This is a genomic window from Arthrobacter sp. MYb227 (assembly GCF_002975435.1).
Classification (GTDB): Bacteria; Actinomycetota; Actinomycetes; order Actinomycetales; family Micrococcaceae; genus Paeniglutamicibacter.
The window spans coordinates 172,232-229,902 of the sequence record NZ_PCPT01000001.1 but is presented as its reverse complement, the minus strand read 5'-3'; the positions used below and the strand labels follow the sequence as shown (position 1 = coordinate 229,902).

50 protein-coding genes (2 of these 50 running past the window's edge) are annotated in these 57,671 nt (G+C 55.3%); 37 read left to right on the top strand and 13 right to left on the bottom strand.

All coding sequences use genetic code 11. The features are described from left to right. Window positions 1–221 carry the final stretch of a PIG-L deacetylase family protein gene (locus CQ018_RS01070; RefSeq protein ID WP_105548132.1) on the top strand. It extends 535 nt beyond the left edge of the window, so 221 of the gene's 756 nt are visible here — the last part of the coding sequence; its start codon lies off the left edge, out of view; it ends in the stop codon at window positions 219–221. Between the two features lie 95 nt (window positions 222–316). Here CQ018_RS01070 and CQ018_RS01065 read toward each other — a convergent pair whose 3' ends face one another. From CQ018_RS01065 to CQ018_RS01055, 3 genes are all read right to left on the bottom strand, one after another. Continuing rightward, a complete protein-coding gene (locus CQ018_RS01065; RefSeq protein WP_105548131.1) occupies window positions 317–868 on the bottom strand; it encodes an anti-sigma factor in 552 nt (183 codons plus the stop codon). Between the two features lie 130 nt (window positions 869–998). Next, a complete protein-coding gene (locus tag CQ018_RS01060) occupies window positions 999–1,469 on the bottom strand; it encodes a tRNA (cytidine(34)-2'-O)-methyltransferase (protein ID WP_105548130.1) in 471 nt (156 codons plus the stop codon). Window positions 1,470–1,526: 57 nt separating this feature from the next. Further along, window positions 1,527–2,465, bottom strand: coding sequence for a J domain-containing protein (locus CQ018_RS01055; protein WP_258142353.1), 939 nt, complete (start codon window positions 2,463–2,465; stop codon window positions 1,527–1,529). A gap of 34 nt (window positions 2,466–2,499) precedes the next feature. On the opposite strand from CQ018_RS01055, the gene CQ018_RS01050 reads away from it, so the two are divergent. Further along, entirely contained in the window at window positions 2,500–3,144 is a 645-nt protein-coding gene (locus CQ018_RS01050; RefSeq protein ID WP_105548128.1) for a hypothetical protein, read from the top strand. A gap of 88 nt (window positions 3,145–3,232) precedes the next feature. Here CQ018_RS01050 and CQ018_RS01045 read toward each other — a convergent pair whose 3' ends face one another. Both CQ018_RS01045 and folP read right to left on the bottom strand, forming a co-directional pair. Continuing rightward, window positions 3,233–3,982 (bottom strand): pyrimidine reductase family protein, encoded by a 750-nt coding sequence (locus CQ018_RS01045; RefSeq protein WP_105548127.1) that lies wholly within the window; start codon window positions 3,980–3,982, stop codon window positions 3,233–3,235. Then, complete coding sequence (gene folP, locus CQ018_RS01040; protein ID WP_105548126.1) at window positions 3,982–4,953, bottom strand: dihydropteroate synthase; 972 nt, start codon at window positions 4,951–4,953, stop codon at window positions 3,982–3,984. Before folP ends, CQ018_RS01045 begins: the two co-directional genes overlap by 1 nt. 143 nt (window positions 4,954–5,096) lie before the next feature. Here folP and CQ018_RS01035 point away from each other — a divergent pair, with 143 nt between their 5' ends. The 3 genes from CQ018_RS01035 (at window position 5,097) to mnmA (ending at window position 8,493) form a co-directional block, all read left to right on the top strand. Beyond that, on the top strand, window positions 5,097–6,008 hold the full coding sequence (locus tag CQ018_RS01035) for a hypothetical protein (RefSeq protein ID WP_105548125.1): 912 nt from the start codon (window positions 5,097–5,099) through the stop codon (window positions 6,006–6,008). 116 nt (window positions 6,009–6,124) lie between these two features. Then, entirely contained in the window at window positions 6,125–7,360 is a 1,236-nt protein-coding gene (locus CQ018_RS01030; RefSeq protein ID WP_105548124.1) for a cysteine desulfurase family protein, read from the top strand. After that, complete coding sequence (mnmA, locus tag CQ018_RS01025) at window positions 7,357–8,493, top strand: tRNA 2-thiouridine(34) synthase MnmA (protein WP_105548123.1); 1,137 nt, start codon at window positions 7,357–7,359, stop codon at window positions 8,491–8,493. Before CQ018_RS01030 ends, mnmA begins: the two co-directional genes overlap by 4 nt. A gap of 176 nt (window positions 8,494–8,669) precedes the next feature. Here mnmA and CQ018_RS20190 read toward each other — a convergent pair whose 3' ends face one another. Then, complete coding sequence (locus tag CQ018_RS20190) at window positions 8,670–8,810, bottom strand: hypothetical protein (protein WP_219843978.1); 141 nt, start codon at window positions 8,808–8,810, stop codon at window positions 8,670–8,672. A 103-nt stretch (window positions 8,811–8,913) separates the two neighbouring features. Between CQ018_RS20190 and CQ018_RS20405 the strand changes: the two genes are divergently transcribed. Further along, on the top strand, window positions 8,914–9,045 hold the full coding sequence (locus tag CQ018_RS20405) for a hypothetical protein (RefSeq protein WP_258142352.1): 132 nt from the start codon (window positions 8,914–8,916) through the stop codon (window positions 9,043–9,045). Window positions 9,046–9,347: 302 nt separating this feature from the next. Here the strand turns inward: CQ018_RS20405 and CQ018_RS01015 are convergent, their stop codons facing one another. Together CQ018_RS01015 and CQ018_RS01010 are read right to left on the bottom strand one after the other, a co-directional pair. After that, a complete protein-coding gene (locus CQ018_RS01015; protein WP_105548121.1) occupies window positions 9,348–9,812 on the bottom strand; it encodes a hypothetical protein in 465 nt (154 codons plus the stop codon). A gap of 125 nt (window positions 9,813–9,937) precedes the next feature. Then, window positions 9,938–10,303 carry a hypothetical protein gene (locus CQ018_RS01010; protein ID WP_105548120.1) on the bottom strand — a complete coding sequence of 122 codons (366 nt, stop codon included), beginning with the start codon at window positions 10,301–10,303 and terminating at the stop codon, window positions 9,938–9,940. Window positions 10,304–10,521: 218 nt separating this feature from the next. Between CQ018_RS01010 and CQ018_RS01005 the strand changes: the two genes are divergently transcribed. From CQ018_RS01005 to CQ018_RS00975, 7 genes are all read left to right on the top strand, one after another. Further along, the gene (locus CQ018_RS01005; protein ID WP_105548119.1) at window positions 10,522–12,159 is read left to right on the top strand and encodes an ABC transporter substrate-binding protein; all 1,638 of its coding nucleotides are present in this window, start codon (window positions 10,522–10,524) and stop codon (window positions 12,157–12,159) included. Between the two features lie 131 nt (window positions 12,160–12,290). Next, on the top strand, window positions 12,291–13,376 hold the full coding sequence (locus CQ018_RS01000) for an ABC transporter permease (RefSeq protein ID WP_105548652.1): 1,086 nt from the start codon (window positions 12,291–12,293) through the stop codon (window positions 13,374–13,376). A gap of 3 nt (window positions 13,377–13,379) precedes the next feature. After that, window positions 13,380–14,351 carry an ABC transporter permease gene (locus tag CQ018_RS00995; protein WP_105548118.1) on the top strand — a complete coding sequence of 324 codons (972 nt, stop codon included), beginning with the start codon at window positions 13,380–13,382 and terminating at the stop codon, window positions 14,349–14,351. Next, the gene (locus CQ018_RS00990; RefSeq protein WP_105548117.1) at window positions 14,348–16,030 is read left to right on the top strand and encodes an ABC transporter ATP-binding protein; all 1,683 of its coding nucleotides are present in this window, start codon (window positions 14,348–14,350) and stop codon (window positions 16,028–16,030) included. Before CQ018_RS00995 ends, CQ018_RS00990 begins: the two co-directional genes overlap by 4 nt. A 209-nt stretch (window positions 16,031–16,239) precedes the next feature. Further along, entirely contained in the window at window positions 16,240–16,632 is a 393-nt protein-coding gene (locus tag CQ018_RS00985; RefSeq protein WP_105548116.1) for a chorismate mutase, read from the top strand. A gap of 15 nt (window positions 16,633–16,647) precedes the next feature. Further along, complete coding sequence (locus CQ018_RS00980) at window positions 16,648–17,715, top strand: hypothetical protein (protein WP_105548115.1); 1,068 nt, start codon at window positions 16,648–16,650, stop codon at window positions 17,713–17,715. Window positions 17,716–17,776: 61 nt separating this feature from the next. Further along, complete coding sequence (locus tag CQ018_RS00975) at window positions 17,777–19,225, top strand: multicopper oxidase family protein (protein ID WP_105548114.1); 1,449 nt, start codon at window positions 17,777–17,779, stop codon at window positions 19,223–19,225. 68 nt (window positions 19,226–19,293) lie between these two features. Here the strand turns inward: CQ018_RS00975 and CQ018_RS00970 are convergent, their stop codons facing one another. Next, complete coding sequence (locus CQ018_RS00970; protein ID WP_105548113.1) at window positions 19,294–20,454, bottom strand: glycerophosphoryl diester phosphodiesterase membrane domain-containing protein; 1,161 nt, start codon at window positions 20,452–20,454, stop codon at window positions 19,294–19,296. Between the two features lie 220 nt (window positions 20,455–20,674). Here CQ018_RS00970 and mtrA point away from each other — a divergent pair, with 220 nt between their 5' ends. The 7 genes from mtrA (at window position 20,675) to secA (ending at window position 30,686) form a co-directional block, all read left to right on the top strand. Then, a complete protein-coding gene (gene mtrA / locus CQ018_RS00965) occupies window positions 20,675–21,352 on the top strand; it encodes an MtrAB system response regulator MtrA (protein ID WP_105548112.1) in 678 nt (225 codons plus the stop codon). Between the two features lie 8 nt (window positions 21,353–21,360). Beyond that, window positions 21,361–23,181, top strand: a complete 1,821-nt coding sequence (gene mtrB, locus CQ018_RS00960; RefSeq protein ID WP_105548111.1) for an MtrAB system histidine kinase MtrB — start codon at window positions 21,361–21,363, stop codon at window positions 23,179–23,181. After that, window positions 23,174–24,871, top strand: coding sequence for an LpqB family beta-propeller domain-containing protein (locus CQ018_RS00955; RefSeq protein WP_181149677.1), 1,698 nt, complete (start codon window positions 23,174–23,176; stop codon window positions 24,869–24,871). Before mtrB ends, CQ018_RS00955 begins: the two co-directional genes overlap by 8 nt. 77 nt (window positions 24,872–24,948) lie before the next feature. Further along, entirely contained in the window at window positions 24,949–25,764 is an 816-nt protein-coding gene (locus CQ018_RS00950) for a ComF family protein (RefSeq protein ID WP_105548109.1), read from the top strand. Between the two features lie 169 nt (window positions 25,765–25,933). Continuing rightward, window positions 25,934–26,644 carry a ribosome hibernation-promoting factor, HPF/YfiA family gene (gene hpf / locus CQ018_RS00945; protein ID WP_105548651.1) on the top strand — a complete coding sequence of 237 codons (711 nt, stop codon included), beginning with the start codon at window positions 25,934–25,936 and terminating at the stop codon, window positions 26,642–26,644. Between the two features lie 24 nt (window positions 26,645–26,668). Then, window positions 26,669–27,901 (top strand): winged helix-turn-helix domain-containing protein, encoded by a 1,233-nt coding sequence (locus tag CQ018_RS00940; RefSeq protein WP_105548108.1) that lies wholly within the window; start codon window positions 26,669–26,671, stop codon window positions 27,899–27,901. A gap of 64 nt (window positions 27,902–27,965) precedes the next feature. Beyond that, complete coding sequence (gene secA, locus CQ018_RS00935) at window positions 27,966–30,686, top strand: preprotein translocase subunit SecA (RefSeq protein WP_105548107.1); 2,721 nt, start codon at window positions 27,966–27,968, stop codon at window positions 30,684–30,686. Here the strand turns inward: secA and CQ018_RS00930 are convergent. Continuing rightward, window positions 30,683–31,327 (bottom strand): Rv3235 family protein, encoded by a 645-nt coding sequence (locus tag CQ018_RS00930; protein ID WP_105548106.1) that lies wholly within the window; start codon window positions 31,325–31,327, stop codon window positions 30,683–30,685. The two genes, secA and CQ018_RS00930, sit on opposite strands and share 4 nt — an antisense overlap. Before the next feature lie 31 nt (window positions 31,328–31,358). Then, entirely contained in the window at window positions 31,359–32,138 is a 780-nt protein-coding gene (locus tag CQ018_RS00925; protein WP_105548105.1) for a LysM peptidoglycan-binding domain-containing protein, read from the bottom strand. 119 nt (window positions 32,139–32,257) lie between these two features. Here CQ018_RS00925 and CQ018_RS00920 point away from each other — a divergent pair, with 119 nt between their 5' ends. From CQ018_RS00920 to CQ018_RS00900, 5 genes are all read left to right on the top strand, one after another. Further along, a complete protein-coding gene (locus CQ018_RS00920; protein ID WP_105548104.1) occupies window positions 32,258–32,803 on the top strand; it encodes a hypothetical protein in 546 nt (181 codons plus the stop codon). Between the two features lie 126 nt (window positions 32,804–32,929). Continuing rightward, complete coding sequence (locus tag CQ018_RS00915) at window positions 32,930–33,586, top strand: SAF domain-containing protein (protein ID WP_105548103.1); 657 nt, start codon at window positions 32,930–32,932, stop codon at window positions 33,584–33,586. Next, the gene (locus CQ018_RS00910; protein ID WP_105548102.1) at window positions 33,583–34,833 is read left to right on the top strand and encodes a chromosome partitioning protein; all 1,251 of its coding nucleotides are present in this window, start codon (window positions 33,583–33,585) and stop codon (window positions 34,831–34,833) included. The genes CQ018_RS00915 and CQ018_RS00910 overlap by 4 nt, the downstream gene beginning before the upstream one ends. A gap of 104 nt (window positions 34,834–34,937) precedes the next feature. Beyond that, window positions 34,938–39,752: an NAD-glutamate dehydrogenase gene (locus CQ018_RS00905; RefSeq protein ID WP_105548101.1), complete on the top strand. Its 4,815-nt coding sequence runs from the start codon at window positions 34,938–34,940 to the stop codon at window positions 39,750–39,752. A gap of 3 nt (window positions 39,753–39,755) precedes the next feature. Continuing rightward, window positions 39,756–41,228 carry a sensor histidine kinase gene (locus CQ018_RS00900; RefSeq protein ID WP_105548100.1) on the top strand — a complete coding sequence of 491 codons (1,473 nt, stop codon included), beginning with the start codon at window positions 39,756–39,758 and terminating at the stop codon, window positions 41,226–41,228. 110 nt (window positions 41,229–41,338) lie between these two features. Here CQ018_RS00900 and CQ018_RS00895 read toward each other — a convergent pair whose 3' ends face one another. Further along, the gene (locus CQ018_RS00895) at window positions 41,339–42,910 is read right to left on the bottom strand and encodes a lytic transglycosylase domain-containing protein (RefSeq protein WP_105548099.1); all 1,572 of its coding nucleotides are present in this window, start codon (window positions 42,908–42,910) and stop codon (window positions 41,339–41,341) included. Between the two features lie 203 nt (window positions 42,911–43,113). Between CQ018_RS00895 and CQ018_RS00890 the strand changes: the two genes are divergently transcribed. After that, window positions 43,114–43,467 (top strand): Rv2175c family DNA-binding protein, encoded by a 354-nt coding sequence (locus CQ018_RS00890; RefSeq protein ID WP_105548650.1) that lies wholly within the window; start codon window positions 43,114–43,116, stop codon window positions 43,465–43,467. A gap of 99 nt (window positions 43,468–43,566) precedes the next feature. On the opposite strand, the gene CQ018_RS00885 is transcribed toward CQ018_RS00890, so the two are convergent. Then, window positions 43,567–44,673: a polyprenyl synthetase family protein gene (locus CQ018_RS00885; protein ID WP_105548649.1), complete on the bottom strand. Its 1,107-nt coding sequence runs from the start codon at window positions 44,671–44,673 to the stop codon at window positions 43,567–43,569. Window positions 44,674–44,774: 101 nt separating this feature from the next. On the opposite strand from CQ018_RS00885, the gene dinB reads away from it, so the two are divergent. From dinB to ftsW, 11 genes are all read left to right on the top strand, one after another. After that, the gene (gene dinB, locus CQ018_RS00880) at window positions 44,775–45,965 is read left to right on the top strand and encodes a DNA polymerase IV (RefSeq protein ID WP_105548098.1); all 1,191 of its coding nucleotides are present in this window, start codon (window positions 44,775–44,777) and stop codon (window positions 45,963–45,965) included. Window positions 45,966–46,154: 189 nt separating this feature from the next. Next, the gene (locus tag CQ018_RS00875; RefSeq protein WP_105548097.1) at window positions 46,155–46,529 is read left to right on the top strand and encodes a DUF3040 domain-containing protein; all 375 of its coding nucleotides are present in this window, start codon (window positions 46,155–46,157) and stop codon (window positions 46,527–46,529) included. Between the two features lie 1,114 nt (window positions 46,530–47,643). After that, on the top strand, window positions 47,644–48,072 hold the full coding sequence (mraZ, locus tag CQ018_RS00865) for a division/cell wall cluster transcriptional repressor MraZ (RefSeq protein WP_105548095.1): 429 nt from the start codon (window positions 47,644–47,646) through the stop codon (window positions 48,070–48,072). Window positions 48,073–48,240: 168 nt separating this feature from the next. Continuing rightward, window positions 48,241–49,236, top strand: coding sequence for a 16S rRNA (cytosine(1402)-N(4))-methyltransferase RsmH (gene rsmH, locus CQ018_RS00860; RefSeq protein ID WP_181149676.1), 996 nt, complete (start codon window positions 48,241–48,243; stop codon window positions 49,234–49,236). 4 nt (window positions 49,237–49,240) lie between these two features. Then, the gene (locus CQ018_RS00855; protein WP_146111785.1) at window positions 49,241–49,981 is read left to right on the top strand and encodes a septum formation initiator family protein; all 741 of its coding nucleotides are present in this window, start codon (window positions 49,241–49,243) and stop codon (window positions 49,979–49,981) included. Window positions 49,982–50,047: 66 nt separating this feature from the next. Next, the gene (locus CQ018_RS00850) at window positions 50,048–51,880 is read left to right on the top strand and encodes a penicillin-binding protein 2 (RefSeq protein ID WP_105548092.1); all 1,833 of its coding nucleotides are present in this window, start codon (window positions 50,048–50,050) and stop codon (window positions 51,878–51,880) included. After that, window positions 51,880–53,508: a UDP-N-acetylmuramoyl-L-alanyl-D-glutamate--2,6-diaminopimelate ligase gene (locus CQ018_RS00845; RefSeq protein WP_105548091.1), complete on the top strand. Its 1,629-nt coding sequence runs from the start codon at window positions 51,880–51,882 to the stop codon at window positions 53,506–53,508. Before CQ018_RS00850 ends, CQ018_RS00845 begins: the two co-directional genes overlap by 1 nt. A 13-nt stretch (window positions 53,509–53,521) precedes the next feature. After that, complete coding sequence (gene murF / locus CQ018_RS00840; protein ID WP_105548090.1) at window positions 53,522–55,000, top strand: UDP-N-acetylmuramoyl-tripeptide--D-alanyl-D-alanine ligase; 1,479 nt, start codon at window positions 53,522–53,524, stop codon at window positions 54,998–55,000. Next, a complete protein-coding gene (gene mraY / locus CQ018_RS00835) occupies window positions 54,997–56,100 on the top strand; it encodes a phospho-N-acetylmuramoyl-pentapeptide-transferase (RefSeq protein WP_105548089.1) in 1,104 nt (367 codons plus the stop codon). The genes murF and mraY overlap by 4 nt, the downstream gene beginning before the upstream one ends. Further along, a complete protein-coding gene (murD, locus tag CQ018_RS00830) occupies window positions 56,082–57,614 on the top strand; it encodes a UDP-N-acetylmuramoyl-L-alanine--D-glutamate ligase (protein ID WP_105548088.1) in 1,533 nt (510 codons plus the stop codon). The genes mraY and murD overlap by 19 nt, the downstream gene beginning before the upstream one ends. A gap of 13 nt (window positions 57,615–57,627) precedes the next feature. Further along, window positions 57,628–57,671: the 5' portion of a putative lipid II flippase FtsW gene (gene ftsW, locus CQ018_RS00825; protein WP_105548087.1), read on the top strand. The gene runs 1,261 nt beyond the window's last position; only the first 44 of its 1,305 coding nucleotides appear in the window; it begins with the start codon at window positions 57,628–57,630; the stop codon falls past the right edge of the window.

The window sequence follows — 57,671 nt, the reverse complement described above, 5'->3', positions numbered from 1 at the left end:
AACGCGAAAATCATGCGGTAGATATTTCCTCGGTGTTTGAACTCAAGCTTGAGGCACTACGTCAGCATATGAGTCAGCATCCAGATGTTGCGGCAATGGAACGATACGTGCGTACCGCATGTGAGCAGAAAGCCGAAGAATACACGATGGAGTCCGGGGCGCTTGCCGAGGCATTCCATGTTGTAGCCGTCAACGCAGCGGATACCATCGCAGGCTTCTAGACAGCTTAAAGTTTGGTTACTAAAACAAAAATGGCAATGCCCCAAACCACTTCGAAGTGATTTGGGGCATTGCCATAAGATGCAGTAAGTAGCTGCTAGTTACTTGCCGCTGTATCCATGATGATCAATGGTTCCGAGGAAGGTGTAGTGCTTCCATCGGAGGGCTCGAGGCTGATCAATACCGATGCAACCGATGCAATATCGTTGAATCCTGCGGTGCCGCTCTCGGACCCGGCATCCAACGTCTTGAGTAGCGTGGGACGGTCGGTATCTGCGGCAATGAGCCAGATGGTGTAGCGCTCGGTCGGATCGATGGCTGGAAGCTGTGTCAACGCGACCGACCCGGCATCGGCCTTAGCCGAGGTGGAAAGTACCGCGTGTCCACCACCTTCCAGATCAGCTTGAACTACTGCCTTGTCCTTGGCTCCGTCGACCTTTGAAACATAGTTTTTGGGTACAAGATTTGCCACGAGGATGATGATACCGATCAGGATGATTGCCAACGCAGCAACGCCAAGGACCCATTTTTTGACGGGTTTGCGGGTGCTCTCGGCATCCAGGGAGACCTGATCCACGAGATCCATTCCGAGGTTTTCATCGTTCTCGTCGCCACGATACTCGGGGTAAGCAGGATCGGTGCCGCTCATAATTTGCCATCCTTGTGAGTGAATTTTATGGGGCCTTGGTCCGGCCACCAGTAAGCATAAGGGAAAAGCCTATGCGTAAAGTGTGTGTCAATTGAGCAACACCTTGAAGTGGGGGTGTTCTCGAACGAAATTATTTGTTGCTGGAGACAGCAAATCCGTGTTGACGCCATGCTTCGTAGATGGCGATGGATGCCGAATTTGCAAGATTCAGTGATCGTCTGGCTTCCAACATGGGAAGCCGCACGGTTGAGGTGATGTGTTCATCGACCTTGAGGGCTGCTGGAAGCCCCACGGATTCTGGCCCAAAAAGTAGTACGTCGCCCGGCTGATACTCGATCTCGGTGTAGAGGGAGTCGCCTTCCGAGGTGAAAGCAAAGACACGTGCCGGTGCCAGTGCTTCCCATGCGGCTTCAATATTCTTATGTACGGTGACGACCGCTAGATCATGATAATCGAGTCCGGCGCGGCGCAGTTTTGAATCTTCAAAGTCGAATCCTAGCGGCTCAACTAGGTGTAATTCGGCCCCGGTGACAGCCGCAAGACGAATTGCGTTACCTGTATTGCCGGGAATTTCTGGGGTGTAGAAGAGGATGCGGAACACTGCCTTGATCCTTTGGTCGTAGCGAGCTGTAGTGAATCTTGGGGGCAAACCCCCTTATTAGTACATGCCGCCAAGCAGGCGGGCAAGGATGGAACGGTCAACAACATTGGGAGTGGGGCCGGTGCCGAGGAACATTTTGAGTTCTCGCACTAGATTTCCGGGGTTGACAACATTTGAGGTGCTGTTGGGGTTTGGTTCCCCGCCGCGGGCGTAATCAATGACCGGCTCGTGGAGGTTGCCATCGGGAGAGTGGATAACGGTCCAGCCTGTGACATTGAGTTCGGGGAAAAGTCCCTGCATTTGGTGCACCACGGGGGAGATACGCGGAGGATCAATGTGCTTACCATCACGGAATAAAGATGCACCGTCCCACCTGTAAACACCCTTGGGCAGCAACATAGAATGCACGATTGCCAGCCTGTAACCACCCAAAATTGCGTGATCAATGTACGCGCCACCGCCCGGTGCATGCAGCCCGTTGATAAGTCGTGTTGAGGGCAGCGTAGAAAGCAGTTGACGAGAAAGTAGCTGTACCGTGCGTGCTTCTCGCGCCAAACGAGCCTGGGCACCGAAAATTCCACGTTTACGTGGGGCGCCATGGATCTGCTGGATCGATTTGGCTCTATCCAATGGAGTATCAGGTGATTCGAGTAGTGTCGGCACAAAAACTGTGGCATCGGTTGCCGAAGAACGCGGGGCCTGTGAATCAAACCGCATTGACGCGTTCGTTGGCCGGCTTGAAGTGTGTGCCGATGAGGCAGGTGCCTTGCCACGTAAATAACTTGATTCGGTGCCGTAGCTGCGGTCATAGCGGTCACGCGACGCGCGATCTATCAGCGTTTCGTATGCGAGGGTTACCTCACCGAATGCCTCTGCATTGCCGCCGTGGTCCGGGTGGGTGAGCCGGGCCGCCTTGCGGTAAGCGGTCTTGATTTCGGTGATGCTGGCGGTACGCGGGATCCCGAGGACTTCGTAATGGGTTCGACGCTGGGCCACTAGGTGAAGACCTTTCGCTGATGATGTAGGGGAGATGCAAGATGGCATTTATGCCGCTGCGGATGCTCGGTGCATAAAAATGCTCAGGAACAAGCTTATAAAAATCCTACCGGGTGCGCTTGGGTTCGGCAGAACTTGGATCCTTGGTGCCGCTTCTGCAAAGCTGGGGTGCATGGAAGCCAATCCAAATTTCGTGTCAATCGCTCGTGCAGATTCCCAAGCAGGTCTGATTCTGAAGGCAGTTGCCGGGATTGTATTGCTCACTGGGGTGTTGATGGCTGGTGTCGCTGGTGCTGAGTCTATTGGCCAAACATTGTTGATCTTGGGTATCAATCTTGTTGTTGCATTAGGCATTTTCTTACTCCCCAAGACTTTCATTACACGCAGTGAGATCACTGAGACTCAAATCCGGATCGAAACCATGAAGATCTTCAGGGCAACTTTGCCTACGGCAGGGGTCTTGCGAGCATTCTCTGATCCGGGGTTGTTCACCGGAGGGTACGGCCTGCGCAGCGTCGGCAGGGGGCACCGTGCATATATTAGTGGTGGTGAACAGGTAACGATCGAAATGCACGACGGTCGGATTTTTACTCTCAGCGTTGAATCTGCGGATAAATTCCTGGCAGAATTAGCACACGTACGTGCCGTACACGAGGGTTTGTCGTCCGAACTAAAATAACGCGGGGCACCAGCGGGCTGCGTAGTTCCCACCGCGCCGCGCGTCTACGGCTCAAATACCGTACTAACCAAGCCGGCTACTTGCTGTGTTAATAAGTGCCGCGACGGTATTCGGCTATGAGATTTCCATCTTCTTCTAGCAATGAGTGCAATCGCATACGTCGAAGAGGTGCTTGGGTGCTCCCCGAACTGATCCTGCGCGCGGTACCACCGGCAACCAGCGGCGAAATGGTTAGGCATAAACTGTCGATGGCTCCGGACTCATGGAAAGCACCTAGAAGTTGTGGCCCACCCTCGGCATGAATCATCGTGTGCCCGCGTTGGGCCAAGACTTCCTGGACCCATTGGGGGTCTACCAACCCTGTGGGATCCGGGCAACGTAAGACCTCAGCTACCTCACTGAACGCTTTTTCCCGCTGCACATCAGCATGTGCGGACGTGAGGATGAGAATTTCACCGGGATTTTGGGTGAAAAGTTCGGAGCCCGGGTCCAGATCAAGCCGACCCGAAACAATTCCCAATACCGGGTGTTCGGTCATGGAATGTGCAAGGCGCCATGCCTTTGAGGGGGCATCGAGCAATTCGCCCTCATACCCTTCGGCCCGGATGGTTCCGGCCCCTACCAGAATCACATCGGCAAGCCTACGCAACAGCGCAAAAACCCGGTGATCGGCGCTTGAACCCAAGGCACCCGAGAGACCGGAGTGGGTCGCCGCACCATCAATTGTTGAAACAAAATTAAACCGCACGAACGAACGCTCATGGGTGGGAGCCCTATACGATTCCAAAAGTTCATTATCGGTAGTGCTTGGCTTGAACTCGGGGTAGATGCGTTGCATTAGGACTCAACATTCATCACTGGTGTTGGTACTGGTTCGGGGGATGCAATCAAACGTTCGGGATGAGCTGGAGCATTTACGTCTCCCATATTGTGTTTCAAATAGGCTGGCTTCCGCCAACCCATGGCTGCTTCAAGCATGCCGATTGCATGAGCCGATTCGGTGATGTTATGCATCCGGATGATGCGGGCCCCGTTCATAATGCACATGGCGGCGGCTGCCAAAGACCCCGCCGTGCGCTCGCTTTTGGGTATATCGAGTGTTTCCCCGATGAAGTCCTTGTTAGAAACCGCTGCCAAGGTTGGGTAGCCAAGGGAAGCAAAAGATTCAAAGCCCGCTGTCATGGCCAGAGTATGCAGGGTGTTTTTATTAAGATCATGGCCCGGATCGACAATGAGTTTCTCATCTTTGATGCCCAGAGATAGCGCGAGCTCAACCTTGCTACGCAAATAATCTCTCACCTCGGCTACAACATCGTCATAGTGTGGGCGCGGATAGATAGTTCGGGGGCTTGCCAAGGAATGAGTCAGCACCAAATGCACTCCGGCGTCGGCAACTACCCTGCCCAGCCGCGGGTCGCTGATTCCGGTGGTGTCGTTGATGACATCGGCCCCTGCCTCAATAGCAGCGGCAGCAACCTCGGGTAGGAAAGTATCGGCCGAAATAATGACATCCGATTGTGCCCGCACTGCCTTGATCACCGGCACAACTCGTTGAGCTTCTTCCTGCCAGCTCAACGCGGGCCCGGGGGAGAAAGGAACACCCCCAATATCGATCCAGTCCGCACCCGCATCGATGGCAGAAATCGCTGCATCGACCGCTGCCTTGAGTGAGAAAGTAGCCCCGCCATCATAAAAACTATCGGGGGTGCGGTTAATGATTGCCATCAGTGCTACCTCCGATGAAAAGTCGATGGTTCGATGCCCAAAATGATGGATGGGATTTCGTAATGGTGGAAGGTACATACTCATAAGTTTTCGTTTCTCCCGGCTAGCTCCTTCAATCATTCATATCAGGTCGATTGGGGGAATACGCAGGCTCAACGGTTAGAAAATGCCGAGCGGACCAATAGTCGAATGAGGTTCGGAGAGAAAATCATAGATACCCTAATGCCATGACATTGAACTTTGTGGACCCCTCGGTAGGCACCTGGATCGTAGCTGCACTTGAAGCGCAGGGGCAGCAAGATGATGTTGCAGATCTTGCTGCAGGGCAGATACCTAGCGGCTACGAAGCCTACGCCCGAGTTTTCCACCCGGCCCTAGGACTCGATGGAGAAGCCGTGCGTTGGGGAAAGATCGCCAAGAAACGCGGCACCACCATGCACGGCGCGGCACAGTTCACACCCATCTCTGGGATCAGCGAAGAAGGCATCGCACTGCTTGACGATGCGTGGGATGGTGAAGCCCCCGGCGGGGACGGACTGCCGGCGGCACAGCTCACAGCCATGGCTCCACTGCTGGCAGCGAATACTCAAACCCCGGAGGAAATCTTCTTGGGACTGTGGAATGGTCTGGCCTTCATCCATGGAGGGGATCAGATCGAGGTGCTCATTGATCAAGACTCGGAACTAAGCGAAGAAGAAAATGCTGCGCGTCAGGCAGCTGCCAAGGCCGAAGCAAAACGCCCAGCATTCTCCGATCGGGTACGTAACGGCCCAACCCTGCACATGGGCTCCGGCTACCGCTCCTACTACATCTTCCAAGGCACTGCCGAAGACTTGGCAAGTCCACTCTGGGCTCGAACCTCGGAAGGGGAGCAACGCCAGGCACCCAATCTTGCCTGGCCACACGACCGCGCCTGGATTCTGTCGACCGAACTCTATGAGGACTCAAGCATCATTGCCGGCTCACGAGCGCTGATCGATGCGCTGATCGGCTGCCCGGGTCTTGAAGCTTATGAGGTACGGATCGATACTCGGCTGGATCTTGCAGGGGACAACATCAATCCGATGCCCGAAGAGATTCTTGTGGACGATGATGATCACGGCCTAGGGGACATCCACGACGGAGAATTCACCAACTAGCTTCAAAGTGCATAAGGGGGGGAGTGCCACCGAGATATTGAACAGTCACACAGCGATAAATTCGTTGTGAGCAACACCTCTGCCGGTGAACCGGTAGCTGACGGTAGAATTGATCGGTGCGCACCACACCCGTTTACCTTGACCATGCAGCAACCACCCCCATGGAACCGGCTGCCCTAGCGGCAATGACCCATGAGCTGGCACAAACCGGCAATCCTTCTTCCCTTCATGGGGCAGGCCGCCGAGCCCACCGCGTCATGGAAGAATCCCGAGAGCAACTTGCCGCAGCTGCCGGCGCCCACGCCTCCGAGGTCATCTTCACTTCTGGTGGTACCGAATCGGACAACCTTGCGATCAAGGGGCTGTTCTGGAACCGATGTGCCATCAAGGCCTCACGTAACCGCATTCTGGCATCCGTCATCGAACACCACGCGGTGCTAGATACCGTCGAATGGCTCGAAACCCATGAAGGTGCCGAGGTCACCTGGCTGCCGGTAGACACCCACGGCGTCATCGACTTAGAAGTTCTTGGAACCGAGATCGCCAAGGACCCAGAATCGATTGCGCTGATCACCTGCATGTGGGCCAACAATGAGGTGGGCAGCGTGCAACCCATCGACAAGGTGGTAGCGCTCGCCGAACCCCACGGTATTCCCGTGCATTCCGATGCGGTCCAGGCCTTTAGTGCCCTGCCAATATCTTTTGCCGATTCCGGATTAGCAACTATGGCGGTGTCCGGACACAAAATTGGTGGCCCGGTAGGAATCGGTGCGCTTTTTGTGCGCCGTGACGTGGTGCTCACCCCGGTGCAACACGGTGGAGGGCATGAACGCGCATTACGCTCTGGAACCCTCAATGCCGCCTCCGCAGCGGGTTTTGCCGCGGCGGCCACCGCGGCGGCAAACGGTCTTGCCGAAGAATCGACGCGTCTTTCCACGCTCCGGGACGCGCTGATTTCCGGGGTTCAAAACATGATCCCCGAGGCAGTGTTCAACGGAACCGCAGACCCGGCACACAGCGGCACGCGGCTTCCGGGCAACGCACACTTCACCTTCCCGGGCTGCGAGGGGGATTCGCTACTCTTCGTGCTGGACATGCTCGGTGTACATTCCTCCACCGGTTCGGCCTGCACGGCCGGGGTTCCACGTCCTAGCCATGTTTTATTGGCCATGGGCAGGGATGAAGAAACGGCACGTGGTGCACAACGCTTCACCCTCGGGCATACAACCACACAACTCGATGTTGATACCTTGGTGGCAGCATTGCCCGAGGCCTACGCACGAGCGAAAAAGGCCGGCATGGCCGCACAAGTTAGCAGTATTCAAACAGCAGGGACAGGGTTTACACGATGAAGGTTTTGGCAGCAATGAGCGGCGGCGTTGACTCGGCCGTTGCGGCGGCACGCGCCGTTGAAGCGGGCCACGAGGTCGTCGGCGTACACCTTGCACTATCCCGGATGCCCGGAACCCTGCGCACCGGCTCACGCGGCTGCTGCACCGTGGAGGACTCAAACGACGCCTGGCGCGCTTGTGACAAGCTCGGCATCCCGTACTACGTCTGGGACTTCTCCGAGCGCTTCAAGGAGGACGTGGTTGATGACTTCATCTCCGAGTATGAGGCCGGGCGCACCCCGAACCCCTGCATGCGCTGCAACGAACGCATCAAGTTCGCCGCGCTACTGGAAAAGGCAATTGCCCTAGGCTTTGACGCGGTGTGCACCGGGCACTATGCAAAGCTCGTGCGCGATACGGAAGGCAACCCGGAGCTGCACCGTGCCGCCGACTGGGCCAAGGACCAGTCCTATGTTTTGGGCGTGCTGACCCACGAACAGCTCGAGCACTGCATCTTCCCGCTGGCAGACACCCCGTCCAAGGCCGAGGTGCGTGCCGAGGCCGAGGCCCGCGGGCTCTCGGTGGCCAATAAGCCAGATAGCCACGACATCTGCTTCATCCCCGACGGGGACACCCGCGGCTGGCTGGCCGAACGCATCGACATGACCCCCGGGGCCATCGTTGACCAGGAGGGCAAGCCGCTGGGCGAGCACGAGGGCGCGCACGCCTTCACCGTCGGGCAGCGCAAGGGCCTGAAACTGGGCACCCCGGCCGCCGATGGCAAGCCGCGCTTCGTGCTGGAAATTCGCCCGAAGGAAAACAAGGTCATCGTTGGCCCCGAGGCACTGCTGGCCGTCGATGAGCTGCGCGGCATCCGGATCTCCTGGGCAGGGCTGCCCATCTCTGATGCCGAGGCCGGCATCGAATTTGATTGCATGGTTCAGGTCCGCGCGCACGGGGATCCTGTTGATGCTCGTGCTCGTGTCGAAGCGCAGGAAGACGGCAGCAACGTTTTGGTTGCCACGCTCATCGAACCCATGCGCGGTGTTGCCCCGGGGCAGACCATGGTTGTGTACCAGGGCACCCGCGTGCTGGGGCAGGCCACCATTGATTCGGCACGTTCAACAGCCTGGGATCCATCACTGGTTTCCTAGATTCCCAAGGGTATTTTCTGTACGCAGACCAGCTGCGAAAAGGTCTGGCCCAGAGAAGTCCGAAGCTTCCTAGGCCAGACCTTTGGCGTTTGTATGTAGAAGCTCTAGCCGCGTTCTATCAGGAGCGCAGTAGCGGATCGGTCATAGCTAGCTCGGCATCCAGTTTCCCACGGTGATTACGCAAGGCCCGAAGGATCAAGATCAGGAGCGCCGCGGCGCTGACTACATAGAGCAGGTTTGCCCACGGGGGCTAAATCTGCACCCGAAATTCCGTAAGAATCTGCAAGTCCCATGCCCGCCGGGAACGAAACAACCATGAGCCCCGGGGCACCTAGGACTAATAACCAGAGGAAACACCGCGTCACCGAGGGCGTGGAAATTTTCCAGCATAAGCCTAAGCACAATCCCAGAGTCGCAAAAATGATGCCTAAACTGGCCCAAGCCAGCACCATGGGTATGGTTGAGGATCCTTCCATTCAGCCCGTGGTCTCGAAAATTTCAGCCACCGTCGATCCGGGCGCCGCCGCTAACGGGTTCCAGATTAAAACCTGAAACAAGCCGGTGATTGCGTATGCGACGACCAGTATGAAACCCACCCAGCCCGCAGTCCGTGCGTAGGCTCGGTACACGATTTGTCCCTTGTACATCTTGCGATGCTATATGCCCAGGTGTGAGGAAATCTGGATGTTGTACGGAAAGCCATGTGAAAATCGCTTTGAACCACAATGCGGTGGAGAAAAGCCTTTCAATGGATCCATAGACAAATTGCTGCTGCAGATGGAGCAGTAGAATTGGTCGCCACTGCACTTGTCGTAGCGTGGGACCACCCCGAACTTGTAGGCGATGACGCTGCCCTATGCGCCCACTCCGTGGCCGACGGGGGGAGCGAGAAGTAAAGCATAGGGCAAATAATCTAGGTGCTTCTGCACTGCCGCGATGAGTACTTGATCCGTGGCAATCTCGAAGTACTCCTCATCCAATGCTTCCCACAGCGCTTCGTCTTGTTCCGAAAGATCTTCGCTTCCGCTAGGGCGGAACCGAGCATATTCCTGATCCGCACGCTGGATCAATGCCGCTTGCGTTGTCAGGCCAAAACGATGAAAAGCGCTCAGCGCATCCTCCACCAGTGGATCATCGATCCCCAGCCGAATATTTTCAATGGCGCCACCTACCAGGCCACCATTTTCGGCTAGCCCATGGAATGACAACAAAGCACCTACATGCCACAGTATTTCGGCACGCTCTGATTTCTCGCCGTGGTGATAGGCAGCCATCGCGCGATCGTTAAGCCGTTCGAGTAGATCGTTGTCTTCTGGCATGAGAGGTACTCCTGAGCTGGCATGAACACTGTTGGTAGGTAGATATGACCTAAGAAAAGAGCCCCGCTTTCCAAGACTTCGGATGAAGCCAGATGAAAGCGGGACCAGAAGGTTTTTGCGGGCGTTTAGCTCTTTGCCTCATCGACAATGCCGTACATGCGCACCGAAATATCGGGGTATTCGAGGCGGGTCTTGCCATCTTCAAGGCGTGGCAACTGGGCGGGACCGTGTTCCGCACAATGCACGAAGCCGAATTCGGGCCACCACTTCTTGGGTCGCTCGGCCTCCGAATATCCGCATACTGCACAGGTCAGCTGGACCCAGACGGGGCGCTTTCCGGTGCGGTTGGCGCGCGACTGAATCAACCAAGCCGGGGGATTAGTGTTGAGTTTGGCAAACTCTGCCTCGCTCAAGCGCGGGGGAATGCCGTGGCGCTTGGCCATTTCCATGGGGATATCCAACGCAATAGCTGCGTCTCTACGTGTCATCATCGTGCTTAACACTAGGCTACAAAGGCCGCTCGTGAGTGCCGTTGGTGAGCGTGATCATGTTCGATGGGCGGCAGTTGACGTGCCTGAAATGGGTCACGATTGTATTTCGTTGTGTTCCACTCCACATAATATTCGCAATTTATGACGATGATCACATAAGCTGAATGAGTTGTGGTTGATCCCACAATAAAAGTGCTCGCAGAGAAGAAGGAACACTCATGACTCGCAAGAAAAACGGTTTACGCCTCGCCGCCGCCGTGGTTGGTATTTCGGCCTTGGCGCTCACCGCGTGCACCAGCCCTGCAGAAACCCCGAACGCCTCCGGCGGCTCCGATGCGCCAGCAGCTGGTTCAACAATTACCGTTGGCACCACCGACAAGGTCACCTCGCTTGACCCTGCAGGCTCGTACGACAACGGTTCATTCATGGTGATGAACCAGATCTACCCGTTCCTGCTCAACTCCAAGCCTGGTTCTGCCGAGCCGGAGAACGATATGGCCGAATCGGCCGAGTTCACCACCCCTACCGACTACACCGTCAAGCTCAAGGCCGGACTCAAGTGGGCCAATGGCACCGATCTTGACTCCAAGGATGTTAAGGCAAGCTTCGATCGTCAGGTAAAGATCGCAGATCCAAACGGGCCCTCTTCGCTGCTGGGTAACCTCGAAAGCGTTGAAGCTCCTGATGCAACAACCGTTGTGTTCAAGCTCAAGAGCGGCAACGATCAGACCTGGCCACAGGTGCTCACCAGCCCCGTTGGCCCGATCGTTGATGACGAATTGTTCCCGGCCGACAAGGTTCTAGCAGATGATGCAATCATCGCCGGTAAGCCGTTCGCCGGTCAGTACACCATCGAGTCCTATGCCAAGAACTCGCTGATCTCCTTCAAGACCTTCGACGGCTACCAGGGCCTGCTGGGCAAGCCCGCCAACGCGGCATCGAATATCAAGTACTACGCGGATTCAAACAACCTGAAGCTCGATGTGCAGCAGGGCAACATCGACGTCGCCTGGCGCTCACTCTCGCCAACAGACGTTGAGGACCTCTCCAAGGATTCCAAGGTGAAGGTTCACAAGGGTGCAGGTGGCGAGCTTCGCTACATCGTCTTCAACTTCAACATCATGCCGCACGGCGTTAAGACCGAGGATGCGGATCCAAAGAAGTCGCAGGCAGTGCGCCAGGCAGCAGCTAACCTGCTCGATCGCCAGGCCATCGCCACGAAGGTCTACAAGGACACCTACATTCCTGCTTACTCCTTCGTTCCGGCAGGCTTCACCGGTGCCATTGAACCGCTGAAGGAAATGTACGGCGAAAATGGTGGCCCATCCGAGGCTAAGGCCAAGGCAGTGCTCGAGGCAGCCGGTGTTTCAACCCCGGTTGAGCTGAAGCTTCAGTACAACCCGGATCACTACGGTCCAAGCTCGGGCGATGAGTACGCCATGGTCAAGAGCCAGCTCGAAGCCGGCGGCCTGTTCAAGGTTGACCTGCAGTCAACCGAATGGGTCACCTACCAGAAGTCACGTGTCACCGACTACCCGGCCTACCAGCTGGGTTGGTTCCCCGACTACTCGGATGCCGATAACTTCCTCACGCCGTTCTTCGCCAAGGACAACTTCCTGGGCAATGGTTACGACAACGCTGAGGTAGACAAGTTGATCAACGAGCAGCGCGTGGAAACCGACCGTGCCAAGCGCACCGCACTGATCGAAGAAATCCAGACCAAGGTCGCCGGAGATCTCTCGACGCTGCCAATCTTGCAGGGTGCTCAGGTTGCCGTAGCGGGAGCCGATGTTACTGGTGTTGAAACAACACTCGACGCATCATTCAAGTTCCGTTTGGGCGTATTGGCCAAGTAGCCACAGCAATAACTTAGGACCGCGTTGGTGTCCATTCTCCTGGGGAGTCTAAATACCAGGAGGTGGACACCATCGTGGTCCTTATTTCGGTAAACACACTTTTGAGCTAGGAGCCATTGAACATGGCCATCATGACCGACACCGTCGAGGAACCCTCGGCACCCCCGGCGCTAAAAGCAACGGCGCCCAAGGCGGGAGGCAGCTTTGCACGTTACCTCGTCACACGCTTCTTGCTAATTTTCCCCACCATTTTCATCCTTGTCACCCTAGTTTTCTTCCTGATGAGAGTCACTGGTGACCCGATCACCGCGGCTCTGGGCGGACGACTGACCCCCGATCAGCTGGCCGAACGCATTGCCGCGGCCGGCTACGACCGCCCGGTCATCGTCCAATACTTCGAGTACCTGGGGCAGATCTTCACCGGTAACTTTGGACGCACTATCTCCGATAACCGTGCAGTGACAGAGGTGCTGACCACCTACGGTGCCGCAACAGCGGAGCTCGCCTTCAACTCCCTGGTCATTGCACTGCTCATTGGTATCCCCTTTGGCCTCATGGCCGCCAAACTGCGTGATCGCTGGCCAGATGCCATACTGCGCGTCTTTGCCATCTTGTGCTACGCAACCCCGGTTTTCTTTGCCGGCCTGCTGCTCAAGCTGATCTTCGGTGTCTGGCTCGGCTGGTTGCCGATCGCTGGCCGCGCAGGAATCAATGCGGAACTGGAACTGACCTCGCTACAAAACCCCACGGGTATCTACCTGCTAGATGCACTGCGCTCCGGAAATATGGAAGCCGCATCGGATGTCATTCAGCACGCAATCCTGCCCGCCGTGGCCCTGGGCCTGCTCACCGCCGGAGTTTTTTTGCGCCTGGTACGCACCAACGTCATCGGCACCTTGGGCCGCGACTATGTTGAAGCCGGCCGCTCACGCGGCGTTTCCGAATACCGGCTGCTGACCAAGCACGCCTACCGCCCGGCACTGATCCCCATCATCACGGTGATGGGCCTGCAGATTGCGCTGCTACTCGGTGGCGCTGTGCTCACCGAAACCACCTTTGAGTGGAAGGGCCTTGGCTTTATGCTGGCCCAGTACCTCACCGCACGCGACTTTGTCGCGGTGCAGGGAATCGTGGTGCTGCTGGCAGTCATCGTCGCGGTGACCAACTTCATTGTTGACATTATTGCCGCACTCATCGACCCACGAGTGAGGTTCTAAATCATGAGTACAACAACTACCTCCATCGGTGCCAAGAAACCCTTGGCCGATCGCCTGCCGATCATCTCGCACTTGCGCATGAGCGCCGGACTACAGCGCGGGATGCTGGTTGCAGGATTAGTGCTGTCGCTGATCTTCATTCTTGCCGCCGCGCTAGCACCACTGATTGCACCCTTTGATTTCGCCCAGATCACTGACGCCGAGGGGGATTTTCCGACCCAGGCCGCACCGGGCGGAAAATTCATTTGGGGCACCACCGTCGGCGGCTTCGATGTCTTCTCACGTACCCTGTGGGGTGCCCAAACCGCACTACTAGTCATCGTCATGGCAGTGGTGTGCTCCATCTTCCTAGGTGTTTTCCTGGGATTGGTCTCCGGTTATATTGGTGGCTGGCTTGATCGCGTGTTGGTCGTCGTTGCCGATGCCATTTACGCCTTCCCGTCCCTGCTGCTGGCGATCGTGATGTCAATTGTGATCTCACAGGGGCAGTCGAGCCTCTGGGGAGGCATCATGGCAGCCGCAATCTCCATCACCGTGGTGTTCATCCCGCAGTACTTCCGGGTGATCCGCGCAGAGACCGTGCGGCTGAAGGCAGAACCCTTCGTCGAATCGGCGAAGGTCGTCGGGGCCTCAACCTGGCGCATCATGTTCAAACACGTGTTCCGCAATGCGACCCGCACGCTGCCGTTGATCTTCACGCTCAACGCTTCCGAGGCACTGCTGACCCTTGCCGGTCTGGGCTTCCTAGGCTTCGGCATCGAACCGACTAAGGCCGCGGAATGGGGTTATGACCTCAACCGTGCACTGTCAGATGCCACTAGTGGCATCTGGTGGACAGGTGTCTTCCCGGGCGTTGCCATTGTGCTCACGGTTCTGGGCCTGACATTGGTGGGCGAATCCATGAACGATCTTGGTGATCCGCGGTTGCGGATGCGCCGCAAGAAAAAGCGCACCAGCGGAAAGGGCGCGGCATGAGCCAGCACGGAACACCCAAAATAGCCACGGCAGATGGCCGGGTCCTGAGCATTGAGGACCTTCAGGTAACCTTCACCACCGATGCCGGTGAGGTCGATGCGGTACGTGGCGTCAGCTTTGAGGTAGCCGCCGGTGAAGTGGTAGCGGTTGTCGGTGAATCCGGCTCCGGTAAATCGGTCACGGCACGCACGGTCCTTGGTCTGCTGGCCGAAACGGCTACTGCCCGCGGTGCCGTGGTCCTGCGGGGCAATAATATGCTCGCGCTCACCGGTCGCCAGCTTCGTGCGGTTCGTGGGGAAGACGTAGCAATGGTCTTCCAAGAACCTTCAACGGCGCTAAACCCCGTATACACGGTCGGTTGGCAGATCGCCGAAGGCCTGCGTGCCCACGGCAAGGTCTCTAAGAAGCAGGCCCGTGCCCGTGCCATTGAAGTATTGGGCAGGGTCGGGATTCCGGAACCGGAGAAGCGAGTTGATTACTACCCGCACCAATTTTCCGGTGGCCAGAAGCAACGTGTCATCATTGCCGCGGCACTCGCGCTGAACCCGGCAGTCATTGTTGCCGATGAACCAACCACCGCACTCGATGTCACGGTGCAGGCCGAAATTCTTGAACTCTTGCGTGAAGTACGCGATGAATTCAATACGGGTATCGTGCTGATCACCCACAATATGGGTGTTGTTGCGGATTTGGCGGACCGCGTGGTTGTCATGTACCAGGGCAAGGTCGTTGAAACCGCACAGAGCCTAGAACTTTTCTCCGCCCCGCGCGAGGACTACACCAAGGCACTGCTCGAGGCGGTTCCGCACCTAGGACGCAACTCGGCCTCTGCCGGTATGAGTGAACGTTCGGGTCAAGACAAAGAAGTTCTTGTCGAGGCAACAAACCTAGAGATCACCTACCCGGGACGTATGGGAACTCCGGCGTTTAAGGCTGTCGATAACGTTTCGCTGAAGATCTGCGCCGGTGAAGTGTATGGATTGGTTGGTGAATCAGGGTCCGGCAAGACCACGATTGGTCGAGCCATTGCCGGGTTGAATAGGACCACCGGTGGATCTTTGAAGGTTCTGGGCTACGAGATGCTCAATTTCAAGGAGCGCACCTTCAAACCATTGCGCCAGGAAATTGGGTTTGTCTTCCAGGACCCGGCGGCAAGCTTTAACCCGCAGTTGAGTATCGGAGAATGTGTTGCCGAGCCACTATTGGTCCATCGCAAGGTAACCCCTGCCCAGGCCCGGGCACGGGTTGATGAACTGCTTGAAGCAGTTCAATTGCCCAAGGCCTTTGCCGATCGCTTCCCGCACGAGCTTTCCGGTGGTCAGCGTCAACGTGCCTCACTGGCTCGATCTTTGGCGCTCGACCCGAAATTGCTCATTGCCGACGAACCAACAAGTGCGTTGGATGTTTCGGTGCAGGCTAAGGTGCTTGAACTGTTCAAGGAATTACAGACAGAGCTGGGCTTTGCCGCCCTATTTATCTCCCATGACTTGGCGGTTGTTGACATGCTCTCAACCTGGGTGGGAGTGCTCTACCGTGGCAAACTCGTCGAAGAGGGCATTGGCTCTCAGGTCATGAGCAACCCATCGCACCAGTACACACAACGCTTGATCGCTTCACTTCCGGTACCAGATCCGGTAGAACAAGCAATCCGACGTGAAGCATTCCTGAAAACAGGTTAACCCCGTCCACGCAGCGAAACCGTTTTGAATGTTTAGCTTCTGGCCACCGGAACCACAATTATGTGGCGTCGGTGGCCAGAAGTTTAACTGCAAGGTGTAAGAGTTCATGGGCGTCGAGTACATAAATTCTTCGCAAAAATATCTGGACTGCGGGTCCCATCGGTGTCATGGTTTGGGCACCTGCCTTAGGAGAACCCTAGGATAGATGTATGAGCTCACAGATCAACCCGCAGGCCGCGGACACCGACCAGCAAGGTGACTACGACCCGAAAGCCAGCTCCCTCGCGGACACGGTTCGTGACGAGGTCATGGAGGAACTCCTTTCAATTCGTGGAAGTATCGATAATTTTGATGCCCAGCTGGTCTACCTGTTGGCCGAAAGATTCAAGGCAACTCAGCGTGTTGGACACCTCAAGGCCGTCCATCAGCTTCCGGCAAGTGACCCGGGACGCGAAAAAGCACAGATCGAACGCCTACGCCGGCTGGCCCAAGAAGCGCATCTTGACCCGGAATTTGCCGAAAAGTTCATGAACTTTATCATTTCTGAGGTCATCAGGCACCACCAGACAATCTCCGCATCACACGCAGAAAACGAAAACTAGATCCGTACCTCGCAGATGACTCAGGCTAACGAACCGGCAGAAACTCAGCCGGAAATTTCACGTGTGGTGCAAGCCAGCGCTCACGGACCCATGCCCGGGACCGACCCCGTGGAATCCCAACTGATGATTCGTGGGGAGATCGGTGCACCAAACTTGCCGTTCCTCCACCAGCTCCCGGACCGTGGAGTTGGCTCCGATTTCATCGGACGTGGAGCCATGCTGCTCGAAGAGCTGAGCGTAGATTTACGCCCCCATGGTTGGCGTTTGGCGCCGGCCCCCGGGGTAGACGCTAAACGTGCTGCCTCGGCACTGCGCACCGATCTGAATGTGCTTGGCGATGTAATCGGAGCCGAAAGTGCCGGGGGAGATGAACTGAAGATTCAATTTCCCGGCCCCGCAACGCTTGCGGCAAACCTTTATCTACATCATGGAGAGCGAGCGCTCAGCGATTATGGGGCGCGTCGTGACCTAGCCCAATCGTTGGCCCTTGGAGCTGCCAGACATCTTCGTGAGGTAAGTAAAAGCACCGAACGCAAGCAGCTGACCGTATACATTGATGAGCCAGCAGCGGCGGCGGTACTTTCCGGAACCTTGCCCACGGCCAGTGGTTATCGGACCCTGCGCTCAGTTCCGAGTTCAGAGCTGCGCGGTTGGTGGAGCGAACTTACCGAATCGCTCAAGGCTGCAGGTGCGCATCAAGTCATCATTGGCTCCACGGGGGATGCCGAGGCTTGGCCAAGTATTGCTAGTACAGCCTTTGAATCCGGTGCCGATGGCGTAGGGGCTAATGCTAGCGAGCTGACGGTACCCGGTTGGGAATTACTTGCCGGTGCTGTTGAAGACGGCAAAAGATTATGGTTAGGCTGTATTAATCCACTTGGTACAACACCCGGGGTGGTGGATGCGATTTCCGTAATCCGTAGGCCCTGGAAGCAACTTGGACTATCCGAAACGCTGTTTGATGCGTTGGTGCTGACTCCTACGAAAGGATTGGAAGAGGTTTCCCCGCAACGTGCATTAAGCGTCCTAGGCATGTTGGCTTCATATGTTGAGGCATTAAACCAGGTGCGCGTCGACGCCTAGCGTTGCGCGAGAGAAACCCGAGGATTTCAGGAAGCCGATTGTTGGTGTCTAAGCTGGTTGGATGCTTTCCCAAATTTCGCGCCGTACATTACTACTAGGTTCGGGAGCCGGCGCATCGTTATTGCTGGCCGGCTGCGGCAGTGCAACAGCTAAACCTCTATCCACTGCTGGCAGCGTGGATTTCAGCAACCAGCTAAACATTCCGCCGCTGGCTACCTCAACGGTTCAGACCGATGGTACTCGGGTCTTCGAGCTCACTGCGGAAGCTGGAAATAGTACGTTCCTACCCGAAACCTCGACTCCAACGTGGGGTTACAACGGGTCATTTCTGGGACCCACACTGCGGGCTCAGCGTAACGAGAAGGTACGCGTCGAAATACAGAACGGCCTGCCCTCACCCACCACGGTGCACTGGCACGGTATGCATATACCTGCCATTTACGATGGTGGAGCGCATCAAGTCATTGAGCCGGGGGACGGGGCGGAACCCGAGTGGATCATCGATCAGCCAGCCGCGACGCTTTGGTATCACCCGCACGTTCATGGGACTTCCGAAGAACAAATGACTCGTGGACTGACGGGTATGTTCCTGATTGACGAAGAAACAACCGATCCGGGGTTGCCATCCGAATACGGGATCGATGATATTCCGCTCATCGTCCAAGACCGTTCATTCGCCAAGGACGGTTCGTTCAAACTCACCCCAGACGCAACGGCTGGCCTACTGGGCGACACCATGCTCATAAACGGTTCGGTCAATCCGTACCTGAACGTAAGCACTCAAGCCGTAAGGCTACGGATTCTTAATGCGGCCACGGCACGGGTCTTCAACTTTGGCTTGAGCGACAACCGATCATTTGCTGTGGTGGGCTCCGATGGCGGTTTACTCCAGGCCCCGGCCAATGTTGAGCGATTGTTGCTTTCGCCCGGCGAACGGGCCGAGATCGTTGTGCGCTTGAGCCCCGGTGAAGAGGTTGTCTTGCAATCCCATCCCCAAGAACTGGGCATGAGCAACGCTTTGACCACGAGGGTCGGTGGAAATGACACACTTGATCTCTTGAAATTGCGGGCCGGTAGCAATCTAACTGCCTCACCGGAACTTCCGGATGTTTTGGCTGCAGAATCATCTTTCGAGATGGACAAAGCAATGATTACCCGAGGCTTCATCCTCAAAGACATGTATATCAACGGCAAGCTCATGGGGATGTCACGCATTGACCTGAGCGTTGGGGCACAGACCGTGGAAACCTGGAATATCAGCAATACGGATAATCTGGCACACAACTTCCACGTCCATGGTGCTCAATTTAGAATTCTAGACATTGATAACCGTGCACCACAGCCCGAATTTACTGGCTGGAAAGACACTGTCTTCCTCCCGGTGCGCGCCACAGCTCGGATTCAGGTCAAATTCGGAAAGTACAAGGATGCAGTAACACCGTATATGTATCACTGCCACTTCATCCGCCACGCAGACATGGGAATGATGGGGCAGTACACCATTATCTAGAACGAGCGTGGGGGCATCTGGTGTTGCTCTTTATCCGAACGAGCAACACTAACGACAGATTCGAATATTTAACTTGCTCGCGTGCCATCGATTGCCCCATGCCCGGGAACGGGGTGTGAGCTCGGTGCTGAAATCTCGTTGAACAACGCGATATCTAATCTTTCGTGACGGATGCGAAGGTCAGCCTGGATGAGTGTGAGCAAGATTTGGTAGAGCGTGGCCCCGACCGCGGAGACGAGCGCACCAACAATTTGGCTCAAGATGAGCGCCGCCCAATAATTTGGTGAGAATGAAATGCCAATACCAGTAATCGAACTAAGAATTCCTCCCAAGACGGAGATGATCAGTGCTGTAACCAGCACACAGCCGAAAGTTCTCCACCATCTGCCGCCTGTAAGGTTCCAAGATTTCTTGATCGCTGAAGCTACACTCAGCGACTGAGTCACCACAAGAACCGGTGAAATGATCAGCCGAACCCCGATCCAAAGCAAACACACCAATAACGCCATCAGCAGTAGCGCCGTCGGCACGAATATCAAAGCACCAAGGCTTTTTTCAAGCCAGATTGCAAGAGTGGACAGAAGCACAAACGGTGTAATTGCGGCGAAGCTCAACAGCAAATTTAGGCCCATGAGTTTTGCCCAAGTGGGTGCGCTGAAACTCATAGCCTGCCAGAAACTTGTGGGCAGGTTCAATGTTGCACGCATTGTGGCTACAGTCGAAGTTCCAACGATGAGCGCTGAAGCAAAAACAGAGAGCACCCATGCGCCTACACCAATTCCAAAGTAGAGATACCAAGGATGCGAGAGTATCTGTGAGGCGAGGTCTGCCAGATGTTGGAACTGGTCAGGGTTTGCGGCGAACATTAGCGCTTCATACATGACTTCGCCCAACCTAAGCACCACAAGGGCTAAAATACTAAGAATCCCCAGCAGTAGATAAACAGCAGCTGCTATTCCCAGTGTCGCAGCCGGGGCTAGCCTAATGACTGCAAAGGTGCCATCAAGTAAGTCTGCCAGTGTTAATGGGCGCAGTTCGATGACACCGGGTTTGGGAACCGGTGGAAAGCGAGGAACTTGCTCACCGCCGTGCGGTGCTGGCAGCAGATAGGGATTCGACGGTTCGTTGGCGGCCGAATTGGCCGGTGGGCCCCAGCCCGAGGGCGGAGGGCCCCACGAAGGCGGGTCTTCTCCCGAACTTCCTGTTGGATCGGCTGGATCTTGCGCCATGATTTTTGCCCTTGAATGTTGGATTTAGCAAACTAATATATACATTCCAGACCCAAGTGGAGGCCGGATAGTACATCTTTAGCCTAGGTCGTTTGTAACAATAAACTGAGCATTACCCGGCAATCGCGCCAACGCCGATTTGCTGGCGTTGCTCATGTAGTCTTATTCATATCTGGGCGTTTGCAATAATTGCCCGTAAAGCTGAACGGAAGGGCAGATTATGAAGGCACGCATCCTGGTTGTCGACGACGACGAGGCGCTGGCCGAAATGATCGGCATCGTCTTACAGAACGATGGCTTTGAAGCCGTTTTCTGCTATGACGGTGCCAAGGCATTGGGGGTATTCCGTGAAGTGAAGCCGGATCTAGTGCTCCTAGATCTAATGCTTCCTGGCATTGACGGCATTGAAGTGTGCAAACAGATTCGCGCCGAAGACGATGTACCGATCGTGATGCTTACAGCGAAGGCAGATACCGCTGACGTTGTTCGTGGTCTGGAATCCGGGGCCGATGATTATGTTCCGAAGCCGTTTAAGCCAGCGGAGCTCGTTGCGCGTGTCCGCGCTCGACTGCGCCCCACCGAGCAGCATGCTCCAGAGACCCTCAAGATTGGTGATCTCAGCGTTGATGTTGCTGGTCACCGGGTGACCCGCAACGGTGCAACTATCGGTCTCACCCCACTTGAATTTGATCTGCTGGTGGCACTTGCACGCAAACCATGGCAGGTATTTACTCGTGAACAGCTCCTTGAACAAGTCTGGGGCTATCGTCATGCAGCCGATACTCGTTTGGTAAACGTTCATGTGCAACGTCTTCGTTCAAAGGTAGAACTTGATCCAGAACGCCCCGAAGTTGTCTTGACGGTGCGCGGTGTTGGTTATAAGGCCGGTCAGGCCTGAGTCAGCAGATGCCGGGATCAGCCACCACCGAGCCTGCTCCGGAACCGGTCGCTATATCTACCGAGTCCGGAGTGCCGGTGGTGTTGCGCCGTAGCCTTGAAGTAATCAAGAACGCGCGCGAACGGCTTCGTTCACGCTGGCGTCGATCGCTACTATTTCGCACGGTTACCTCTGCGGTGTTGCTTTCGGCGCTGGCGTTATTGGCCGCTGGTGCTTTCCTGTCCAACCAAATCGCTTCGGGTCTTTTTCAGGAACGTTTTCACCAGGTTGAATCCGAATCGGTACGCGGACTGAATCAGGTCAAAGCGATTTTTGACTCGGCAGCAACCACCGACAGAACCAGCACACATTCACTAGTAACCAACACCGTGAAGATTCTTGAGGGTGATGGAGCCTTAGTGCAACGTGACTTTGTGTTGGTTCCGTTGCCCGGCGATGACAACCTCTATGTGGGGCCCACCGCTAGTGGAAACCTCACCTCACGTATTGTGCCCGAGGCATTGTCATCACAGATCCGCGAATCTAACGCTATTTATTGGCAGTCTATAGAGGTCAAGAACGGGAAGAGCGCCGGACCAGGGCTCATTTTTGGTACCCGAGTGACCCTACCGCCGGGCAAGGAATACGGACTGTATTTGGTCTATGACCTGACAAGTGTGCAAAATACCCTCGATTTCATTAACCGTGCCATGGCCTTGGTTGGTGGCTTGTTGCTGCTCGTCGTTGGCGGAATTACATGGTATGTAACACGCGCAGTGGTGCGTCCTGTTGCGGCAGCTGCCCAGGTATCGGAAAAGCTTGCCGCAGGTGAGCTTCAAGAACGCATGACCGTTAAGGGTGAGGACGAAATTGCCAGACTTGGCTCATCGTTCAACCACATGGCAGCCTCCCTACAGGACCAGATCAACCAGCTGGCAACCCTATCGCAGATGCAGCAGCGTTTTGTTTCAGATGTTTCACATGAGCTGCGAACACCGTTGACCACGGTTCGCATGGCAGCAGAAGTACTCCATGATGCCCGTGAAGATTTTGATCCGATCAACAAACGAAGCGCAGAACTTCTCTATAACCAAGTTGAACGCTTCCAAATTCTGCTCAATGACCTGCTTGAGGTTTCACGCTTCGATGCCGGTGTTGCAATTTTGGACGCCGAGCCTACCGACCTAGTAGCCGTTGCACGACGAGTGATCGATGCGGCCACGCCACATGCCGAAGCCATGGGATCATTGCTGCGCCTTTCAACCCCGGCCGGCGGGTGTGTAGCGGAGATGGATTCACGGCGCATCGAACGCGTGGTGCGTAACCTGATCATGAATGCCATTGAACACGGAGAAGGTAATCCGATTGATATTTCAGTGGCAGGGAACGATTCCGCTGTAGCGATTTCCGTGCGCGACCGTGGCATCGGTATGAGTCCGGAAGCTTCGACCCGTGTCTTTGACCGTTTCTGGCGTGCAGATCCGGCAAGAGCACGCACCACGGGTGGCTCCGGGTTGGGTCTGTCAATTGCCATGGAAGATACTCGTTTGCATACTGGCAGGCTTGAAGCATGGGGCGAACGAGAAGTCGGTTCTTGTTTTAGGCTCACCCTTCCACGCGTCCTTGGCGACACCATAACCAACTCGCCGCTACCACTCGAGCCCATCGTGCTGGCCGACGCGGTACTGGATAGGGACATGGTTATTGCTTTCCCACTCACCGGAGAAATTCCCATTATTGGGTTCAAGCCAAAGGCTCCACTAGGCCTTGGTGAAACAGAAAGCACCGAAAATGCCGATGATTCAGCCGAGGAAAAGCAAGAACTCGAAAAGCAGGAACCTGATGTTTAAGCAATTGCGTCGAACGCTATTCCTTCTTTTAGGTGTGATTCTTGTGATTACCGGGTGCTCATCGATCCCACGTAACGGACCGGTGCAGGCAATCCAGGTTGATGGTGGCACCAGTGGAACGGGAGCCTACTTTTCGCCCTCCGGTCCGAAATTAGATGCGAGTCCTCGTGAAATTATTGAGGGCTTTATTGAGGCAGGCATCGGTCCACAGGATGACTATAAGATTGCCCGCGAATTTTTGAATCCTAAACAGGTAGGGATTTGGAAAGGCGCCGTGCAGACCCTTGTGTATGACTCACGACCCAGCGTGATCTCAGGGAGCAAAGAGAATACATACACCATTCAATTAGAGGTTGTTGCCGAGATCGATGGCTACGGTGTGATGACCGAATTGCCGGCGCACTCAACACGTGCAATAGACATGAATCTAGAAAAGGTAGATGGTCAATGGAGGATCTCTAAACTTCCCGATGGAACAATGATCGACCGAGACTCATTCAACGGTCTATTCGGTGCCCAACCGATCTATTTCTACGATGCCTCCTTCCAATATGCGGTTCCAGATATTCGGTGGTTCCCTAAACGTGCGGGACTTCCTGCCGCGATGGTCGAAGCCTTGCTCAAGGGCCCGGCTCCGTATCTGGAGAATGCCGTAGTTTCTGCTTTCCCTTCCGGCAGCTCTCTAGTTAGAGCCGCCGTACCCGTTGAGGGGACTCAAGCGACTGTCGATCTGAATTCAGCAACGTTTATTGATGCCACAGAGCTTTCGAGACAACAGATGCAGCAACAGCTGGATCTCACGCTTAAAGACACGAATAGCATCCGCACCGTGGTGATGAGCGATGAACAACGCGAGGTAAAGATCGGTGCAGCAGATCCGCAGTTTAAGATTGCACTGAAAAATGCGGCTGTCCCGGAAACCCAGATCGCAATTTTGGATAGGACGCTCTCATTTGTGAAGGGTAAATCGATCAACCGCGTGGAAATCAACGATATTTCGGGGTACGACCCTCGCTACCCGGCCATGAGCCCGCTAGGCAATAGGTTCGCTTTCCTCGACGGAGCCTCAAAACGATTATTCACTGTTGATGAGAGTGGACGAAGCCGAGTGGTGGCGAGCGGAACCTCTCTGGTACGGCCGAGCATCGACGCAAGCGGCTGGACCTGGACCGTTGACAACGGTGCGAAAACAAGAATTCTCGCGGTACCCGAAGACACCGTCCTCAATGGCAAAGTACGTCCGATTGCTGCAGATTGGCTTGATGGAACCAAGGTTTCATCAATCAGAATTTCTCGTGACGGAACTCGTGCATTAATTGTTTCGGCGCGGGCCGGGGTCACCAGTGTCAGCGTCAGTGGTGTGTTGCGTGATAGTGATGGAACCCCGCGGGGGTTTGCGCCACCGATGTATCTGTACCCATCGGTACCCACCACGAGCGCGGTCTGGGATTCAGATTCTTCGGTAATTGTTTCCGCGTCGGATGCTACGGCAAGCGTGACGGCTGAGCGGATTAACTTTGCTGGAAAGCCCGAAAAGTTTCAACCACTATTAGGCATGATTGGGCTTTCGGCGGGACCAGGGGACCGCCGTCCGGTCTTTGCCGAGACGAAGGACCAGCTCTTCACCCGGGTTGGTAATTCCTGGCATCCCATGGATGAATTGGCCCACGATCTTTCCTATCCTGGGTAGCTGCTCTGGATAACCTAGTTATCCCCAAAGTGATTTGTGAGCGGCTAAATATCCGGTCAAGGCGCGACTCTTGAGACATGAAGTCTCTCGAAAGGGCTTTCGAGCGCATGCTCAAGCTTTGTGATGTGGTCTGGGGTTGGAAAGAAACCCGCAAGCTTCGAACTGCTTTACACGCAACTGCTGCCCTGCTATTTCCCGTCCAATGCGTCTGCTGCGGACGGCTTGACGAGAAATTGTGTGCCGCATGTTCCCAGACCCTAGGCGCAGTAGCTATTCGCCCGCAGCGTGTTGAGGAGTTTGCCGACGCCTTGCCGCTGAATATGGCGGGGCTGCCGATGCCGGTGATTACTGCCGGACGCTATGAACATGAGCTTGCTGGTGTTCTGCTTTCCTACAAGAATCATCAGATGGTTTCGCTTTCAAAAGTCTTGGTTCCGTTGCTTGCTCGAGCGCTCCGTGCGGCGCTGAACGAGCTGACCGATCCAGCGCGTGAGGTTCTTCTCGTTCCTGTGCCGAGCCGACGTAAGGCGTTGGCTGTTAGGGGATATTGGCCCGTGGGATTACTACTGCATCGAGTATTCAAGGCGCACTTGCTACCAGAAAATACTCGAGTTGTTCACGCGCTGCGGTATGCGGCGGGTGCCTCCTTGGGTAGCTCCCAAAAGATGCGTGGTCGACGTGGCCGAGCCTCGGTGCACAATACGATGCTTGCTCGGCGTCAACCGGGAATTAGCGATGCATTGAACTCGGGTGCGCAAGTGCTCTTTATCGATGATGTGCTCACCACCGGTGCAACGCTCGCGGAGGCATATCGTGCTCTGCAAGGGAAATGCGTTGTCCCCTGTGGGGCTGTAGTTATTGCAAGTACTCCGGCACCCGATGAAAAGCGATAATTATGCTGATGGCGATGAAGTAATAATTGCTACATCCTTGATTATCTGAGCATCTGTCATAGGGTGAAGTATGGGCACCCGGAAAAGGGAAAATGGCCCATCTTCAGCGACCGGAAGGAGTGAATTCTTCGGTCGCTGTTGTGTCACCTGAGCAATGATGGAGGACACCATGGAGATGACGATCAACGGACGCAATGTCAGTGTTACGGATCGCTTCCGCGAGTACGTGGACGAGAAGATCGACAAGGTCGATCAGCTTGCAACAAAGATCCAGCGCTTGGACATCAAGGTCACCAAGGAGCAGCATGCACGAAATGCCGAGAATGCTCTGACCGTCGAATTGACGGTCCTGGGACGGGGACCGGCCATCCGTGCCGAGGCGAAGGCCGCGGACAAATTCGCAGCCTTTGACACCGCATTCGCAAAGCTTCTCGAGCGTCTGCGTAAGGCTAGGGATCGTCGCAAGATCCACCACGGTAGCCGAACGCCCAAGGCAGTTCATCAGGCAACCAGTGGGCTTGAGCCAGCCGACAGCTCGTTGCCGCTTCACGAAGCAACGCGCTTGGCCCAGCAGGAAGAAGAAGCTCGACAGGTCGCAGAGGCGGCCGAGAACGGTGCACCTCCGATTGAGATTCGCCGCAAGGTCTTCCCTGCAGAATCCATGACCGTTGATGACGCTGTTGACCGCATGGAGCTGATCGGTCACCCCTTCTATCTCTTTGTCGATGCTGCTACCGGGGCACACTCGGTGGTTTACGCTCGCAAGGCCAAGGGAACCCAGCAGTACTCTTACGGCACCATTACCCTGGATCCGGAGGCTACCGACGAATCCACTTTGGAAACCCGCCGCTACCGTGAGGCTGCAACGGTCGAAGCATAAGAACTACATTCAGTGACAGGGCTCATGGCTAGAAATCTTTCTCTCTCACAAGCTCGTCGCGTTGCCTTAGCGGCCCAAGGGCTGCATCGGGCACGGCCCACCGCACCGGTTACGATTGGCGCGGTGGGCCGCACCTTTAATAAGTTGAAGCTCTTGCAAGTTGACTCGGTCAATGTGCTAACACGTGCGCAATATTTACCGATCTTTTCACGACTTGGGCCCTACGACCCGGAACTACTTGATAGTCTCAGCGTGCGTAAACCACGGCAGGTCATTGAATATTGGGCTCACGAAGCATCATTGATCAAAGCCGAATATTTTGCTGATCTAATTCCATGGCAGCGCCGCCGTTGGGTGGGTAGCTCACAAGATCTTGATCAATCGGCCCGTGAGCTCAGCGAGAGAATCTATGGATTATTGCTGCATCGGGAACCCCTGAGCGCCCGCGACATTTCTGATGCGTTGGGTCATGACCAAGCCAAAGACACTTCTCATTGGGGATGGAATTGGTCGGCGGTCAAACGAATCCTTGAAGCAATGTTTGCCGATGGCATTATTGGAACCGAAGGCCGCAATAAACAATTCGAACGTCTTTACACGATTCATGAGCACGTCGGTCAGCAAGCCAGAAGAACGGAGCTAAATGTTGACCCGATCCAAGCCATGGAACGACTGCTCTTGGCCTCCGTTGACGCTCACGGTATTGGCAGTGCACATTGCCTAGCTGACTATTTCAGATTGCCGATTAAGCAAAGCACGGTGGTGCTCACGGATCTCGTGGATCGATCAATACTTGAAACGATAACTATCGAGGGGCTGAAAGAAAAGTTCTTTTTGCATCCAGGTACCAAAATCCCGCGGACCACCTCCGGACGGGCCTTGCTAAGTCCCTTCGATTCGCTAGTGTTCAACCGCAAACGTATAGAAAAGCTGTTCAACTTTTCATATCGGCTCGAAATATATACGCCAAGCGAGAAACGAGTGTTTGGCTATTACGTGCTCCCATTTCTACTAGGAGAACGTCTGGTGGCGCGCGTCGATGTAAAAGCTGACCGAGAAAGTAGGACACTTTTGGTACGTGGTGCCTACGCAGAGCCCCATGCACCGGTCGAAACTGCACAAGAGTTAGCATCCGAGCTTCGACTGATGGCCAGCTGGCTGAATCTTGATAAAGTGCTGATTTTACCTCGGGGAAATCTGGCAGCAGGCTTAGAGTTTTCACTAAGCTCGCCAAAATTGGCCGATAACCACAAGTGAAAGCAATCTCTCACGTAGACTGAACAGGCCAGAATTCCTGTGCTTGAGATTTGGGAGCTGCCTCGTGGCATCACTGCTTGAACGTATCCTGCGTACCGGCGACAAGAAAACGCTAAAGAAGTTGCGTGGATATGCAAACGCTATCAACCTGCTTGATAGTGAATTCCGTGCCCTGACTGACGCCGAGTTGCGCGCGGAAACAGATAAGTTCAGGGCTCGAATCGCCGATGGCGAGTCACTTGAGAGCCTGCTTCCAGAGGCCTTCGCTGCGGTGCGTGAAGCGGCGGACCGTACCCTTGGCATGCGCCACTTTGATGTGCAGCTCATGGGCGGTGCCGCCTTGCACATGGGAAACATTGCCGAAATGAAGACTGGTGAGGGCAAGACCCTAGTGGCAACCGGTCCGGCCTACCTCAATGCTCTTGCCGGTAAGGGTGTTCACGTTGTCACGACTAACGACTACCTCGCCGAATACCAATCGGACCTCATGGGACGAGTTTTCCGTTTCCTGGGTCTGAGCAGCGGTTGTATTCTTGCCAATCAGGATCCTGCCGAACGCCGTAAGCAGTACGAAGCAGATATCACTTACGGAACGAACAACGAGTTCGGATTCGACTACCTGCGCGACAACATGGCGTGGAGCTCCGATGAGCTAGTCCAGCGCGGCCACAACTTTGCCATTGTCGATGAGGTCGACTCGATCCTCATTGATGAAGCCCGTACCCCACTGATCATTTCCGGTCAGGCCTCAGGGGACGTAAACCGGTGGTACACCGAATTCGCGAAGTTGGTAAATCGCCTCAGTATCGAAACCGACTACGAGGTTGATGAAAAGAAGCGCACCGTAGGCGTACTGGAAGCGGGCATCGAAAAGGTCGAGGACTACCTGGGCATTCACAACCTCTACGAGGCCTCAAATACCCCGTTGATTGGTTTCCTGAACAACGCCATCAAGGCCAAGGAGCTGTTCAAGAACGATAAAGACTACGTCGTGATCAACGGCGAGGTGATGATCGTTGATGAGCACACCGGACGTTCGTTGGCAGGGCGACGTTACTCCGAAGGCATGCACCAAGCCATCGAGGCCAAGGAAGGGGTGGAAATCAAGGCCGAAAACCAGACCATGGCAACGGTAACCTTGCAGAACTACTTCCGCCTCTATGGCAAGCTCGCAGGCATGACAGGTACGGCACAGACCGAAGCCGCAGAATTTATGGGGACCTACAAGCTTGGCGTAGTTGAAATTCCTACGAACAAGCCGCTGGCTCGTAAAGACCAGCCGGATCTGATTTACAAGAACGAAATTGCAAAGTTTGATGCTGTTGTTCAGGATATTGCCGAACGCCACGCAACCGGCCAGCCCATATTGGTTGGCACTACCAGCGTGGAGAAGAGCGAATATCTGGCCCGACTGTTGGCCAAGCAGGGCATCCGCCACGAGGTGCTGAACGCCAAGCAGCACGCACGCGAAGCTGCAATCATTGCCCAAGCAGGTAAGAAGGGTTCGGTCACTGTAGCCACCAATATGGCCGGACGCGGTACCGATATTATGCTCGGTGGTAACGCCGAGTTCCTAGCAGTCGCAGAGATGGAACGTCGCGGACTGGATCCGGAGAATAACTCCGAACAGTATGAGCTTGAGTGGGACGATGTCTTTGCAAATGCAAAGAAGCAGGTGAGCTCCGAGGCCAAGGAAATTTCCGAAATTGGTGGCCTGTACGTCTTGGGCACCGAACGTCACGAATCCCGTCGCATCGATAATCAGCTACGCGGTCGTTCCGGACGTCAGGGTGACCCCGGGGAGTCCCGTTTCTACCTGTCAATGACCGATGAGCTGATGCGCCGCTTCAATGCGGGTGCAGCGCAGCGAATCATGAACAACCCCTCGATGCCAGATGACGTTGCGCTGGAATCAAAGATTGTATCCAAAGCCATTGAAACCGCTCAGGCCCAGGTTGAAGGCACCAACGCCGAGCAGCGTAAAAATGTGCTGAAGTATGACGATGTCATGAACCGTCAGCGTGAGGCTATCTACGGTGATCGCCGCCGAATCCTCGAAGGGGGAGACCTCGAAGAGAAGGTTGGCCACTTCCTAGAAGACGTGGTCAAGGCAATGGTCACCGAGGCAACTGCCGAAGGCAGTGCCGATGATTGGGATCTGAGGCAGCTGTGGACCAACCTCAAGCAGCTTTACCCGATCTCCATCACCATTGATGAGGTTATTGAGGAAGCAGGTCACCGTAGCTCGTTGAGTGCCGAATTCCTTGAGCGTGAAATTCTCTCCGATGCTCGCCTGCAGTACCAGGCACGCGAACAGGCCGTTGGCCAAGAGAATATGCGTGAGCTCGAACGCCGTGTGGTGCTTTCGGTGATTGGTCGCAAGTGGCAAGAACACCTCTATGAGATGGACTACCTCAAGGAAGGCATCGGCCTGCGTGCCATGGCTCAGCGTGATCCGCTGGTCGAATACCAGCGCGAAGGTTTCGTCATGTTCCAGACCATGATGGAAGCCATCCGTGAAGAAAGCATTGGCATGCTCTTCAATATCGAGGTTGAGACACGTCAAGAACCAGAAATTTCCCTTCCGGGAGTGACTGATGCCCGGTCGATGACTAGTGGGCCGGTCTTGAGCACTCCAACGCTTGAAGCACCTGCCAAACCTTCTACGCTGCGTTATACGGCGCCGGAGGAGAGCGGCGAAGCTGCGACTCACATTGAACGCACCGGTGGTTCGGCTTCCAAGCCAGCGGGAAACAACAAGAAGAAAAAGGGTAAGCGCCGCTAACCGATTTCAAGGGCGGTAACCTGCCAGCGTCCGTGCCATAGTTCTATGCGTAGAGCAGTGGCACGGACTTTTTTAATATCCAAGAGAATCACGGCTGCCTCAAAAACCATGGGGAGGACTTGTGAGACGCGAATACGCAGGACTCGTGGATTGCTATAGCAACAAACATTCCGGTCGGGCTGCTGTGATTCGCCAATTTGGACGTGATATTCGAGCTTCCCCATGCAATCGGGATTGAGCACTCCGGCGAGTTGCCGTGCAGGCCTTGCGCCGGCAAGGACTTCTAAAAGTGCCGGTGCTACAGCGTGCACCGCGGTGCCCACGGACTCTGCTAGGTTCTGTATGGATTCTGGCCGCGGAAAGATCTTTTCTATGATGGGGCGAACAGCTTCCGGAATTTCAAATTGGTCAACGTTTGGCTCTTCGATGTTCCATCGTGGGCTGCGGATCGATTCGGTAACAACGGGAGGCTCAATAACGCAACGCCGTCCCCGGGACGTCGGCGCGGTGTGTAGGTTCTCGGGGAAGCGCTTGCCAGCTGGACTGGGAACCGGTATCACGGCATCCTCAACCCACACATCTTCGTGCAGCATCAGTTGCGGTCCATTGGCGGTTAACGGTTCAAGGATGGTGATGCTCATGATCTGCTCCTACTGGTTCCAAAATTTGGTGTCAATGTGTGTAGTTGAGCGCGGGCGGCGCGTGCAGGACTAGGCCAAGTGCAAGATGATCGGGATTCGGGCCAATGATTATCTTGTTTGCTTCGTACCAATGCGGCCAGACTGCGGCGATTTCTGCGGCGCTTGCCCCGGTCTTCAGATGTGCTGCCGCAATTGACCAGAGCGAATCTCCGGCCCGCACTATCACTTCGGTTTGGTCGGCGCGCGGTGTTCCGCCTGCCACGCGTTGTAGCGGCAGGGAAATAGGTTGGGGCACCCATCCGGGGGAGAGCAGCTCGGGTCCCTCAACCTGATTTTCCAGGGTGTTTTGAGGCAGCGTTTCTTCCTTAGTCAGGTTCCATCGCGTGGGGTTTGGCAGGGCACTTATGTTGCTGCTGGTGATCACCGCGGCCGGATGTTGCGGTGGTTCGGACGCGTTCGCTGAAGTTGCAATGACTAGCGAACTACCAAGTGTTGCCACAGCAATGCGCATGATGAATGGCGGACTGAGGTGGGCCAATGCGTGGGCCATGCGATGGTGCCCGGTGCGGGATCCAAGGGTTGTCAGAACCGAGGCAACAATGGATAAGAAAAGCCAAAACAGGATTAACGCGCCGAGTAGCCCAATGACCACTCCAGTAAGGCGCTCGAGTGAACTGCTATCTAACTGCTGGTGAGAATGCGGGCTTAAGTCAAGGCGAGCGGAGATCACCGCGCTGCAGATCAGCATCAAAGCCGACATTCCAAACAGAGCCAGCACTGTTAGAGCATCAGTTGAGGTGATTTTCTTCATTTTGACTCCATTTGATGATATTTCATATGATTTGATGCATTGTGTTACCTATGGTGGCACTAAGCGGTGGCGGAAGCTAGGGGGTACCGCAAAAGATAATCAGCATCTAGGGTGTGTGCATGAGATGGGAATCATTATTTGAGGACCTTGAGGCGGAGCTTGCCGCCGAATTCGCACGAGAAAAAACTGCTGAAATTCAAGAGACCGTCAGGGTGGAAAAAGCCCGTCAAAGTTTTGGAGAACTACTTGCACCACAGCTCAAGGCGCACATTGAAGTAAGGCTCTTGGGTGGTGAACGCTTACACGGGCGCCTTAGTGCACTGGGCTTGGACTGGGTGATGCTGCGCCGAGGAGAAACTGAAGAGCTGATTCCCATACACGCCATAGGAACCTGGCTGCAGAGAACCTCCGGCCAGCGCGAGGGCAGCATCAGCGGGAGTGCTAGGTTTACTCAAGCATTACGTGCACTAGTTCGCGATCGATCTAGAATCTCCGTCGGCGGTTGCGATGGGTCACTGTTGGCTAGCGGAACCCTCGACCAAGTTGGTCATGATTTCATGGCCATTGCGCTGCATGCACGCGACGAATTTCGTCGCGAGACCTCAATTCAGGGCCGAGCATTCGTGCCGATCGCCTCGGTGGCTTGGGTGCGCAGGGAAGCGTGAACGATAGATTTTCAACCCCCGGTCCTTTCAGCGGACCAGATTCGGGCGTAGGGTGTCGGCTCAAGAGAGAATTTTTGATGACCAAGCCATTTGGTTGCGTTGAGAGGCTAAGTGAGGGGAAAACTCATGGGAACGGCGCCAGAACGCGCGATCGGAGAATCTCGACGCATTACCCGTCCAAGCTGGAAAGATCCAAGACTATTGCTCGGAATCTTGATAGTTCTGGCATCCACAGTTGGCATCATCGCCTTAACCAGCGCACTTGATAAAACGGTTCCCATGTACGTCGCAAAGACAGATATCTCTTTGGGGGAGCAGTTGGGGCCAGAGAAACTTGACGTAGCGAACATCAAACTCGACGCGCTGAGCCAACGATATGTTGCAGCAAACCCCGAACTATTGGTTGGGCGTAGGGCCAATTCATTGATTCGAGCCGGTGAGCTGATCCCCGTAGGTTCCATAGGGCTCGAAGACGGAACTAATCGCAGGCCGGTCTCGGTAAATCTACCCGATGAATTGCCCGCAGCCATCACCGCCGGAGCCCACGTTGATGTGTGGGTAGCTGCCAAAGATCGTGCAGCAAATGTGTACTCGGCACCAACGCTGCTACTACCGGGAGCCGAAGTGACCTACAGGGTTGCCCGTGCCACAGGCTTTGGTGGAACCTCAGGAACCACCGTTGAGTTATTGGTCCACGACCAAAAGCTTGCCGATCTGCTTGAAGCTATGGCGAACGAGGCACGGATTACCTTGGTCTTCAACCCCACGGCGAGTTCTTCATGAATATTTCTGTAGTTCTCTGGGCCGACGATGGTGAGCTGATTGAACGATTGGAACGTCAGCGCGGTGTGCTTACCGTGGCACGGACCTGCGAAGAAATTATTGAGGTGATCGCCCTTTGCGAGACAGGTCTCGCGGACGCCGCAATCTTAGCCGGAGCCCCGGAGCGCGTAGAAACCGCGGATATTGATGCAATAACCGAACGTGGGGTACCTGTCATAGTGCTCTGCGATGACCCTGCCCAGTCAAGTAGGCTCAACCGCGCCGGAGCTCACATCGCAGAAACCGACATTGATGCGGTTGAACTTGGTGCGCTGATTGAAGAATGTTGCAGAGAAAAGCAGCGCGGTACCGGTGCCGCCGGAATCAAGGCGGTCCCCGTGCCTGAATCGGGGCCGGCGCCTAAGCGCGGAAACGTCGTTGTCTTTTGGGGGCCGCATGGCTCCCCGGGACGATCAATAGTTGCCTTGAACTGTGCGGTTGAATGCGCACTTGACGGAAAGGAAGTGATTTTGCTTGATGCCGATACCTACGGTGCAACTCAAGCAGTGCAATTAGCAATGCTCGATGAGGCCGCAGGATTAGCCCAGATCTGCCGGACCGTTGACCAGGACCGCTTTGATGCACAAAGCCTTGAACGTATTTGTGCCCCGGTATTGATTGCCGGAGCGAAAATGAGGGTGGCCACAGGATTGCCGCGTGCCAACCGTTGGCCAGAATTACGGCCCACGGCGCTACGCCGGGCGGTACTGGCCCTCCAAGAACGCTGCGACACGATAGTCATCGATGTAGCGGGCGCCCTAGAACTCGACGAAGAGTTGAGCTTCGATACAACAGCCCCGCAACGCAATGGCGTAACGGCAGCGATGCTACGGATCGCCGATGAAATTTATGCGGTGGGCCAAGCCAATAGTATTGGGGTTCCCCGGCTGATTCGTGGCATTGATGAGATGCGCCTGGTGCTTGGTGAGCTACCCCTCAAAGTGATATTCAACAAGGTGCTTGCCGCGAGCATCGGATCGGCTCCACAGCGTTCACTGGCAGAGACCTGGGATCGTTTTGGAACCGGAGATCCAGTGATTGCCTACCTCCCGCACGATTCACAAGCTGTCGAGTCGGCATTGCTTGCAGGCAGTGCCCTAGCAGAAACGGCGCCCAATTCTGCATTGAGAATTGCCATTGCCACGCTGGCGGGACGAAAAATCAGGGGAAAAGGTCGGATATTGCGCAGAACTACCGCGTCGATGTGACGTCTGTAACCTGGCGAGATAGTGTTGTAACACTAGCGTTTCGCAACGGAGCGAAACGTACATCTATACACGGAGGCGTTCTTTTGAACACGTCGGAGTCCAGCATGTCCGAAACATTCATAGCTGAGACACTCACTGCCGATCTAGTAGCTAGCTACTACGGCCAGCTCGCAACGGAAGATGCAGTGGCATATTCGCCGCAGCAGCTTGAAACCAGGGTCGGAGCACACCTGGCCGTAGGCTGGGAGCGTGACCCGAATACAGCCAAGGTCTCCGTGACCCGGCATGCCGGGACAGCCATGGTGTACGTCGTAACCGACGACATGCCATTCTTGGTTGACTCGGTAACCGCAGAAATCGTCCGCCAGAAGGCAGCGATCAACGTTGTTATTCACCCAACGTTCTTGGTCAGCCGCGACGAAGCCACAGGGCGCATTAGCTCTCTTGGCCTGGTGCCGGCTAATGCGCATGTTGCAAGCGGAGACACCGCAGCACTTCCAGATATCTCGGCGTTCATCGCCGATAATCGCGGTGCCGTCATTGAATCCTGGATTGCCGTTGAACTCGGTGCGGACCCCAGCGATGAGGTACTTGAGGCACTTGTTGCCGGCCTCGAGCGAGTCCTTGGCGATGTACGTGTTGCGGTTGAAGACTGGGCACCGATGCGTAACAAGGCCCACGAAATTGCGGATTCCTTGGCTGCAGTTGTTGGCGCCGAAGAAATCCCCGACCTTGATGCTGCGGTTGAATTGCTGCACTGGCTTGACGATGGAAACTTCACCTTCCTGGGTTACCGCGAATACGATCTGATCACCGAAAACGGTGAAGACGTGCTGCGTATTCAGACCGAATCCGGTCTGGGTTTGATGCGCAATGCAATCCCGGCACGCGACACCCAGCACCTGACCAAGCGCGGCCGTGCCATGGCTCGCGATAAGCGCGCTCTGGTGATTACCAAGGCTAACTCCCGCTCCTCGGTACACCGCGGCGTCTACCTTGACTACGTGGGTGTCAAGCGCTTTGACGCGCAGGGCAATGTTAACGGTGAGCGCCGTTTCATCGGCCTGTTTGCCTCCAGCGTGTATACCTCTTCGGTACGTAGTGTTCCGGTAGTTCGCGAAAAGGTTGAGGCTGTGCTCAAGCGCGCCGGCTTTGCCCCGGATTCACACTCCGGCAAGGACATCTTGACGATCCTTGAGACCTACCCACGCGATGAGCTCTTCCAGATCTCCGTTGAAGACCTCACCGATACCGTGCTGGGCATTCTACGCCTGCAGGAACGCCGCCGCACCTCGCTGTTCCTGCGCCCGGACGTGTACGGACGCTTCATGTCAGCACTTGTCTACCTGCCGCGCGACCGCTACTCAACAGCAGTGCGCCAGCGCATCGAAAAGGAACTGACCAACGCGTTCAACGCAGAATCGGTTGAATTCGAAGTCCGTATGAGCGAATCGTCGCTGGTTCGCCTCTTCTTCCGCATTCGCCTCCAGCGCCACGGTCTGACCCCTGTGGTTGACCGTGCCGCACTGGAAACTCGCCTGGTTGCAGCCGTGCGTTCCTGGTCCGAGGGAATCTCCGAGGCAGCAGTTGAGCAGTACGGTACTGAAGAGGGCTCAGCCTTGGCCGGTAACTGGGCCAATGCCTTCCCTGCCGCATACCGCGTTGAATTTGAGGTAGAAGACGCGCTTGCAGATATTGAGCGCTTTGGTACCTACGAGGATCAAGATCACGTAGGACCGGTCATCAAACTGTATGTTCCGGAAGAGAACGAAGAGTCCGAGGTTAATGCCCGGATGAAGCTCTACCTCACGGCCCCGCTCTCGCTGTCGAAGATCCTTCCGGTCTTGCAGAACCTTGGCCTTGAGGTCATTGACGAGCGTCCTTTCGCGGTGACTCCGGCACGCGCAGATGAGCGTTACCTCTACGATCTTGGCCTGAAATTCCCTGCCGGTATTGATCCGCTGGCCTCCGAAGAACTGCTTTCCGAGGCCTACTCGGCAATCGTTACAGGTGCCGCCGAATCAGACCACCTCAACCGCTTGGTGCTGTGCGAGTCGATGGGCTGGCGCGAGGTTGCCTTGCTGCGTGCCTACGCCAAGTACCTACACCAGCTGGGTGTCTCAAACTCCTACACCTTCGTTTCCGACACCTTGGTTGCTAACCCGGATGTCACGCACGGGATCGTTGCGCTCTTTGAAGGCACCTTCAACCCGGGGCTTTCGGAAGATGAACGTACCGAGGCCCGAGAGGTTGCTCACGCGACCCTTGCCGAGGCACTTGAAAAGGTTCCAACGCTTGATGCAGATAAGCTGCTGCGCCGCTTTGTCAACGTCATTGAGGCAACGCTACGCACCAACTACTACACCAACCCTGCAGCGCTTTCCTTCAAACTGCTTCCGGGCAAGATTGAAGGAGCCCCGTTCCCACGTCCCAAGTACGAGATCTGGGTATGTTCCCCTCGCGTTGAGGGTAGCCACCTGCGCTTTGGTGAAGTTGCCCGTGGTGGGTTGCGTTGGAGTGACCGCCGCGATGACTTCCGTACCGAGGTCTTGGGCCTTGTCAAAGCCCAGATGGTCAAGAATGCAGTGATCGTACCCACCGGTGCCAAGGGTGGCTTCTTCGCCAAGATGCTGCCTAACCCGGCTGTTGACCGTGGTGCATGGATGGAAGAGGGCAAGGCTTCCTACCGCATCTTCATCCGCTCGCTGCTAGAAATTACGGACAACCTTGTCACCGACGCCAACGGTGAGCACGTGGTGCCACCTGCAAACGTTGTGCGCCTGGACGGGGATGACACCTACCTAGTGGTTGCCGCGGATAAGGGCACCGCATCCTTCTCCGATACAGCAAATGAGATTTCCGCCGAACGTGGTCACTGGTTGGGCGATGCCTTCGCCTCGGGCGGCTCGATTGGTTACGACCACAAGGCCATGGGCATTACCGCCCGCGGAGCGTGGGAATCGGTCAAACGTCACTTCACCGAATTCGGTATCGACACCCAGAGTGAAGAATTCACCGCCGTTGGCGTGGGAGATATGTCAGGTGACGTCTTTGGTAACGGCATGCTGCGCACCGGCACCATCAAGCTGGTTGCGGCTTTTGACCACCGCGATATCTTCTTGGACCCGAACCCCAACCCGGGTCCGGCACTCGATGAGCGTCAGCGCCTATTTGAGGTACCACGCTCATCTTGGGCGGACTACAACAAGGAACTGATTTCTGCAGGCGGTGGGGTCTACTCCCGCTCGTTGAAGTCGATCCCGATCTCCCCAGAGGTCCGTGAGGTCTTGGGCCTTGGTGCGACAATCAGCTCCATGGCACCTACCGAATTGCTCAAGGCCATCCTTGGTGCACCGGTAGACCTGCTCTACAACGGTGGCATTGGCACCTACGTGAAGAGCTCAACCGAGTCGCACGCCTCGGTGGGCGACCGCGCGAATGACGCAATCCGTGTTGATGGAAGTCAGATCCGCGCCAAGATCATTGGTGAGGGTGGCAACCTGGGCATGACCCAGCTGGGCCGCATCGAGGCAGCACTCAACGGTGTCATTCTGAACACCGACGCCATCGATAACTCGGCAGGTGTTGACTGCTCGGACCACGAGGTTAACATCAAGATCTTCGTTGACCGCATGGTTAGCGCCGGCAAGCTTGACCCGGCAGAGCGTTCGGAATTCTTGCATTCGATGACCGATGAGGTCTCCCGCCTGGTGCTGAAGACCAACTTCGATCAGAACGTGCTGCTGCTCAACGACAAGCAGGAACTTACCCCGCAGTCACCTGCCTACGAGCGACTGATGGATTGGCTGGAGGAGCACGCTGATCTAAATCGTGAGCTTGAATTCCTGCCATCCACCGAGGCCCTCGAGGCGCGTCTTGCCACGGGTAAGGCACTGACCGTTCCCGAGCTTGCCGTGCTTGTTGCCTACGCAAAAATTCAGTTGGCCACCGCCTTGGCTGAATCGGATCTTGCAGATGATCCGTACTTTGCCAAGACACTGCGCAACTACTTCCCGGTCCAGTTCTCCGAGCGTTTCGGGGAAGACCTGGATAGTCACCCGCTGCGTCGCGAGATCATTGCAACGGTCATCGCCAATGACATGGTCAACATCGGTGGAACCACCTATGCATTCCGTGTCATGGAAGAAACCGGTGCTTCCGAGGCACAGGTAGCCAAGGCCTTTGTGGCATTGCGCGAAACCTACGATTTCGACGCCGAATATGATGCCATCAATGCTCTGCCACCGTCCTTCGACACGCAGAACTGGACTCGACTGCACCTAGATATGCGCCGTCTGCTGGACCGCGCAACTCGCTGGTACATTCACCACGTGGACCGCAACGAGAGCGTCAGCGCTGCCGTGGCAACACTCGCTCCAACCATCAAGGCCCTGCGCCCGGTCGTTGGAACCAAGTTGCAGGGTCAGGATGCGGCGCGCGTTGGCGCACTGAAGGCAGAAGGTCTGGCCTGGGGCGTGGATGCGGATCTGGCAACTCGTTGGTCAGAACAGTTTGAATCCTTCGTACTGCTGGATATCGCATCAATGGCAAGCCGTACCGACCGAGACGCGGAAGAGATCGCTAAGATCTACTACGTGCTCTACGACCGCTTCGGTGTTGATGCCTTGCTCGAGCGTATTACCGCGCTTCCACGTGCCGATCGCTGGCAGGCACTAGCCCGTGCTGCACTGCGCGACGATCTCTACTCGACGATCATCGACTTCACCCGCGACGTCTTTGAGGTTTCGGATGCATCCGAAACCGATCCGGCTGCGCGTGTGGATGCATGGGAAGCTGCAAACACGGCTAATCTTGAACGTGCAAAGAACATGTTCGCCGAAGTGAACCGACTCGAGCGCGATGATATGGCCTCGCTGTCGGTAGCCTTGCGACTGTTGCGTTCAATCGTACGGAGGTAATCCTTGGCCATCTTCACGGACCAGATTCGTCAAACTGCCGATTTTGGCCCGGGAGATGAGGATTGGCTCCACCTGTTGGTGGGAGACTGGCAACTCATCGCGGATCTGGCTTTCGCCGATCTCGTGCTTTGGTTCCCGGTCCCGGAAGGGTCGTACAAGGCACTTGCCCATGTACGACCCTCCACCTCGCACACGGTATTCCACACGGATTTCGTGGGCGAGCGTATTCGCAAAGACCTCAAATCGCTGGTAGATGAGGCTTGGCGGACCCAAAATATTGTGCGTTCGGACCGCGGGACGGGACACGAGGGGCATTCAATGCTCATCGAGACCGTCCCGATGGTCCGTAACGGGCGCACCCTAGCCGTGGTGAGTGTGCACTTTGATCTGCAAAGCTCGCGCATGCCATCGCGTCTTGAACTTACCTATAAGCAGTGTGCTGATGACCTGCTGAAGATGGGCACCACGGGACTGTGGCCGGATTTTGCTACCCCCACCGGATCACGGCGCGGAGCGCCCCGCGTGGGCGATGGATTTATTCGTCTCGATGCCGAGGGCATTGTGCAATTTGCCAGCCCCAACGCGGTTTCCGCATATCGCAGACTTGGTGCCGCTGCAACGCTTGAAAGCCGGTCATTGTCCGAGGTGACAATGGACCTGGTCAAGGATCGCCGGCTGATCGATGAATCATTGCCGCTTGTGGTTTCCGGAAAAATGCCGTGGCGCACGGAAATTGAATCGATGGGCGTCACACTCTCATTGCGTGCCATTCCGCTGCGAGATGCTAAAAAGCGCTATGGGGCACTAGTACTGTGCCGCGATGTTTCCGAACTTCGACGACGTGAAAAAGAATTGGTCTCCAAGGACGCGACAATTCGAGAAATTCACCACCGAGTGAAGAACAATCTGCAGACTGTAGCGGCACTTTTGCGGATGCAATCGCGCAGGATGAAATCCGAGGAAGGCCGTCAAGGCCTAGACCAGGCCATGCGCAGGGTTGCAACAATTGCGGCTGTGCATGAAACCTTGTCCCAAGGCTTGAGCGAGAGCGTTGATTTCGATGAATTGATTGACCGTCAGTTCAGAATGATCGTAGAAATTGCTTCACCGGGCCAGAAGGTAAACACCGAACGCACAGGAGCCTTTGGTTCCCTGCCTGCCGAGCTAGCAACGCCTCTGTCACTGGTCATCAACGAATTGGTGACTAATGCCGTAGAACACGGCTTGGAGGACCGTGACGGTACAGTCTCCTTGGATGCCACACGCTATCGGGATCCGCTGGGTGAAGAATTTGTGCGGGTGACGATTTGTGATGACGGGGTTGGGCTGCCACCGGAGCCACGCCAAGAAGGTCTGGGACTACAAATTGTGCGGACCTTAGTGACCAGCGAGCTGAGCGGAAATATTCGTTGGGAAAATCGTGCTCCCGAAGGAACCCGGGTGATTATCGAATTACCGGTAGTTGCAAGGCGCTAGCGGACAAGAGAATATTTTCACTGGCTATGAGATAGCCAAAATAAATAGTGCAGCGGCTACCACAATTGAAATTGTGGCAGCCGCTGCACTATTTGTGTTTCTTTCGGAATCTAGAAGCGGTTTTGCAACGCGGTAATGTTTGCCACGTAGCGCTTGGTGTCAGGGTACATTCCGTACTTCTTCACACCCGATGCGCCCTGGTAGTAGGCGGCAATACCGATTTCCTTGCTGGAGCTGTTGCGCTGGTGATGGCGGATGATTGCCACACCGGCAGTCACATTGTCCTGTGGATCAAGGAGATTGAGTTTGCGTCCAACCAAGGTCTCGGCCCATTGCCCCGCAGAGGGGATGACCTGCATGACGCCCACAGCATTTGCTGGGGAGACCGAGGCCATGTCAAAGCTTGATTCCTGGAAGGCGTGTGCCAGCGCTAAGGATGGTTCAACACCCATTTGCGCGGCCGTGCGCGAGACCATTGACTGCATCTGAGCACGGGAAGGCTGCTTGGTCGAAAGCAACGCCTGCTTATTGGCATTTGCTGAACTTACTGTGCCGGAGGAATACGTACGACCCAAGAATGTGTTTCCCACAAGCGGCTTGCTGGAACTCGGATTAACAGTCGACTTGCTGGTGCTTGATGGAGCTGCGGTACCGGAAGTCTTAAGCGTCTTGCCAATCCGCAACGTGCTGGAGTAGCTGAGATTATTCAGCTTCAACAAGGTGTTTACTGCGGTCCCGGTCTTGATGCCGATCCCGATCAAGGTATCGCCGTCCACGATTGTGTAGGTACTCTGTCGCGCGGCCGGAGCCTTGGCCACAGGTGCCTTAGCTGCAGGAGTCTTGGCAGCGGACGCTGCGCTCTTGGATGACTGGGCAGCAGAAGCCGTGCCGGAGGTCTTAAGTACCTGGCCGGGACGGATAATCGAACCGGACTGAAGACTGTTCAGCGACATAAATGCGCTGAGCTTCATTCCGTAACGGCTCGCAATAACCGAAGGGTTTTCACCTTCGCGAACCGTATGCGTGGATGAAGTGGTGGCACGGGAACCTGTTGAAGGTTTGGCAGCCACGTTTGACGTGGAAGCAGCACCGGAACCGATGCGCAATGTGCGGCCGGCAAAAATGAAATCGTTGACCGGGTTACCCGCAGCGCGGCGTACCTCCGAGACCTCGACTCCAAGTTTTGTTGCGATGCTCTTGACGGTGTCGCCGAACTGGATCTTATAGCTCCGTGTGGCGACAGCCTTGGCTGGTGCCTTGGCCGTGTTACCGGATTTCACCGGTGCCGCGGCGGCACCGGAGAGCTTGAGGACCTGACCCGGAACGATGTGATCGGAAGACAGCCCGTTGAATCGTTTGAGATCTGCAACAGAAACCCCGGTGCGGACCTTGATATGAGACAACGTATCGTTCTCACGCACCGTTTCGGTGCCGGTCTTCTTGGCCGTTGCAGGGGTGAGGGTTGTGGGGACATGGGCGGCGACTAAGTGTGCTGCAATGCGGGCTTCGGCGGCCTTGACCATCGAAGGCGTTGCAATCTTGGGGGTCAACGCATCGCGTGCGGGAGCGATAGGTGCTGCCTGCGCCGGTGTAGCTAGGGAGCCGAGAACAACAGCTGGAATGGCAGCGGTAGCTACAACACTGCCAAGCGCCTTGAAACGCGGATTGTGTGCAAGGGACATTAAGCGATCCTTTTTGATGGGAACTCGGGCGAATCGTTTAGTCGTTTGAACCCCTCATAGGAGTTTCCCATGTGGTTCATGTGACTCATGTTGCGAGTGTGACTAATGTGAATTTACACCAAAGGCCGAAATTTGTGAAAGATCCCATGCAAAAATCTTTCATTTGTGTCCATATGTCGTGTTGGATGTGGCACGCTGGTTTGGTGAGCAATATTGAAAATCTTGTAGCCGACTGGCTGCCCCTGCCCGATTTGGCCGAAGCGCTGGATGTTTCCATCAAAAAGGTGCACAGCCTCCTTGACGAACGGTCGGTACTTGCCGTTCGCGTAGGTGCGCGAAACATCCGCTCAGTGCCAGCTGATTTTGTCCTTGACGGACAACTCGTAGAGAGCCTGAAAGGAACCATCTCGGTACTTAAAGACTCTGGATTTGAGGATGAAGAACTTCTTGTCTGGCTCTTCACCGCAGACGAGTCCCTGCCGGGAACTCCAATGGCGGCCCTGCGTGCAGGCCGCAAAACCGAAATCCGCCGTCGTGCCCAGGCACTGAGCTGGTAGCCAAATCGTAGTTATCTCCACCTTGACGTGAATCAACGGGTATAGGTAAAGGCAGTATGCGTCACTTCGCATACTGCCTTTACCTATACCCGACCTCGACTAAGACGTACGGCGAATTGCTGCAAGACCTAGGGTGCGCAGTGCGTCTCTAGCTGTGGGGGAGACCTTGAGCTTTTCTAGCGCGTCGAATCCTTGTTCCGAAAGCTGCGCTATTGATTCTTCGGTTGCTGCCAGAGCTCCGCACGATTCAAGTAAGTCACGCATCCGGGCCACCTCCGTATCGCTGAGATCTTCCGCACCTAGACGTTCCTGAATAAATGCTTGGTCCGTTTCCGAAGCCAAGGTCAGCGCGTGAGCGATGATCTCCGTGCGCTTACCTTCGCGCAGATCATCTCCTGCCGGCTTCCCGGTAACCTCCGGGTCCCCAAAAACACCCAGGACATCATCGCGGAGCTGGAATGCTTCTCCCAGGGGTAGCGCAAAGTGGGAGTACTGTTCCAGTAAGTCCTCCGAGGCCCCGGCCAAGGCCCCACCCAAAAGCGTTGGATTTTCAGTTGAGTACTTTGCCGACTTATACCGCACGATGGTGCGTGCACGTTTAACCGCCTCGACCGGTCCATAGCTAGGGCCAGCCGATTCCTCGAGGACATCAAGATATTGTCCAGCCATAACCTGAGCCCGCATAGTGTCAAAGATTGCCCGGGCGCGCGGCACAGCAGGAGAAATTGTCCCAAAAAGCTGTTCGCTGAGGGACAGGCACAAGTCTCCAGCCAAGATCGATGCAGCCTCACCAAAACGGGGCGCATCACGATGCCAGCCCGAGGCCCGGTGTAATGATTCAAAGCGACGGTGCACGCTTGGCTGTCCACGACGTGTATCTGACCTATCAATCAGATCATCGTGGATCAAGGCAGCGGCTTGGAATAGTTCAAGAGCGGCCCCTGCCTGGATAATGCGTTCATCGCTTGGATCTCCACCAGCACCTACAAAACCCCAAAAGGCAAAGAGGGGACGAAGTCGCTTGCCTCCGCGAGTTAGATCGCTAATGGCTGAGACAATTTCACCTGCTGCAGGGGCAATATTTGAGATAATGGCGTGCTGTTCGGCAAGGAACGAGGTCAGACGCGCTTCGATGCGTTCGGAGAAGTCTGCGGAAAATACCCGAGCCTGCTCCGGGTCGAAGGTGTCCGCAGCAAAAAAAGTCATGTTTCCCATCCCATGGATTTCACAAGGTCGTTTGTCCTTAACTCTAGTACGCATGCGGCAAACCTTTAGCAGTGTCGGTGCCCATCACTAGACTCATCAGTATGGAACAACGACGAGTGCGGGCAATACTGCATGTGGACATGGATGCCTTCTTCGTATCCGTTGAGTTGCTCACCCGTCCCGAACTCGTTGGAAAAGAAGTGATAGTTGGCCATCTCGGAGACCGATCGGTAGTACTTTCAGCTTCCTATGAGTGCAGGGCCAAGGGTGTGAAATCTGCAATGCCTATGAGCCAAGCGGTTAGATTGGCTCCGCGGGCAACGATCATTGAACCGACACATGGGCTGTATTCCAAGTATTCGGCGAAAATCATGGAGATATTTTTTCAAATCACTCCGTTGGTTGAGCAGTTAAGCGTCGATGAAGCGTTCTTGGATGTCACGGGCAGTATGCGGCGGCTGGGAACCCCTGAAGCCATTGGGGAATTGATCCGCTCACGGCTAAGAAATGAATTGGGGCTGCCGGCAAGTGTGGGAATCGCCAGTAGCAAATTTGTTGCAAAAGTTGCCTCCACGGGAGCGAAGCCAGATGGAATGCTTGTCATCTACCCACACCAAACTCTTGAATATTTACATTCTTTGCCAGTCAACGCATTGTGGGGAGTTGGCGCTAAAACGGCAGCAACCCTCAAAGAAATGGGAATTTCAACCGTCGCGCAGCTGGCCCAAACTCCACAGAAACTTCTGAGCAAGCGGCTGGGCGCTACAGGTACTCATCTCTTTGAGCTGGCGTGGGGCAAGGATGAGCGTGAAATCCAAACTACACGGGAGGAGAAAAGTATTGGGGCCGAAGAAACGTTTGCCCTTGATGTGCATGATGACGCGATTGTGAAACGAGAGATTCTAAGACTTTCGCATAGGGTTGCATTCCGGCTCCGTGAGGCAGGCAAGGAAGCCTCAACTATTGCCTTGAAGCTGCGCTATGAAGACTTTTCAACGCTCTCACGCAGTCGAACTTTGCCAATGCCCAGCAATGCCGCAGGCGAGATTGCGGCGGTAGCTGAGAGTTTGTTGGACAAGCTTGGTTCGCGTCCAATGCCCATACGATTAGTGGGGGTACGCGCCGAAAAGCTCAGGGACGTGGGTATGGGAATGCAGTTGAGCATTGATCCTCAAGACGAGCATTGGAGACAAGCCGAAGCAACAATGGATTTGATCCGATCCAAATTTCCAGCAAGTGCTCTTCGGCCGGCGTCATTACTGGAGCCGCTTCACGGTGAAACCGAGCAATAAATTCTTATACTGCATATTGGTACCCATAAGTGAGCTGTGAGATGAATCCTGACTACCTTATTAACAAGTTTCGGGACTATTCTTGAAATAGAACCAACCGGCCGACAAGACCGGGAACATTGTGAAGATGTAGTTCGTTCCATTAGGTAAGGGCGAGAGCCATGACCGTGTAGTGAAAGGGAAGAGACGATGCCACTTTCCGAGCATGAGCAACGTCTTCTGGAGCAGCTTGAAAAGCAGCTACATGAGGACCATCGCTTCGCCTCGACAATGAAGACGGTGTCTAACGCCGGAAACTACTCAACGCGAAACCTAGCGTTGGGTGCGTTGATCGGAATCGTCGGCATCGGGATCTTGATTGCAGGCATTTCGAGCCAACTAATCATTGTCGGTGTTTTGGGGTTCATCGTAATGTTTGGCGGTGTCTATCTTGCGCTGTCTCGCAAGGGCCGCTCACGTGCGGTACGTTCCCCAGAAGGCGTGAAATCGCCACAGAAATCTGGATTCATGAGTGATCTGGAAAGCAAGTGGGAACAGCGTAAGCGTGATGAGCAGGGTCCTTGAGGCGACCCAGCGGTGCCCCGGGGCAGCAAGGCTTCCGTAAAACTGAATAAGAGAATTTGCTAAGGCTCCGCAACTTGCGGGGCCTTACGCTCGTTAATCAGTGAAGCGTAATTTCCAGAGCAGAGAGCTCTGTTCCAAGAATTGCACGATCCCCTCCAGAGCTCCAGAGCTCCAGAGCTCCAGCGTTTCGGTAAGAAGTAGGCAATGTCTCCGGTAACATCTGGACCTGAGACCATGTTTATTAGTTGAGAAACTGGATGAGGCAACCATAGATTGAGAACTTCTCATCGTTTTGCGTTGCCCAAAAAAGTTGTTCGTTGAATTCTCTCCATTCTGTGACCACAGAGCGTGCCAGGTATGAGGCACTCGCCCGGCATCCTGAGTGGGAAACACTGAGGCACTGCGCTGGGCCTTGAAGCCGTAGGAAAAGTTACTGCTCGAGGCGTGCTGATCTCCGAGAGTCCCGTAAAACATCGAGCAAGACTCATCGGGCCCCAAAGTCATGATTCTCGATCTCAAGCTGTGATCTCAACACCGCGACGCAAAGCACGCTGAAGCATCTTCCCTCATACGCAAAACCCTTGAGTTGCTTTTCGTATGCAGTATTGCCGCTCGACGAGCAGCTAAAACGCGGCTCCCTAGTGCGAAATCCTGCCAATTTGCTGAGAACTTTTGGTGTCGTTCCGACACGCCCGGGTGCGTAGAGAAACCCGACTCGCCGGGTAAGCCCAATCGACGCAATTTTTATTTACAGACCTCTTCTCTAGCGCCAGACGACCAATGAATGCGGTCAAATTTCCCCTCCACATTGCTCCAAAACTCCCTCCACTTCGCGCCATGCTCGTGCGTCATAGCCGCGAAACCCTTGAATTTACGGGGATTATGCCGCTTTTTGATGTGTTTTAAATCACCGGTAAATTCCGAAGTAGCGGGCGGCAAACTTTTTCCCTCCACTTTGTGCCCCACGATAACTTCCGCGGAAAATCAATGTTTTTGAGACATTTCACATCGCAAAACGTGCCATGCTTCGTTGACAGTGGAGGGTTGTGGAGTAAAGTGGAGCGAAATAGAGGGGAATGGAGTTGATCCTCCTTCAAACCGAGAGGCGGCCTGTGTGTTCTTAGGAACGTATACACCGCGTCTTGATGAGAAGGGAAGGTTGATTCTCCCGGCTAAATATCGCGATGAATTAGCAAATGGGCTCGTATTAACTCGAGGTCAAGAGCGTTGCATCTACGTATTTAGTCACCGTGAATTTGAAAAGCAGCACGAGCAAATGAGCCAGGCGCCAATCTCTTCACGACAGGCACGGGATTACGCTCGTGTATTCCTTTCCGGCGCTTCCGATGAATTGCCGGACAAGCAGGGGAGGGTAACCATTCCTGCAATGCTTCGTTCATACGCGGGATTAGATCGTGAAGTCACGGTGATTGGTGCGGGAAACCGTGTCGAAATCTGGGATTCAGCTTCATGGAATACATACCTCGAGGAGCAGGAGAGTATTTTCTCCGAAACCGATGATGTAGCAACACCCGGTATCTAGTCGCTCAGGCGATATGAAACCAATGGCTTGGATGAGATCTCCAGCCGCCCGGTAGCTGTTCATCCTGGCTTCACTTCCCCGAAGCCAGGCGGAACTAAACCTTGGGTCGGAGGGGGATCTGATCCCAGCCATAGACCGATCAACAACACCCACGTGAAAGGGGTAGCAGTGAGTTTTGACGGAGCCGCAGAGCGACCCGCCGCTGAACGCCATGTTCCAGTACTGCTTGATCGATGTGTAGGGCTACTTGCACCCGGAATTGAAGCCGGATTTGCTGCACGTGGACGTGCCGTTGTAGTCGACTGCACCTTAGGTATGGGCGGACATTCCGAAGCGCTGTTACAGCGCTTCCCGGACATTCATCTCATCGGTCTTGACCGGGATGAACAAGCACTGGCACTTGCCGGAGCGCGCCTAGAACCTTACGCAAACCGTACTGATTTGGTTCATGCAATTTACGACGAAATTGCCGATGTAGTCGAAGACCTTGGATTTGATGGAATCGACGGAGTCCTCTTCGACCTAGGTGTTTCATCGTTGCAACTCGATGAACGTGATCGTGGATTTGCCTATTCGTACGATGCACCACTTGATATGCGCATGGACACCTCGCGCGGTCCGACCGCAGCGGATGTTGTCAACGAATACAGCGAAACCGAATTGGTGCGCATCATTCGTGCCTGGGGCGAAGAAAAGTTCGCCGGGCGTATTGCCTCCTCAATCGTGGAAACGCGGAAGATCAAACCCTTCTCAACCACCGAGGAATTGGTGGAAGCGATTCGGGCCGTGGTTCCAGCAGCAGCCGCGCGAACCGGGGGGCACCCCGCCAAGCGCACCTTCCAAGCACTTCGCATAGAAGTGAACGAGGAACTTGATGTTTTGGAGCGGGCAATTCCCGCAGCGATGGGTGCATTACATGTTGGCGGACGAGTAGTAGTGATGAGCTACCACTCGTTGGAAGACAAGATCACCAAGAAGCACTTTGCAACTGGCTCCAAATCTTCGGCTCCCGCAGGTTTCCCTGTGGAGCTAGAAGAACATAAGGCACAATTCAAGGTCCTCACCCGAGGCACCGAGAAGCCTACCGACCAAGAAATCGCCGAAAACTCACGTGCAGCTTCTGCGAAGCTGCGAGCCGTGGAACGCATCCTGAAGAGGAACTGAGTAAATGAGCAACCGGACACCCCACCGCGTACGATCCCGCACTATTGACGTGCCTCAGACGCAGGGTGCCACTGCGCTCAGCTATGCTCCGGAGCCCATACCGGCTTCGCGTCCCGAAGTGTCATCGGCCAAACGACGTACAACGCTTTCAGTTGTTCCTACGTTCTCCAGCAAGCGTCGGTTCCCTATGCTGGTGACAATCTTGTTGATGATCATGGCTTCCGCGGTTGCCGTTCTGCTGATCAACGTTTTCATTGCCAACGGCCAGTACTCAATGGTTGGTCTCAAGGGTCAGGAAAGAGCGCTGACCCAAGAAAATGAGGCATTGCGTCAGCAGGCCCAGTATCTAGAAGCGCCGCAGGTGATTGCCGAGAAAGCAACTAAGCTCGGTATGGTCAAGCCAGGCACCCCGGCGGCAGTGAATCTAGATACGGGGAAAGTCACCGGCAAGGCAACACCGGCCAAGAAACCGGAAAAAGGAGAAAAGGCTTCCGGAATTCTTGATGCACCGGTAAAGCCTGCCAACGAAGTAGCTAAGGCGAATACACCAAAGCCCAAGGCTAAAGCAGAGGCTAAAGCCCCGGTTGTCGAAAAGACTGTAGAACCCGCTCCTGTGCAGAAATCCGAGCCATCCGGTCCGAAGCCTGCCCCCGCGAATGCAGAAGATGGGCGTCCAGCCTTTACTCAGCAGCAGCTAAACGGTGGAACTATCCCCGCACCAGAGATGAAAACCCCGGGCAACTAAACGTCCCGGGGGTTTCCCCCTTTTTCCCGAGCACCAAGATGTCGACCGGTATGAGCTGAGGACAGTATGTCGAAAAAATCCCCAACAAATATCGGACCATCGCACAATCGGATGCGATTCTTACTTGCGTTTTCGCTGATCGCCCTGTTGGTGATCGGCGGACGGTTATTTGTTGTTCAGTCTCTAAACGCCTCCGCGGTTGCCGCAACAGCGTCTGATAAACGAACACGCCAGCAAGTGACGATCCCCAAACGTGGGCAGATCGTTGATGCCGAGGGACGCATCCTAGCTACTAGCGTTGACCGTTATGACTTGGTCATTGATCAGCGCAAGGTCGAACCCGAACGCAAGATTGGCCGCAAGAAGCTAGATGGCTCAACAGGTGGCGAAAGCGTCTCAGTTGAACAAGCGGTAGGCGAACTTGCCGAAATCCTAGGCCAAGATATTGACACCGTCCGTACCGCAGTTGTCGGCGCTCCGGGAGCGAAACCAAACGCGAACTCGATTGTCGCCAAGGGCGTCACCCCCGAGGTTCGCAATGCCGCCATGGAATTGCGAATCCGCACCCTGACCGGACTGCTACGCAGTGAACGCCAATACCCCAACGGAGTTATTGCAGGACCCCTGCTGGGTTTTGTGAAAAATACCGAAGACCAAACGGCACTCGAAGGTGCCGAAGGATTAGAGCTTAGCCAAGAAAAACGGCTTAAAGGTACCCCCGGATCTAAAACCTACGAAGTAGGCGCGGATGGTGTGCGCATCCCCATGGCTGGTATGTCCGAAGAACTTGCAATTGATGGACAGAGCGTCAAACTCACGGCAAATACGAACATTCAATACATTGCCCAAGAAGAAGCACGCAAGAAACAACAGCAGTTTAAGGCCGAGTGGGTTTCTGTAGTTGTGCAGAATATCAAGACCGGCGAGATCCTAGCTATCGGTGACTCAAACCAAATGGATCCCAATGATCCTAGTGCCACCGATGCCCAGTACCGCACATCTGCCGCGGTGACGCAAGCCTTTGAGCCAGGTTCAACGGGTAAGGTCCCAACGTTTGCTGCTGCCCTCGAAGAAGGCGTTATTCAGCCAACTGACGCGTTCAAGGTTGCGAACCAATACAAGATCAATAACGAAGTCATCAATGACTCGCTGAAGCACGACACCTACGAGATGACCGCTGCTGGTATTTTTGCTCGCTCCTACAACACCGGAACGGTGATGATTGGAAGCAAAATGAGCAATGAGACCCGCTACAAATACATGCGTAACTTGGGTATTGGTGAAGTCATCGACATTGGCCTTTCGGGGGCCAGCAAGGGAATTCTTGCTCCAGCGAAAGATTGGGAGCGCCGCCAGCAATACAACATCATGTTTGGGCAGGGTTATACCCAAACCGCATTACACACCTCACAAATTACTCAGGCAATTGCCAACGGTGGGATGCTTATCGAGCCCAAGCTCATAGACTCATACATCAACCCGGATGGTACGGAAGAAAAAACTCCTGAATCAAAAACGCGGCGTGTGGTTTCCAAGGAAACAAGCGATGAAATGCTGCGAATGATGGAGACTGTGGTTCTTGCAGGAACCGGCACTAAGATGGGTGTGTCTGGATATCGAGTTGGAGGTAAATCCGGTACGGCTCAGGCCGCCGGACCATCCGGTGGCTATGACGGACACACCAACTCATTCTCTGGTGTTGCTCCGTTGGACGACCCGCAATTCGCTGTCACTGTCACCATGCACCGCCCCAAGGGCGAGTGGAGAACATGGAGCGTTGGTGACACCTTTAGCGAGGTCATGAGCAAAACGCTCAACGCCTACAACGTTCCACCAAGCAACTCAAAGCCTCAGGGTTTTGACGTGTTTATCGGAACCGAACAAAAGAAACCTTGGTAATGCCTGAAGTCCTCACCCCTCGCGCGGCAGAACAGCTGCTTCGCCCGCAACACACGACAGCCACAGCACTGAGCATCCTGCTCGAGCACCTGCATGAAACAGGACGCGGCGCGAATATCATTGGGGACCCCCAGCAAAAGATCACGGGCATCTGTCTTGATTCGCGGGCTATACTCCCGGGCGATCTCTACATCGCGGCTCCAGGTGCTAAGTTTCATGGAGTTCAGTTTGCTGAGTCTGCACGTGAAGCCGGTGCCGCCGCAATCCTCACGGATATGGAGGGCGAAGCGGTAGCTTCATCGCTAGGGATGTCGCTGCTGCTGGTGGAAGACGTACGTGAGGTCATTGGAGAGCTCTCAGCGATCATTTATGGCACCGATGAAAAATGTCCGGAACTTTTTGCGCTGACCGGAACCAACGGCAAAACCACCACTACTTATATGATCCGCTCAATTTTGCGCGCCTTGGGACGGGAAACCGGCCTCGTAGGAACCATTGAAATTGCTGCGGGACACACACCGATCCCCAGCATCCTCACGACACCCGAGGCACCTCAACTACACGGCCTGATGGCTCGCATGGGTGAAATGGGAGTGGACACCGCCGCGATGGAGGTTTCCTCGCATTCCCTGTCCTACAAAAGAGTCGATGGACTTCGGTTTGCTGTATCCGGGTTTACTAATCTGACCCAAGACCACCTTGACCTCCATGGATCAATGGAAGAATATTTCCAGACCAAGGCCGCGCTTTTTGATCTTGAACGTTCGGACCGGGCCGTGATCACCATCGATGATCCCTGGGGTAAGGCCATGGCCGAGCAAGCGACAGCTCATGTCTGGACCTTAGCCTCGGAGGAGACGAATTCGGCAGCCCAATGGCGAATCACGAATGTGGTGCCCCATGGGCTTGGCCACGGATTTGATTTGCAAGGCCCGGATCAAGAAGTTCTTTCCATGGTGACAGGACTACCCGGAGACTTTAACGTTTCTAATGCCGCGCTTGCTGCCCTGATGGTTTTGGCATCAGGAGTACCCTTGGAAATGCTGCAGCACGCACTTGATACGCATGACCCACTAACCGTCGAGGTTCCGGGGCGTATGCAGGTAATCAGCGAAAAACCTGCTGCAATAGTTGATTTTGCCCACAACGCGGATGCCTTGGCCCGTGCCCTAGACTCGGTTCGTTCCCCGGTTCAGGGTTCTAAAGTCATCGTCGTCTTTGGTGCCACGGGGGAGCGGGATGCCACCAAACGGCCCATCATGGGAGCCGTTGCCGCGTCACATGCCGATGTGGTGATCATTACCGATGATGATCCACATTCCGAAGATCCGGCCCCGATCCGTGCCGCACTACTAGCTGGCGCACACGCTGAAATCGCCGCCAAGACGCTAAACAGCGAAGTTTTTGAAGTATTCCCTCGCGCTGATGCGATTGCTGCCGCGGTAGCAATGGCCACCGAAGATGACACCATCCTGGTAGCCGGCCGGGGGCACGAAGTTTTTCAAGAGGTTATGGGTGTCAACCTTGAATTAGATGACCGCACGGAGCTACGCCAAGCCTTATTACTGAACGGTTTTAGTCCGTCGAAGCACGGCGTGGATTCCTTCGACGCCAAGGATAAAGGGTAAAGTCCTACCTGTCATGATTGATCTTCTTACCGCCAAAATCGCCGATATTACGGGCGGGCGCCTCACAGCCACGGCTCGAGCCGACCAATTGGTCCTCGGGGTCACCACCGACTCTCGGGAGTCCAAGAACGGATGGCTCTTTGTCGCCAAGCCGGGTGAAACCTCAGATGGGCACCACTTTGTGCAAAGCGCGATGGAGCATGGGGCTAGCCTTGCCCTTGCCGAGCGTGAAACCCAAGCCCCCGACGGTTCGGTGCACCCAGCCATTATTGTTCCCGATGCAGTAATTGCCATGGGGCAAATAGCAGCTTGGATGGTGGCCGAACTCAAGGAACGAAACGGGACGCGGGTCATTGGGATCACCGGCTCCGCAGGTAAAACCACAACTAAAGACCTTCTCGCCTCATTGCTGGCCAGAATCGGGGCAACTATCGCACCGATTGGTTCATACAACGGCGAAGTTGGCGTCCCCCTGACGATTTTCCGGGCAACCGAAGATACCAAATTCCTCATTGTAGAAATGGGGGCCACTGGTATCGGTCACATCACCTACCTCACCGATATGGTTCATCCAGAAATCGGAGTCGTGTTGGGTGTCGGTTCGGCACACGCCGGAGAATTCGGCGGCGTGGAAAACATTGCAATCGCCAAGGGTGAAATGGTTGAAGCGCTACCGGCTACAGGCCTTGCGGTGCTGAACCGCGACGACACCATGGTTGCTGCCATGTCCAGCAGGACAACTGCGCCGGTTCGTGAATTTGGGGTACAACGCAATAGCACCACCGAAACACCGGGTGTCTGGGCACGTGAACTTGAGATCGATGCGAATGGTCACCCAGAGTTCACTCTTGTCCTCAATGATGGCTCCGAACACCACGTGGTCTCCGGGCTGATAGGCCGACACCACGTCACCAATATTCTTGCCGCGGCAACCGTCGCCGAACACCTCGGGGTCAGTGGAGAAACTATTGCCACCACCCTGCAGGGACTGGGGCCGGCCAGCAGGTGGCGTATGGAACGTACGGAGCGCGCCGACGGGGTGAGCATCATCAACGATGCTTACAATGCAAACCCCGACTCAATGCGTGCAGCTCTTGTCACCCTCGCCGAGCTGGGACTGCCCGATGCACAAGGTAATGCCCGACGTACCTGGGCCGTGCTGGGAGAAATGCTTGAACTGGGCTCCGACTCAATCCACGAGCACGATCTTTTGGGCCGTGTAGCGGTGCGCATGAACATTAAGAAGTTGCTTGTCGTTGGCTTAGGCGCGAAGGCAGCCTACAACTCGGCGGTACTCGAAGGCAGCTGGGGCGATGAAGCCTACTATGCTGCCGATGCCACTGCCGCGGCACGGATCTTGAACGACGAACTACTTCCCGGGGATATTGTGCTTTTCAAGTCCTCAAACGGATCCGGACTGCGTCATCTTGGCGACCGGATTGCAGCAACCAACAACGGTGCCAGCACCGCAAAGGAGGGATTGGGGCAGTGATTGCACTCATCCTCGGAGCAGGCATTTCCCTGGTCGTTACCATGGCGGCCATGCCGCTATTCATACGTTTGATCACCGCAAAGCAGTACGGTCAAGTGGTCCGTGATGACGGGCCAACAAGCCATGCTGTTAAATCCGGTACTCCAACCATGGGCGGTGTGGTGGTAATCGGTGCGGTGATACTCAGCTATTTCATCACACACGGATTGCTGACCCTCACCGGAAGGGCTACCGCCGGAGTAACCGCCTCCGGATTACTTGTACTATTGCTCTTTGCCGGTATGGGCCTAGTCGGATTTCTTGATGACTTCATAAAGATCGCCAAGAAAAGATCCCTTGGGTTGCGCGCGTGGGAGAAGATTGCGCTTCAAGGTGCCGTTGGCATCGGATTCGCCGTTCTCGCCTTGGGGTTCCCCAACGAACATGGTCTAACCCCCGCCTCCACCGCGATTTCTTTCCTGCGTGATACAAACATCAACCTCGCGTTCGCGGGACCAATAGTGGGGCTGATCCTGTTTGTTCTGTGGTCAAACCTGATTGTCACCGCCACGACGAACGGCGTGAATCTCACCGATGGTCTTGATGGTTTGGCAGCTGGCGCTTCAATCATGGTCTTTGGCGCGTATACGCTCATTGGCATTTGGCAGACCAACCAGGCCTGTGGCCTGCCGACCTCCGGAAACGTCTGCTACACGGTCCGGGACTCGATGGATATGGCCTTGCTTGGCGCAATCCTCTGCGGTGCCCTCATCGGGTTCCTGTGGTGGAATGCCAAGCCCGCGAAGATCTTCATGGGTGATACCGGCTCGTTGGCCATCGGTGGTGCGATTGCCGCCTTTGCCATTCTGTCGCGCACACAGATTCTGCTCATCGTCCTGGCCGGTCTATTCGTTATGATCTCACTTTCGGTGATCATCCAAGTGGGGTTCTTCAAACTCAGCGGCGGTAAACGAGTCTTTAAGATGGCACCACTGCAGCACCACTTTGAACTCTCCGGCTGGGCCGAAGAGAAGGTAGTGGTTCGTTTCTGGATTTTGGGTGGTCTCTTCGTAGCTGCCGGCCTTGGTATTTTCTATTCTGAATGGGTAGTTGGACTTTGACACATACAAACCTTGATCACCTCACCAGCTGGGACGCTGCGTGGAAGGATCTGCGAGTAGTTGTAGCGGGCCTTGGACTTTCGGGGTTCTCGGCAGCCGACACGCTCATTGAGCTCGGCGCGCAGGTAATAGTTGTCGATGGTTCCGATTCGGATGTAAATGTTTCGCGCGCTGACACCTTGAAGATCGTCGGTGCAGTTGATGTACTACTCGGCACAGCACATACCGACGAATTGCCACTGATCAACGGCGAAGCGCCACAACTAGTGATTGCTTCCCCCGGTTGGAACCCACGTCAACCGATGCTCGCTGCCGCGGCAGAAGCTGGCATTGAAATCTGGGGAGATGTTGAACTTGCCTGGCGTGTCCGTGCCAAGGAGGGACGCAAGCTCGCCGAATGGGTAGTGATTACCGGAACCAACGGTAAGACCACCACTGTGAGCATGACGGAATCTATTTTTAGGGCAGCAGGACTACGCGCCATTGCCGCGGGGAACGTTGGCACACCAATCCTTGACGCAATTCGTGACCCCGAAGGGTTCGACGTCATAGCCTTGGAGCTTTCCTCATTCCAGCTGCACTTTACCCACACGATTTCCCCGTTGGCCTCGGTGGTGCTGAATATCGCCGAAGACCACGTCGACTGGCACGGTGGATTCGAGAACTACAAGGCCGATAAAGCTAAGATCTACGAGCGCACCCGGGTGGCTGCAATCTACAATGCAGATGCGCGGGAGATCGAAGAAATGGTTGAAAACGCTGACGTTATTGACGGCTGCCGGGCCATTGGTTTCACCACCGGGGTTCCCGGGCTGAGCATGGTTGGGCTGGTCGAGGACCTGCTAGTTGATCGGGCCTTCATCGAAGACCGTAGGAACTCCGCTGCCGAACTGATCGCCTTGGACCAAATCGGTGAAGTAGTACCTCGTCATACTGCATCTAACGCCGCTGCTGCCGCAGCCTTGGCTCGTGCCTATGGTGTTGAGCCGCAGGCCGTTGCCCGCGGTCTTGCTAATTTTGACGCGGGAGACCACCGTATTCAGGCAGTGGCTCGTCGCGATGACATTTTGTGGATCAACGATTCAAAGGCAACAAACCCGCACGCGGCAAATGCTTCACTTGGTGCATTCGGCTCTGTGGTGTGGATTGCTGGAGGCCTCTCAAAGGGTGTTGATTACAACGAAATCGTCTCGGCTCATGCACACCGACTCAGGGCAGTTGTCTTGATTGGAACCGATACTTCAAAGCTTGTTCAAGCGCTAGAGCGACACGCACCAAAGGTTCCTATTATCCGGACCCAAGTGCGCGAAACTGGAGACGAAATATCAAGGTCCGCACACGGTTGGGCAGTGATGTCCGAAGCGGTTAATCGCGCAGCCGAGGTAGCCGAGGCCGGAGACACAGTCCTCATGGCCCCGGCCGCGGCATCGATGGACCAGTTCTCATCCTATGCGCAGCGCGGAAACGCCTTCATTGAAGCGGTACGCGCGCTCATGGGAGAAGACACCAAGTAACTAAGGAGCAGTCGTGAGTGGCAAGAAACAGAGCCCACGCGGCCGGGGCAATGTTGC

Excerpts from the sequence above, each read along its gene's own strand:
- CQ018_RS01045 (WP_105548127.1), bottom strand. The coding sequence starts at position 3,982 with ATGCAACGCATCTACCCCGAGTTCAAGCCAAGCACTACCGATAATGAA.
- CQ018_RS00980 (WP_105548115.1), top strand. The coding sequence starts at position 16,648 with ATGACTCAGGCTAACGAACCGGCAGAAACTCAGCCGGAAATTTCACGT.
- CQ018_RS00885 (WP_105548649.1), bottom strand. The coding sequence starts at position 44,673 with ATGACTTTTTTTGCTGCGGACACCTTCGACCCGGAGCAGGCTCGGGTA.
- CQ018_RS01015 (WP_105548121.1), bottom strand. The coding sequence starts at position 9,812 with ATGCCAGAAGACAACGATCTACTCGAACGGCTTAACGATCGCGCGATG.
- CQ018_RS00895 (WP_105548099.1), bottom strand. The coding sequence starts at position 42,910 with ATGTCCCTTGCACACAATCCGCGTTTCAAGGCGCTTGGCAGTGTTGTA.
- CQ018_RS01010 (WP_105548120.1), bottom strand. The coding sequence starts at position 10,303 with ATGATGACACGTAGAGACGCAGCTATTGCGTTGGATATCCCCATGGAA.
- CQ018_RS00925 (WP_105548105.1), bottom strand. The coding sequence starts at position 32,138 with ATGAAGAAAATCACCTCAACTGATGCTCTAACAGTGCTGGCTCTGTTT.
- CQ018_RS00975 (WP_105548114.1), top strand. The coding sequence starts at position 17,777 with ATGCTTTCCCAAATTTCGCGCCGTACATTACTACTAGGTTCGGGAGCC.
- CQ018_RS01035 (WP_105548125.1), top strand. The coding sequence starts at position 5,097 with ATGACATTGAACTTTGTGGACCCCTCGGTAGGCACCTGGATCGTAGCT.
- CQ018_RS01065 (WP_105548131.1), bottom strand. The coding sequence starts at position 868 with ATGAGCGGCACCGATCCTGCTTACCCCGAGTATCGTGGCGACGAGAAC.
- CQ018_RS00950 (WP_105548109.1), top strand. The coding sequence starts at position 24,949 with ATGAAGTCTCTCGAAAGGGCTTTCGAGCGCATGCTCAAGCTTTGTGAT.
- CQ018_RS00970 (WP_105548113.1), bottom strand. The coding sequence starts at position 20,454 with ATGGCGCAAGATCCAGCCGATCCAACAGGAAGTTCGGGAGAAGACCCG.
- CQ018_RS00995 (WP_105548118.1), top strand. The coding sequence starts at position 13,380 with ATGAGTACAACAACTACCTCCATCGGTGCCAAGAAACCCTTGGCCGAT.
- CQ018_RS00915 (WP_105548103.1), top strand. The coding sequence starts at position 32,930 with ATGGGAACGGCGCCAGAACGCGCGATCGGAGAATCTCGACGCATTACC.
- CQ018_RS00875 (WP_105548097.1), top strand. The coding sequence starts at position 46,155 with ATGCCACTTTCCGAGCATGAGCAACGTCTTCTGGAGCAGCTTGAAAAG.
- CQ018_RS00905 (WP_105548101.1), top strand. The coding sequence starts at position 34,938 with ATGTCCGAAACATTCATAGCTGAGACACTCACTGCCGATCTAGTAGCT.
- murD (WP_105548088.1), top strand. The coding sequence starts at position 56,082 with ATGGGTAGTTGGACTTTGACACATACAAACCTTGATCACCTCACCAGC.
- mtrA (WP_105548112.1), top strand. The coding sequence starts at position 20,675 with ATGAAGGCACGCATCCTGGTTGTCGACGACGACGAGGCGCTGGCCGAA.
- folP (WP_105548126.1), bottom strand. The coding sequence starts at position 4,953 with ATGAGTATGTACCTTCCACCATTACGAAATCCCATCCATCATTTTGGG.
- CQ018_RS01050 (WP_105548128.1), top strand. The coding sequence starts at position 2,500 with ATGCAAGATGGCATTTATGCCGCTGCGGATGCTCGGTGCATAAAAATG.
- CQ018_RS01000 (WP_105548652.1), top strand. The coding sequence starts at position 12,291 with ATGACCGACACCGTCGAGGAACCCTCGGCACCCCCGGCGCTAAAAGCA.
- CQ018_RS00955 (WP_181149677.1), top strand. The coding sequence starts at position 23,174 with ATGTTTAAGCAATTGCGTCGAACGCTATTCCTTCTTTTAGGTGTGATT.
- CQ018_RS00930 (WP_105548106.1), bottom strand. The coding sequence starts at position 31,327 with ATGAGCATCACCATCCTTGAACCGTTAACCGCCAATGGACCGCAACTG.
- CQ018_RS00990 (WP_105548117.1), top strand. The coding sequence starts at position 14,348 with ATGAGCCAGCACGGAACACCCAAAATAGCCACGGCAGATGGCCGGGTC.
- CQ018_RS00920 (WP_105548104.1), top strand. The coding sequence starts at position 32,258 with ATGAGATGGGAATCATTATTTGAGGACCTTGAGGCGGAGCTTGCCGCC.
- CQ018_RS00855 (WP_146111785.1), top strand. The coding sequence starts at position 49,241 with ATGAGCAACCGGACACCCCACCGCGTACGATCCCGCACTATTGACGTG.
- mnmA (WP_105548123.1), top strand. The coding sequence starts at position 7,357 with ATGAAGGTTTTGGCAGCAATGAGCGGCGGCGTTGACTCGGCCGTTGCG.
- mtrB (WP_105548111.1), top strand. The coding sequence starts at position 21,361 with ATGCCGGGATCAGCCACCACCGAGCCTGCTCCGGAACCGGTCGCTATA.
- murF (WP_105548090.1), top strand. The coding sequence starts at position 53,522 with ATGATTGATCTTCTTACCGCCAAAATCGCCGATATTACGGGCGGGCGC.
- CQ018_RS00910 (WP_105548102.1), top strand. The coding sequence starts at position 33,583 with ATGAATATTTCTGTAGTTCTCTGGGCCGACGATGGTGAGCTGATTGAA.
- CQ018_RS00845 (WP_105548091.1), top strand. The coding sequence starts at position 51,880 with ATGCCTGAAGTCCTCACCCCTCGCGCGGCAGAACAGCTGCTTCGCCCG.
- CQ018_RS20405 (WP_258142352.1), top strand. The coding sequence starts at position 8,914 with ATGATGCCTAAACTGGCCCAAGCCAGCACCATGGGTATGGTTGAGGAT.
- CQ018_RS00985 (WP_105548116.1), top strand. The coding sequence starts at position 16,240 with ATGAGCTCACAGATCAACCCGCAGGCCGCGGACACCGACCAGCAAGGT.
- CQ018_RS20190 (WP_219843978.1), bottom strand. The coding sequence starts at position 8,810 with ATGGTTGTTTCGTTCCCGGCGGGCATGGGACTTGCAGATTCTTACGGA.
- hpf (WP_105548651.1), top strand. The coding sequence starts at position 25,934 with ATGGAGATGACGATCAACGGACGCAATGTCAGTGTTACGGATCGCTTC.
- CQ018_RS01005 (WP_105548119.1), top strand. The coding sequence starts at position 10,522 with ATGACTCGCAAGAAAAACGGTTTACGCCTCGCCGCCGCCGTGGTTGGT.
- CQ018_RS00850 (WP_105548092.1), top strand. The coding sequence starts at position 50,048 with ATGTCGAAAAAATCCCCAACAAATATCGGACCATCGCACAATCGGATG.
- CQ018_RS00940 (WP_105548108.1), top strand. The coding sequence starts at position 26,669 with ATGGCTAGAAATCTTTCTCTCTCACAAGCTCGTCGCGTTGCCTTAGCG.
- dinB (WP_105548098.1), top strand. The coding sequence starts at position 44,775 with ATGGAACAACGACGAGTGCGGGCAATACTGCATGTGGACATGGATGCC.